This is a genomic window from Micromonospora sp. DT63 (assembly GCF_049841615.1).
Taxonomy (GTDB): Bacteria; Actinomycetota; Actinomycetes; order Mycobacteriales; family Micromonosporaceae; genus Micromonospora.
Genome location: NZ_JBNCKQ010000002.1, coordinates 558403 through 613975, shown reverse-complemented (window position 1 = coordinate 613975; position 55573 = coordinate 558403). Strand labels below are relative to the sequence as shown.

Annotated in this window: 63 protein-coding genes and 1 riboswitch (1 of these 64 cut by a window edge); of the genes, 55 read left to right on the top strand and 8 right to left on the bottom strand. The window is 70.4% G+C overall.

Going from position 1 to position 55573, the window contains the following annotated elements; translation table 11 throughout:
• The 38 genes from ACLQ27_RS09670 to truA all read left to right on the top strand — a co-directional run.
• Positions 1-195: the 3' portion of a hypothetical protein gene (locus ACLQ27_RS09670; protein WP_234583480.1), read on the top strand. Its footprint begins 186 nt before the window's first position; only the last 195 of its 381 coding nucleotides appear in the window; its start codon lies beyond the left edge, outside the window; its stop codon occupies positions 193-195.
• Positions 196-673: 478 nt separating this feature from the next.
• Positions 674-1048: a 30S ribosomal protein S12 gene (gene rpsL, locus ACLQ27_RS09665; RefSeq protein WP_007465318.1), complete on the top strand. Its 375-nt coding sequence runs from the start codon at positions 674-676 to the stop codon at positions 1046-1048.
• 1 nt (position 1049) lies between these two features.
• On the top strand, positions 1050-1520 hold the full coding sequence (gene rpsG, locus ACLQ27_RS09660; RefSeq protein ID WP_007465317.1) for a 30S ribosomal protein S7: 471 nt from the start codon (positions 1050-1052) through the stop codon (positions 1518-1520).
• Between the two features lie 76 nt (positions 1521-1596).
• Positions 1597-3693 (top strand): elongation factor G, encoded by a 2097-nt coding sequence (fusA, locus tag ACLQ27_RS09655; protein WP_308195352.1) that lies wholly within the window; start codon positions 1597-1599, stop codon positions 3691-3693.
• A 214-nt stretch (positions 3694-3907) separates the two neighbouring features.
• Positions 3908-5101, top strand: coding sequence for an elongation factor Tu (gene tuf, locus ACLQ27_RS09650; protein WP_234583438.1), 1194 nt, complete (start codon positions 3908-3910; stop codon positions 5099-5101).
• A 350-nt stretch (positions 5102-5451) separates the two neighbouring features.
• Positions 5452-5760, top strand: a complete 309-nt coding sequence (rpsJ, locus tag ACLQ27_RS09645) for a 30S ribosomal protein S10 (protein WP_007073037.1) — start codon at positions 5452-5454, stop codon at positions 5758-5760.
• Between the two features lie 11 nt (positions 5761-5771).
• A complete protein-coding gene (gene rplC / locus ACLQ27_RS09640; RefSeq protein WP_234583437.1) occupies positions 5772-6437 on the top strand; it encodes a 50S ribosomal protein L3 in 666 nt (221 codons plus the stop codon).
• Positions 6434-7084, top strand: a complete 651-nt coding sequence (rplD, locus tag ACLQ27_RS09635) for a 50S ribosomal protein L4 (RefSeq protein ID WP_234583436.1) — start codon at positions 6434-6436, stop codon at positions 7082-7084. The genes rplC and rplD overlap by 4 nt, the downstream gene beginning before the upstream one ends.
• Entirely contained in the window at positions 7081-7383 is a 303-nt protein-coding gene (rplW, locus tag ACLQ27_RS09630) for a 50S ribosomal protein L23 (protein WP_088998352.1), read from the top strand. The genes rplD and rplW overlap by 4 nt, the downstream gene beginning before the upstream one ends.
• A 12-nt stretch (positions 7384-7395) precedes the next feature.
• Positions 7396-8235 (top strand): 50S ribosomal protein L2, encoded by an 840-nt coding sequence (rplB, locus tag ACLQ27_RS09625; RefSeq protein ID WP_007465301.1) that lies wholly within the window; start codon positions 7396-7398, stop codon positions 8233-8235.
• Positions 8236-8247: 12 nt separating this feature from the next.
• The gene (gene rpsS / locus ACLQ27_RS09620) at positions 8248-8529 is read left to right on the top strand and encodes a 30S ribosomal protein S19 (RefSeq protein WP_007465299.1); all 282 of its coding nucleotides are present in this window, start codon (positions 8248-8250) and stop codon (positions 8527-8529) included.
• Between the two features lie 42 nt (positions 8530-8571).
• Positions 8572-9030: a 50S ribosomal protein L22 gene (gene rplV / locus ACLQ27_RS09615; protein WP_007465297.1), complete on the top strand. Its 459-nt coding sequence runs from the start codon at positions 8572-8574 to the stop codon at positions 9028-9030.
• Complete coding sequence (gene rpsC, locus ACLQ27_RS09610) at positions 9030-9899, top strand: 30S ribosomal protein S3 (protein WP_007465294.1); 870 nt, start codon at positions 9030-9032, stop codon at positions 9897-9899. The genes rplV and rpsC overlap by 1 nt, the downstream gene beginning before the upstream one ends.
• A gap of 3 nt (positions 9900-9902) precedes the next feature.
• The gene (gene rplP, locus ACLQ27_RS09605; protein ID WP_121653126.1) at positions 9903-10328 is read left to right on the top strand and encodes a 50S ribosomal protein L16; all 426 of its coding nucleotides are present in this window, start codon (positions 9903-9905) and stop codon (positions 10326-10328) included.
• On the top strand, positions 10328-10564 hold the full coding sequence (rpmC, locus tag ACLQ27_RS09600) for a 50S ribosomal protein L29 (RefSeq protein WP_007465283.1): 237 nt from the start codon (positions 10328-10330) through the stop codon (positions 10562-10564). The genes rplP and rpmC overlap by 1 nt, the downstream gene beginning before the upstream one ends.
• Entirely contained in the window at positions 10561-10839 is a 279-nt protein-coding gene (rpsQ, locus tag ACLQ27_RS09595; protein WP_053653938.1) for a 30S ribosomal protein S17, read from the top strand. The genes rpmC and rpsQ overlap by 4 nt, the downstream gene beginning before the upstream one ends.
• A gap of 97 nt (positions 10840-10936) precedes the next feature.
• Positions 10937-11305 (top strand): 50S ribosomal protein L14, encoded by a 369-nt coding sequence (rplN, locus tag ACLQ27_RS09590; protein WP_007073026.1) that lies wholly within the window; start codon positions 10937-10939, stop codon positions 11303-11305.
• Positions 11302-11622, top strand: a complete 321-nt coding sequence (gene rplX / locus ACLQ27_RS09585; protein WP_007465276.1) for a 50S ribosomal protein L24 — start codon at positions 11302-11304, stop codon at positions 11620-11622. Before rplN ends, rplX begins: the two co-directional genes overlap by 4 nt.
• Entirely contained in the window at positions 11622-12188 is a 567-nt protein-coding gene (rplE, locus tag ACLQ27_RS09580) for a 50S ribosomal protein L5 (RefSeq protein ID WP_074314595.1), read from the top strand. Before rplX ends, rplE begins: the two co-directional genes overlap by 1 nt.
• A gap of 1 nt (position 12189) precedes the next feature.
• Positions 12190-12375, top strand: coding sequence for a type Z 30S ribosomal protein S14 (locus ACLQ27_RS09575; RefSeq protein WP_007073023.1), 186 nt, complete (start codon positions 12190-12192; stop codon positions 12373-12375).
• Between the two features lie 116 nt (positions 12376-12491).
• On the top strand, positions 12492-12899 hold the full coding sequence (rpsH, locus tag ACLQ27_RS09570; RefSeq protein ID WP_007465270.1) for a 30S ribosomal protein S8: 408 nt from the start codon (positions 12492-12494) through the stop codon (positions 12897-12899).
• A 16-nt stretch (positions 12900-12915) separates the two neighbouring features.
• A complete protein-coding gene (gene rplF, locus ACLQ27_RS09565) occupies positions 12916-13458 on the top strand; it encodes a 50S ribosomal protein L6 (RefSeq protein WP_357494492.1) in 543 nt (180 codons plus the stop codon).
• Entirely contained in the window at positions 13455-13844 is a 390-nt protein-coding gene (rplR, locus tag ACLQ27_RS09560; RefSeq protein WP_234583434.1) for a 50S ribosomal protein L18, read from the top strand. The genes rplF and rplR overlap by 4 nt, the downstream gene beginning before the upstream one ends.
• A gap of 34 nt (positions 13845-13878) precedes the next feature.
• The gene (gene rpsE, locus ACLQ27_RS09555) at positions 13879-14493 is read left to right on the top strand and encodes a 30S ribosomal protein S5 (protein ID WP_007465263.1); all 615 of its coding nucleotides are present in this window, start codon (positions 13879-13881) and stop codon (positions 14491-14493) included.
• Positions 14493-14675, top strand: coding sequence for a 50S ribosomal protein L30 (gene rpmD / locus ACLQ27_RS09550; RefSeq protein ID WP_007465262.1), 183 nt, complete (start codon positions 14493-14495; stop codon positions 14673-14675). Before rpsE ends, rpmD begins: the two co-directional genes overlap by 1 nt.
• Positions 14675-15118 (top strand): 50S ribosomal protein L15, encoded by a 444-nt coding sequence (gene rplO / locus ACLQ27_RS09545; protein ID WP_007465260.1) that lies wholly within the window; start codon positions 14675-14677, stop codon positions 15116-15118. The genes rpmD and rplO overlap by 1 nt, the downstream gene beginning before the upstream one ends.
• Positions 15119-15349: 231 nt before the next feature.
• Positions 15350-16678, top strand: a complete 1329-nt coding sequence (gene secY / locus ACLQ27_RS09540; protein WP_357494489.1) for a preprotein translocase subunit SecY — start codon at positions 15350-15352, stop codon at positions 16676-16678.
• A complete protein-coding gene (locus tag ACLQ27_RS09535) occupies positions 16679-17332 on the top strand; it encodes an adenylate kinase (RefSeq protein WP_007465256.1) in 654 nt (217 codons plus the stop codon).
• 88 nt (positions 17333-17420) lie between these two features.
• Positions 17421-18272 carry a type I methionyl aminopeptidase gene (map, locus tag ACLQ27_RS09530; protein WP_357574576.1) on the top strand — a complete coding sequence of 284 codons (852 nt, stop codon included), beginning with the start codon at positions 17421-17423 and terminating at the stop codon, positions 18270-18272.
• Between the two features lie 146 nt (positions 18273-18418).
• Positions 18419-18955 (top strand): DUF1707 SHOCT-like domain-containing protein, encoded by a 537-nt coding sequence (locus ACLQ27_RS09525; RefSeq protein WP_425866820.1) that lies wholly within the window; start codon positions 18419-18421, stop codon positions 18953-18955.
• Positions 18956-19288: 333 nt separating this feature from the next.
• On the top strand, positions 19289-19510 hold the full coding sequence (gene infA / locus ACLQ27_RS09520; protein WP_007073013.1) for a translation initiation factor IF-1: 222 nt from the start codon (positions 19289-19291) through the stop codon (positions 19508-19510).
• A gap of 91 nt (positions 19511-19601) precedes the next feature.
• Complete coding sequence (rpmJ, locus tag ACLQ27_RS09515; protein WP_012184307.1) at positions 19602-19715, top strand: 50S ribosomal protein L36; 114 nt, start codon at positions 19602-19604, stop codon at positions 19713-19715.
• 268 nt (positions 19716-19983) lie between these two features.
• Positions 19984-20364, top strand: a complete 381-nt coding sequence (rpsM, locus tag ACLQ27_RS09510) for a 30S ribosomal protein S13 (RefSeq protein ID WP_007465236.1) — start codon at positions 19984-19986, stop codon at positions 20362-20364.
• Positions 20365-20483: 119 nt separating this feature from the next.
• Complete coding sequence (gene rpsK / locus ACLQ27_RS09505) at positions 20484-20891, top strand: 30S ribosomal protein S11 (RefSeq protein ID WP_007073011.1); 408 nt, start codon at positions 20484-20486, stop codon at positions 20889-20891.
• A gap of 13 nt (positions 20892-20904) precedes the next feature.
• A complete protein-coding gene (gene rpsD, locus ACLQ27_RS09500; protein WP_007465229.1) occupies positions 20905-21531 on the top strand; it encodes a 30S ribosomal protein S4 in 627 nt (208 codons plus the stop codon).
• A gap of 98 nt (positions 21532-21629) precedes the next feature.
• Positions 21630-22652, top strand: a complete 1023-nt coding sequence (locus ACLQ27_RS09495) for a DNA-directed RNA polymerase subunit alpha (protein ID WP_007465227.1) — start codon at positions 21630-21632, stop codon at positions 22650-22652.
• A 34-nt stretch (positions 22653-22686) separates the two neighbouring features.
• Entirely contained in the window at positions 22687-23244 is a 558-nt protein-coding gene (gene rplQ, locus ACLQ27_RS09490) for a 50S ribosomal protein L17 (protein ID WP_234583431.1), read from the top strand.
• 68 nt (positions 23245-23312) lie between these two features.
• Positions 23313-24143, top strand: a complete 831-nt coding sequence (gene truA / locus ACLQ27_RS09485) for a tRNA pseudouridine(38-40) synthase TruA (protein WP_234583430.1) — start codon at positions 23313-23315, stop codon at positions 24141-24143.
• A 72-nt stretch (positions 24144-24215) separates the two neighbouring features.
• On the opposite strand, the gene ACLQ27_RS09480 is transcribed toward truA, so the two are convergent.
• On the bottom strand, positions 24216-25268 hold the full coding sequence (locus tag ACLQ27_RS09480) for a hypothetical protein (RefSeq protein WP_425866373.1): 1053 nt from the start codon (positions 25266-25268) through the stop codon (positions 24216-24218).
• A gap of 102 nt (positions 25269-25370) precedes the next feature.
• Between ACLQ27_RS09480 and ACLQ27_RS09475 the strand changes: the two genes are divergently transcribed.
• Genes ACLQ27_RS09475 through ACLQ27_RS09465 form a run of 3 tightly spaced genes read left to right on the top strand, consistent with a single transcriptional unit; the run spans position 25371 to position 28697 of the window.
• Positions 25371-25976 (top strand): class I SAM-dependent methyltransferase, encoded by a 606-nt coding sequence (locus ACLQ27_RS09475; RefSeq protein WP_357494484.1) that lies wholly within the window; start codon positions 25371-25373, stop codon positions 25974-25976.
• A 41-nt stretch (positions 25977-26017) separates the two neighbouring features.
• Positions 26018-27697 carry an ABC-F family ATP-binding cassette domain-containing protein gene (locus ACLQ27_RS09470; RefSeq protein WP_425866371.1) on the top strand — a complete coding sequence of 560 codons (1680 nt, stop codon included), beginning with the start codon at positions 26018-26020 and terminating at the stop codon, positions 27695-27697.
• Between the two features lie 37 nt (positions 27698-27734).
• Positions 27735-28697 (top strand): aldo/keto reductase, encoded by a 963-nt coding sequence (locus ACLQ27_RS09465; RefSeq protein ID WP_357494480.1) that lies wholly within the window; start codon positions 27735-27737, stop codon positions 28695-28697.
• A 78-nt stretch (positions 28698-28775) separates the two neighbouring features.
• On the opposite strand, the gene ACLQ27_RS09460 is transcribed toward ACLQ27_RS09465, so the two are convergent.
• A complete protein-coding gene (locus ACLQ27_RS09460; protein WP_357494478.1) occupies positions 28776-29321 on the bottom strand; it encodes a hypothetical protein in 546 nt (181 codons plus the stop codon).
• A gap of 66 nt (positions 29322-29387) precedes the next feature.
• Entirely contained in the window at positions 29388-35234 is a 5847-nt protein-coding gene (locus ACLQ27_RS09455; protein WP_425866368.1) for a ThuA domain-containing protein, read from the bottom strand.
• Positions 35235-35524: 290 nt separating this feature from the next.
• Positions 35525-35634: riboswitch (TPP riboswitch) on the top strand.
• On the opposite strand from ACLQ27_RS09455, the gene thiE reads away from it, so the two are divergent.
• From thiE to thiC, 7 genes are all read left to right on the top strand, one after another.
• Positions 35629-36252: a thiamine phosphate synthase gene (gene thiE, locus ACLQ27_RS09450; protein WP_357494474.1), complete on the top strand. Its 624-nt coding sequence runs from the start codon at positions 35629-35631 to the stop codon at positions 36250-36252. Its footprint overlaps the riboswitch before it by 6 nt.
• Entirely contained in the window at positions 36249-37406 is a 1158-nt protein-coding gene (gene thiO, locus ACLQ27_RS09445; RefSeq protein ID WP_357494472.1) for a glycine oxidase ThiO, read from the top strand. Before thiE ends, thiO begins: the two co-directional genes overlap by 4 nt.
• The gene (gene thiS / locus ACLQ27_RS09440) at positions 37397-37597 is read left to right on the top strand and encodes a sulfur carrier protein ThiS (RefSeq protein WP_234583421.1); all 201 of its coding nucleotides are present in this window, start codon (positions 37397-37399) and stop codon (positions 37595-37597) included. The genes thiO and thiS overlap by 10 nt, the downstream gene beginning before the upstream one ends.
• On the top strand, positions 37594-38373 hold the full coding sequence (locus ACLQ27_RS09435) for a thiazole synthase (protein ID WP_357574585.1): 780 nt from the start codon (positions 37594-37596) through the stop codon (positions 38371-38373). The genes thiS and ACLQ27_RS09435 overlap by 4 nt, the downstream gene beginning before the upstream one ends.
• A complete protein-coding gene (locus ACLQ27_RS09430; RefSeq protein ID WP_425866366.1) occupies positions 38370-39116 on the top strand; it encodes a thiamine phosphate synthase in 747 nt (248 codons plus the stop codon). The genes ACLQ27_RS09435 and ACLQ27_RS09430 overlap by 4 nt, the downstream gene beginning before the upstream one ends.
• Positions 39113-39898, top strand: coding sequence for a bifunctional hydroxymethylpyrimidine kinase/phosphomethylpyrimidine kinase (gene thiD / locus ACLQ27_RS09425; RefSeq protein ID WP_357574587.1), 786 nt, complete (start codon positions 39113-39115; stop codon positions 39896-39898). The genes ACLQ27_RS09430 and thiD overlap by 4 nt, the downstream gene beginning before the upstream one ends.
• A gap of 17 nt (positions 39899-39915) precedes the next feature.
• Positions 39916-41508 carry a phosphomethylpyrimidine synthase ThiC gene (gene thiC / locus ACLQ27_RS09420; protein ID WP_234583417.1) on the top strand — a complete coding sequence of 531 codons (1593 nt, stop codon included), beginning with the start codon at positions 39916-39918 and terminating at the stop codon, positions 41506-41508.
• A 123-nt stretch (positions 41509-41631) separates the two neighbouring features.
• On the opposite strand, the gene ACLQ27_RS09415 is transcribed toward thiC, so the two are convergent.
• The 4 genes from ACLQ27_RS09415 to ACLQ27_RS09400 all read right to left on the bottom strand — a co-directional run bounded on the left by ACLQ27_RS09415 (position 41632) and on the right by ACLQ27_RS09400 (position 46953).
• Positions 41632-44832: a hypothetical protein gene (locus ACLQ27_RS09415; protein ID WP_425866364.1), complete on the bottom strand. Its 3201-nt coding sequence runs from the start codon at positions 44830-44832 to the stop codon at positions 41632-41634.
• Positions 44833-44909: 77 nt separating this feature from the next.
• A complete protein-coding gene (locus ACLQ27_RS09410) occupies positions 44910-45218 on the bottom strand; it encodes a cupin (protein ID WP_357574590.1) in 309 nt (102 codons plus the stop codon).
• Positions 45215-46165: an LLM class F420-dependent oxidoreductase gene (locus ACLQ27_RS09405; protein ID WP_234583477.1), complete on the bottom strand. Its 951-nt coding sequence runs from the start codon at positions 46163-46165 to the stop codon at positions 45215-45217. The genes ACLQ27_RS09410 and ACLQ27_RS09405 overlap by 4 nt, the downstream gene beginning before the upstream one ends.
• Positions 46166-46167: 2 nt before the next feature.
• On the bottom strand, positions 46168-46953 hold the full coding sequence (locus ACLQ27_RS09400; RefSeq protein WP_425866362.1) for an ABC transporter ATP-binding protein: 786 nt from the start codon (positions 46951-46953) through the stop codon (positions 46168-46170).
• A gap of 270 nt (positions 46954-47223) precedes the next feature.
• On the opposite strand from ACLQ27_RS09400, the gene ACLQ27_RS09395 reads away from it, so the two are divergent.
• Positions 47224-48255 carry an ABC transporter substrate-binding protein gene (locus ACLQ27_RS09395; protein ID WP_234583413.1) on the top strand — a complete coding sequence of 344 codons (1032 nt, stop codon included), beginning with the start codon at positions 47224-47226 and terminating at the stop codon, positions 48253-48255.
• A gap of 100 nt (positions 48256-48355) precedes the next feature.
• Positions 48356-49216, top strand: a complete 861-nt coding sequence (locus ACLQ27_RS09390) for an ABC transporter permease (protein ID WP_357494461.1) — start codon at positions 48356-48358, stop codon at positions 49214-49216.
• Positions 49217-49421: 205 nt separating this feature from the next.
• Here ACLQ27_RS09390 and ACLQ27_RS09385 read toward each other — a convergent pair whose 3' ends face one another.
• A complete protein-coding gene (locus tag ACLQ27_RS09385) occupies positions 49422-50555 on the bottom strand; it encodes an ABC transporter substrate-binding protein (RefSeq protein WP_357494954.1) in 1134 nt (377 codons plus the stop codon).
• Here ACLQ27_RS09385 and ACLQ27_RS09380 point away from each other — a divergent pair.
• From ACLQ27_RS09380 to ACLQ27_RS09360, 5 genes are all read left to right on the top strand, one after another.
• On the top strand, positions 50506-50652 hold the full coding sequence (locus tag ACLQ27_RS09380; protein WP_357494986.1) for a hypothetical protein: 147 nt from the start codon (positions 50506-50508) through the stop codon (positions 50650-50652). The genes ACLQ27_RS09385 and ACLQ27_RS09380 overlap by 50 nt on opposite strands.
• 395 nt (positions 50653-51047) lie before the next feature.
• Entirely contained in the window at positions 51048-54260 is a 3213-nt protein-coding gene (locus ACLQ27_RS09375; protein ID WP_357494459.1) for a sensor histidine kinase, read from the top strand.
• The gene (locus ACLQ27_RS09370) at positions 54257-54664 is read left to right on the top strand and encodes a roadblock/LC7 domain-containing protein (protein WP_007465177.1); all 408 of its coding nucleotides are present in this window, start codon (positions 54257-54259) and stop codon (positions 54662-54664) included. The genes ACLQ27_RS09375 and ACLQ27_RS09370 overlap by 4 nt, the downstream gene beginning before the upstream one ends.
• 89 nt (positions 54665-54753) lie before the next feature.
• Entirely contained in the window at positions 54754-55119 is a 366-nt protein-coding gene (locus ACLQ27_RS09365; protein ID WP_007465174.1) for a DUF742 domain-containing protein, read from the top strand.
• Positions 55100-55573: GTP-binding protein (locus ACLQ27_RS09360; protein WP_425866359.1), on the top strand; the 474-nt coding region annotated here is incomplete at its 3' end. The genes ACLQ27_RS09365 and ACLQ27_RS09360, both read left to right, overlap by 20 nt.

Genomic DNA, 55573 nt, shown 5'->3' with positions numbered 1-55573 from the left:
CTGGGGGTCCTGGCGGGGGTGGCGGCAATCGTCATCGGTCTGCTGGGCCGGCGGCAGATCAGCCGGCCGGCCGCGCCGTCGGCGGTACGGTTCACCGGGCGCGGGCTGGCGGTGGCGGGCATCAGCTGCGGTGCGGCGGGTGCGCTGCTCAGCCTGCTGGGTCTGGGTCTGGCGTTGCTGATCACCCTGACGTGAGGCCGTGCACCGGGTCTGCGGTGCCTGCCCGGGGGCGACGGGTGGTCCGGCGGGGAAGCCGGTACACTTGTGTCCGTAGGTGCCCATCGCGGGCGACGAGGCGGGACGAGATCCGGCCGGCGAGTGTGAGACAGTCGCCGACCCATTCCGTTTTGACCTGGGCGGCTGTGGTAGGTACTCTTTCCCCTTGTGCCCGGGCGTGCCCGGGCAACTCGTGCGTGCGCTGGTTCCGGATTCCGGACGGCGGCACGACAAGCCAGAGATCCGGGGCGGGGCGATCCGCGTGCCGGTGACAGAAACCCGGTACGCCTGCGAAAGCGTCCGCACCGGGACCGTGAGTTGGGCGACACGCCCGACCGCGGGTGCCGGGGCCTCCGCAAGGTGACCCTGGTCGGAATGTAGGAGAGCCGGTCATCAGGCCGGCTAACGAGCAGACGGCGCGGCCGCGTGCAGCGGCCGAAGGGAGCGGAGAAACCCGGTGCCCACCATCCAGCAGCTGGTCCGAAAGGGCCGTCAGGCCAAGACGACCAAGACCAAGACCCCGGCGCTCAAGGGGTCCCCCCAGCGGCGCGGCGTGTGCACCCGCGTGTACACCACCACTCCGAAGAAGCCGAACTCCGCGCTGCGCAAGGTCGCTCGTGTGAAGCTCAGCAGCCAGATCGAGGTGACCGCCTACATCCCGGGCGTCGGTCACAACCTGCAGGAGCACTCGATCGTGCTCGTTCGCGGCGGCCGGGTGAAGGACCTCCCCGGCGTGCGTTACAAGATCGTCCGCGGCTCGCTGGACACCCAGGGTGTCCGCAACCGCAAGCAGGCGCGCAGCCGTTACGGCGCGAAGAAGGAGAAGAGCTGACATGCCGCGTAAAGGACCCGCTCCGCGGCGGCCACTGGTCGCTGACCCGGTGTACAACTCGCCGCTGGTCACCCAGCTGGTGAACAAGATCCTGCTCCGCGGCAAGCGTCAGCTCGCCGAGTCGATCGTGTACGCGGCCCTCGAGGGCTGCCGCGAGAAGTCCGGCACCGACCCGGTCGTCACCCTCAAGCGGGCGATGGACAACGTCAAGCCGACCCTCGAGGTGCGCAGCCGTCGTGTCGGTGGCGCCACCTACCAGGTTCCGGTCGAGGTCCGCCCCACCCGGGCGACCACCCTGGGCCTGCGCTGGCTGGTCACCTACTCCCGCGCCCGTCGCGAGAAGACCATGGTCGAGCGGCTGATGAATGAGCTGCTGGACGCGAGCAACGGCCTCGGTGCCGCCGTCAAGCGGCGCGAGGACACGCACAAGATGGCCGAGTCCAACAAGGCCTTCGCGCACTACCGCTGGTAACACCCTGGTTCCGGCGCCCCACCGGGCGCCGGAACCGCCACCAGTTGAGTCGAGACGACGATAAGTAGGGATTGAAGTGGCCGCCGCAGACGCGCTCGCCAACGTACGCAACATCGGCATCATGGCGCACATCGATGCCGGTAAGACCACGACCACCGAGCGAATCCTGTTCTACACCGGCATCACGTACAAGATCGGTGAGGTCCACGAGGGCGCTGCCGTCATGGACTGGATGGAGCAGGAGCAGGAGCGTGGTATCACCATCACCTCCGCTGCTACCAAGTGTGAGTGGAAGGGCCACACGATCCAGATCATCGACACGCCTGGCCACGTCGACTTCACGGTCGAGGTCGAGCGGTCGCTGCGTGTGCTGGATGGTGCGGTCGCGGTCTACGACGGTGTCGCCGGCGTGGAGCCGCAGACCGAGAACGTCTGGCGGCAGGCCGACAAGTACAACGTCCCGCGGATGTGCTTCGTCAACAAGCTCGACCGGACCGGCGCCGACTTCTTCCGCTGCGTGCAGATGATGATCGACCGGCTGAACGCCACCCCGCTGGTGCTCCAGATCCCGATCGGGCTCGAGGGCGACCACATCGGTGTCGTCGACCTGGTCGGCATGCGCGCTCTCACCTGGCGCGGGGAGACCCAGAAGGGTGAGGACTACGCGATCGAGGAGATCCCGGCCGAGCTGGCCGACTCCGCGGCCGAGTGGCGCGAGAAGCTGATGGAGACCCTCGCCGACGTCGACGACTCGGTGATGGAGAAGTACCTGGAAGGCGAGGAGGTCTCCGTCGAGGAGATCAAGGCCGCCATCCGGCGTGCCACCATCGCCGGCAAGGCCAACCCGGTGCTGTGCGGCTCGGCGTTCAAGAACAAGGGCGTCCAGCCCATGCTCGACGCCGTGGTCGACTTCCTGCCGTCGCCGCTGGACGTTCCGGCGATCGAGGGTACGGCCACCGACGGCGAGACCCCGCTGCTGCGCAAGCCGTCCAACTCGGAGCCCTTCTCCGGCCTGGCCTTCAAGATCCAGACGGACAAGCACCTGGGCAAGCTCACCTACGTCCGGGTCTACTCCGGCACGCTCGATTCCGGATCCCAGGTGGTCAACTCCACCAAGGACCGCAAGGAGCGGATCGGCAAGATCTACCAGATGCACGCCAACAAGCGTGAAGAGCGTCCGTCGGCGCAGGCCGGCGACATCATCGCCGTTCAGGGTCTGAAGCAGACCACCACCGGCGACACGCTCTCCGACCCGGCGAACCCGGTCATCCTGGAGTCGATGACCTTCCCGGAGCCGGTCATCTCGGTGGCGATCGAGCCGAAGACCAAGTCCGACCAGGAGAAGCTGGGTACGGCGATCCAGCGCCTGGCCGAGGAGGACCCGACCTTCCGCGTCCAGCTGGACGAGGAGACCGGTCAGACGGTCATCTCCGGCATGGGTGAGCTGCACCTGGACATCCTGGTCGACCGGATGCGCCGCGAGTTCAACGTCGAGGCCAACGTCGGCAAGCCCCAGGTGGCGTACCGCGAGACCATCCGCCGCAAGGTGGACAAGGTCGAGTACACCCACAAGAAGCAGACCGGTGGTTCCGGCCAGTACGCCCGCGTCATCGTGAGCGTCGAGCCGCTTCCGCTGGACAACGACTCGCCGACCTACGAGTTCGCCAACGCCGTCAGCGGTGGCCGCATCCCGCGGGAGTTCATCCCGTCGGTGGACGCCGGCGCCCAGGACGCCATGCAGTACGGCATCCTGGCCGGCTTCCCGCTGGTCGGTGTGAAGCTGACCCTGCTGGACGGCCAGTACCACGAGGTCGACTCGTCGGAAATGGCATTCAAGATCGCCGGCTCGATGGTGATGAAGGACGCGGCCCGCAAGGCCGACCCCGCACTGCTCGAGCCGATGATGGCCGTTGAGGTCACCACTCCTGAGGAGAACATGGGTGACGTCATCGGCGACCTCAACTCCCGCCGCGGCATCATCCAGGCGATGGAGGAGCGCAGCGGCGCCCGCATCGTGAGGGCTCTGGTGCCGTTGTCGGAGATGTTCGGCTACGTCGGCGACCTGCGGTCGAAGACCCAGGGCCGGGCTAGCTACAGCATGCAGTTCGACTCCTACGCCGAGGTTCCGCAGAGCGTGGCGAAGGAGATCATCGCCAAGGCGACGGGCGAGTAACGTCCCCTGAGCAGGTGATTCGTGGTCGGTCGCGGGTGGCTTCACCCGCCCGCGGCCACCACGATCGGATCGCGTGAGACCGGGCCTGTAGGCTTCATCGCCGCAGAACCCACAAAAGCTCTCCGGCCGTCAGGCCGGAAAGGCTGTCGACAGAGTCCTAAGCGCCGACCGGCGCGCCGGGCGTACGAACCAAGAAGTCCACAGGAGGACACCAGTGGCGAAGGCGAAGTTCGAGCGGACTAAGCCGCACGTCAACATCGGCACCATTGGTCACATCGACCACGGTAAGACGACGCTGACGGCGGCCATCACCAAGGTCCTGCACGACCAGTACCCCGACCTGAACCCCTACACGCCGTTCGACGAGATCGACAAGGCGCCGGAGGAGAAGGCCCGCGGTATCACGATCTCGATCGCGCACGTCGAGTACCAGACCGAGGCGCGGCACTACGCGCACGTCGACTGCCCCGGCCACGCGGACTACATCAAGAACATGATCACCGGTGCCGCGCAGATGGACGGCGCGATCCTGGTGGTCGCGGCGACCGACGGCCCGATGCCGCAGACCCGTGAGCACGTGCTGCTCGCGCGTCAGGTTGGCGTGCCGTACATCGTCGTGGCGCTCAACAAGAGCGACATGGTCGACGACGAGGAGCTCCTGGAGCTCGTCGAGCTCGAGGTCCGTGAGCTGCTCTCCTCGCAGGAGTACCCGGGTGACGACCTGCCGGTCGTTCGGGTTTCGGCGCTGAAGGCCCTCGAGGGTGACCCCGAGTGGACCGGCAAGCTCCTGGACCTGATGACCGCGGTCGACACCGCGATCCCGCAGCCGGAGCGTGAGACCGAGCGGCCGTTCCTCATGCCGATCGAGGACGTCTTCACGATCACCGGTCGTGGCACCGTCGTCACGGGTCGCGCCGAGCGCGGCATCCTCAAGCCGAACGAGGAGGTGGAGATCGTCGGTATCCGCGAGAAGTCGCAGAAGACGGTCTGCACCGGCATCGAGATGTTCCGCAAGCTGCTCGACGAGGCCCGCGCGGGCGAGAACGTCGGTCTGCTGCTGCGTGGCATCAAGCGCGAGGACGTCGAGCGCGGCATGGTGGTCGTCAAGCCGGGCACCACGACCCCGCACACGGAGTTCGAGGCGACGGTCTACATCCTCTCCAAGGAGGAGGGCGGCCGGCACACCCCGTTCTTCCAGAACTACCGTCCGCAGTTCTACTTCCGGACCACGGACGTCACCGGTGTCGTCACCCTCCCCGAGGGCACCGAGATGGTCATGCCGGGTGACAACACCACCATGTCGGTGAAGCTGATCCAGCCCATCGCCATGGAGGACAACCTCAAGTTCGCGATCCGCGAGGGTGGCCGCACCGTCGGCGCCGGGTTCGTCACCAAGATCATCAAGTGAGCTAGGTAACCCCGATTAGACCCGCCGCCGGTCGTGCGGCATACTAGTCAGGTTGCGTAACGACAGTTCGTCGCCTGTGTTCGGCTTTCGCTGAACCTCCGGGTGGCGAGACAGTCGAGCGTAGGGTGGTTGGCGGCCCAGTCGCCAACCACCCTCGCACGGCGTTCAGGTCGCGGTAATGCGATCGGCGCCTTGACCCACCGCGCGGTCAGCACCACTCCGGAACCACGGGGCGGAGCCCGGCCCGAGGGCGCGACACGCCCGACCGCGGGGGTCGGCGAAGTGGGCCTGTGCCAGCCGGTACAGGCGCCCGCAACACAGCGGCATCGAGAGAAGGAACAGAAGCCACCATGGCGGGACAGAAGATCCGCATCCGGCTCAAGGCCTATGACCACGAGGTCGTCGACTCCTCGGCTCGGAAGATCGTCGAGACGGTGACGCGCACCGGGGCGCAGGTCGCGGGCCCGGTGCCGCTGCCCACGGAGATCAACCGTTTCTGCGTTATCCGCTCGCCGCACAAGTACAAGGACTCGCGCGAGCACTTCGAGATGCGCACGCACAAGCGGCTGATCGACATCATCGACCCGACCCCGAAGACGGTCGACTCGCTCATGCGCCTCGACCTGCCGGCTGGCGTCGACATCGAGATCAAGCTGTAGGGACCGGACAAATGGACAGGCAAGTCAAGGGGATCCTGGGCGCCAAGCTCGGCATGACCCAGGTCTGGGACAACAACAAGGTTGTTCCCGTGACCGTGGTCGAGGCCGGCCCGTGCGTCATCAGCCAGGTTCGTAGCGCCGAGAAGGACGGTTACTCCGCGGTCCAGCTCGCGTACGGCACGATCGACCCGCGCAAGGTCAAGAAGCCGATCAGCGGGCACTACGCGAAGGCGGACGTGGCGCCGCGCCGGCACATCGTCGAGCTGCGCACCACGGACGCCGGGGAATACTCGCTGGGCCAGGAGGTCACGGTCGAGGAGTTCCCGGTCGGCGTCACGATCGACGTCACCGGCAAGACCAAGGGCAAGGGCTACGCCGGCCCGATGAAGCGTCACGGCTTCCACGGTCTGCGCGCCAGCCACGGTGTCGAGCGCAAGCACCGCTCGCCCGGCTCCATCGGCGCCTGCGCCACCCCGGGTCGTGTCTTCAAGGGCACCCGGATGGCCGGCCGCATGGGTGGCGTGCGCTACACCGTGCAGAACCTCACCGTCCAGGCGGTCGACACCGAGAACAACCTGCTGCTCGTCCGGGGTGCCATTCCTGGTCCCAAGGGCGCGCTCGTTCTGGTCCGTACCGCGGCCAAGAGCAAGGTGAAGAAGGGCGGTGCGGCCAAGTGACCACCGTTGACGTGCGCACCGTCGAAGGCAGCACCAGCGGCTCCGTCGAGCTGCCGGCTGACATCTTCGACGTGCAGGCCAACGTCGCGCTGATGCACCAGGTCGTGGTGGCCCAGCTCGCGGCGGCCCGACAGGGCACGCACAAGGCCAAGACCCGCGGCGAGGTCGCCGGTGGCGGCAAGAAGCCGTACAAGCAGAAGGGCACCGGTCGCGCCCGGCAGGGCTCGATCCGCGCGCCGCAGTTCGCCGGCGGTGGCGTGGTGCACGGTCCCGTGCCGCGCGACTACAGCCAGCGGACCCCGAAGAAGATGAAGGCCGCCGCGCTCCGCGGTGCCCTCTCGGACCGGGCACGCGCCGGGCAGGTGCACGTCGTCGAGGCGTTCGTCTCGGGCGAGAAGCCGTCGACCAAGGCCGCACTGGCCACGCTGACCAAGCTCACCGAGGCCCGTCGGGTTCTCGTCGTGCTGAGCAGCACCGACGAGCTGAACTGGGTGTCGCTGCGCAACGAGCCGCGGGTGCACCTGATCGAGTCCGGCCAGCTGAACACGTACGACGTGCTGGTGGCCGACGACGTGGTCTTCACCAAGGACGCCCTGGACGAGTTCCTGGGCGTGCCCGCCGAGACCACCGAGGAGGGTGGCAAGTGAGCACGATCGCCGACCCGCGCGACATCATCGTGGCGCCGGTCGTCTCGGAGAAGAGCTACAGCGAGCTGAACCGGAACTGGTACACCTTCCTGGTGCACCCGGACGCGAACAAGACCGAGATCAAGATCGCTATCCAGCAGATCTTCGACGTCCGCGTCCTGACGGTCAACACGCTCAACCGCCAGGGCAAGCGCAAGCGCACCAAGACCGGCTTCGGTCAGCGCAAGGCGACCAAGCGGGCGATCGTGAAGCTGGCTGACGGTGACCGTATCGAGGCCTTCGGCGGCCCGGTCAGCTGAGGGGTGTAGACAATGGCTATCCGTAAGTACAAGCCGACGACGCCGGGCCGACGTGGCTCCAGCGTCGCCGACTTCGCCGAGATCACCCGGTCCACGCCGGAGAAGTCGCTGCTGGCTCCGCTGCCGAAGAAGGGCGGGCGTAACGCCCACGGCCGGATCACCACGCGGCACCACGGTGGCGGTCACAAGCGCCAGTACCGTCTGATCGACTTCAAGCGGGTCGACAAGGACGGCGTGCCGGCGAAGGTCGCTCACATCGAGTACGACCCGAACCGCACGGCGCGCATCGCGCTGCTGCACTACGCCGACGGCGAGAAGCGGTACATCATCGCGCCGAAGGACATGAAGCAGGGCGACCGCGTCGAGTCCGGTCCGGGCGCCGACATCAAGCCGGGTAACAACCTGCCGCTGCGCAACATCCCGGTCGGTACCACGATCCACAACGTGGAGCTGCGTCCGGGCGGCGGGGCCAAGCTGGCCCGTTCCGCCGGCGTCGGCATCCAGCTGCTCGGCCGTGAGGGCGCGTACGCGACCCTGCGTATGCCGTCCGGCGAGATCCGGCGGGTGGACGTGCGCTGCCGCGCGAGCGTCGGCGAGATCGGCAACGCCGACCAGTCGAACATCAACTGGGGTAAGGCCGGCCGTATGCGGTGGAAGGGCAAGCGCCCGACCGTCCGTGGTGTCGCCATGAACCCGGTCGACCACCCGCACGGTGGTGGTGAGGGTAAGACCTCCGGTGGTCGCCACCCGGTCAACCCGCAGGGTAAGCCCGAGGGCCGCACCCGCCGTAAGGGCCAGCCGAGCGACAAGCTGATCGTCCGCCGCCGCTACGCCACGCGTAAGCGCGGCTGAGGGAGATAAGACATGCCTCGCAGCCTCAAGAAGGGCCCGTTCGTAGACGACCACCTGCTCAAGAAGGTGGAAGTGCAGAACGACAAGGGCTCGAAGAACGTGATCAAGACCTGGTCGCGGCGCTCGACGATCATCCCCGAGATGCTCGGGCACACGATCGCCGTGCACGACGGACGCAAGCACGTCCCGGTGTTCGTGACCGAGGCGATGGTCGGGCACAAGCTCGGCGAGTTCGCGCTGACCCGCACGTTCAAGGGTCACGAGAAGGACGACCGGAAGAGCCGTCGGCGCTGACGCCGCCAGGCATACGGATAGAGGGAACAAGGGGTTACAGCGATGCCAGGAAAGGGCGACGCTCCGGTGCTTCCGGGCGCGCGGGCGGTTGCGCGGCACGTGCGCATCTCGCCGATGAAGGCGCGCCGGGTGGTCAACCTCGTCCGCGGCCTGCCCGCGAAGGAGGCGCTAACGGTGCTGCAGTTCGCGCCGCAGGCTGCGAGCGAGCAGGTGTACAAGGTGCTCGCTAGCGCGATCGCCAACGCGGAGAACAACGAGCGGCTGGACCCCGACGCGCTGCTCGTCAGCGAGGCGTTCGTGGACGAGGGCCCGACGATGAAGCGGTTCCAGCCGCGGGCACAGGGTCGGGCGTACCGGATCCGCAAGCGCACCTGCCACATCACCGTGGCGGTCGAGGCGGTCGCGCCGGCAGCGCCGAGGAAGGCCGCGGCGAAGAAGGCCGCCCCGGCCACGGAGGCCGCACCGGCCGAAGCGCAGAGCAAGACGGAGGACGCCGAGTAATGGGTCAGAAGGTTCACCCCACTGGGTTCCGGCTCGGCATCTCGACCGACTGGAAGTCCCGCTGGTTCGCGGACAAGCTCTACAAGGACTACATCGGCGAGGATGTCAAGATCCGCCGCATGATGTCCAAGGGCCTCGAGCGTGCCGGGATTTCCAAGGTCGACATCGAGCGCACCCGCGACCGCGTCCGCGTCGACATCCACACCGCCCGGCCGGGCATCGTCATCGGCCGTAAGGGTGCGGAGGCCGACCGGATCCGCGGCGAGCTCGAGAAGCTCACCGGCAAGCAGGTCCAGCTGAACATCATCGAGGTGAAGAACCCCGAGTCGGACGCTCAGCTCGTCGCGCAGGGCGTGGCCGAGCAGCTGTCCAGCCGGGTCAGCTTCCGTCGGGCGATGCGCAAGGCCATGCAGTCGGCCATGAAGAACCCGGTCTGCAAGGGCATCCGGGTTCAGGTCTCGGGTCGCCTCGGCGGCGCCGAGATGAGCCGGACCGAGTTCTACCGCGAGGGCCGGGTTCCGCTGCACACGCTGCGGGCCAACATCGAGTACGGCTTCTTCGAGGCCCGTACCACCTTCGGCCGGATCGGCGTGAAGGTCTGGATCTACAAGGGCGACGCGGTTCCGGGCCGGGAGGCTCCGGCCGAGGCCGGTCCGTCGCGCCCGCGCCGTGGTGAGCGTGGCGACCGTCCCGAGCGTCCGCGCCGTGGCCGGTCCGGTTCGTCCGGCACGACCGCTGGTGGCACCGAGGCCGGTCGGGCTGCTGCGACCACCATCGCGCAGCAGGCCGAGACGCCGAGTGGCGAGCCGGTCGACAGCGCTGCTGTCGCGGCTGCGGCTGCTCCGGCAGAAACGCAGCAGGAGGGCTGACAGATGCTGATGCCGCGCAAGCCCCCGAAGGGCTTCCGCAAGCCGCACCACCCGGACCGCAGTGGCGCGTCCAAGGGTGGTAACCGGGTGGTGTTCGGCGAGTTCGGGATCCAGGCTCTCGAGCCGGCGTACGTGACCAACCGCCAGATCGAGTCGGCGCGTATCGCGATGACCCGTCACATCAAGCGTGGCGGCAAGGTCTGGATCACGATCTTCCCGGACCAGGCCCTCACCAAGAAGCCTGCCGAGACCCGGATGGGTTCCGGTAAGGGTTCGCCCGAGTGGTGGGTCTCCAACGTGAAGCCGGGTCGGATTCTCTTCGAGATGTCCTTCCCCAACGAGCAGATCGCGCGTGAGGCCATGCGTCGCGCGATCCACAAGCTCCCGATGAAGTGCCGCATTGTTACGCGCGAAGTGGGTGAATCCTGATGGCAGCGGGCGTTAAGGCGACCGAGCTGCGTGAGCTCTCCGAGGAGGAGCTGGTCACGAAGCTGCGGGAGGCCAAGGCGGAGCTGTTCAACCTCCGCGTGCAGGCCGCAACCGGGCAGCTGGACAACAACCGGCGGCTGCAGGTCATCCGTCGGGAGATCGCCCGGATCTACACGATCATGCGCGAGCGCGAGCTGGGGCTCTCGGCCGCGCCGACTGAGGTGACTGCATCATGACCGAGAACACCACCACTGACGCCACCCGCGCGCGCCGTAAGGTTCGCGAGGGCCTGGTGGTCAGCGACAAGATGGACAAGACCGTCGTGGTCGAGGTCGAGGACCGGGTTCGGCACGCGCTGTACGGCAAGATCATGCGTCGTACGAGCAAGCTGAAGGTGCACGACGAGCAGAACGCCGCTGGCACCGGCGACCGGGTCCTGATCATGGAGACCCGGCCGCTGAGCGCCACCAAGCGTTGGCGGATCGTGGAGATCCTGGAAAAGGCCAAGTAGCGAAGGCTCGAGCTCGCCCGGCGTTGCGTCGGGCGTTGGTTCCGCCAGGCTCCGGCCGCCACGGCGGCCGGAGAACCGGCAGACATAGGAGATAGACGTGATTCAGCAGGAGTCGCGACTGCGCGTCGCCGACAACACGGGTGCTCGGGAGATCCTGTGCATCCGGGTTCTCGGTGGCTCCGGTCGGCGCTACGCGAGCATCGGCGACGTCATCGTGGCCACGGTCAAGGACGCGATCCCGGGTGCCGGTGTGAAGAAGGGCGACGTCGTCAAGGCGGTCGTCGTTCGCACGGCCAAGGAGAAGCGGCGGCCGGACGGCTCGTACATCCGCTTCGACGAGAACGCCGCCGTCATCATCAAGGACGGTGGGGACCCGCGCGGTACCCGCATCTTCGGCCCGGTGGGCCGGGAGCTGCGGGACAAGCGGTTCATGAAGATTATTTCCCTCGCGCCGGAGGTGTTGTGACCGTGAAGGTCAAGAAGGGCGACACGGTCGTCGTCATCGCCGGCAAGGACAAGGGTGCCAAGGGCAAGGTCATTGCGGCCTACCCGCGGCAGGACAAGGTCCTGGTCGAGGGCGTGAACCGGGTCAAGAAGCACACCCGCATCAGCACCACCCAGCGTGGCGCCAAGACCGGCGGCATCGTCACCCAGGAGGCCCCGATCCACGTCTCGAACGTGCAGGTCCTGGACTCCGACGGCAAGCCGACCCGCGTCGGTTACCGGATCGACGACAACGGCCAGAAGGTCCGCATCGCGCGTAGCACCGGTAAGGACCTGTGATGACCACGGCTACCGAAAAGACCATGCCGCGCCTCAAGGAGCGGTACCGCAACGAGATCGTGGCCCAGCTGCGTGAGCAGCACAGCTACGGCAACCCCATGCAGGTGCCGCGGCTGGTCAAGATCGTCGTCAACATGGGTGTCGGCGAGGCTGCTCGCGACGCCAAGCTGATCGACGGCGCGGTCCGCGACCTCGCCACGATCACCGGCCAGAAGCCGCAGGTGCGGCGGGCGACCAAGTCCATCGCGCAGTTCAAGCTCCGCGAGGGCATGCCGATCGGCGCGAAGGTGACCCTCCGCGGCGACCGTATGTGGGAGTTCCTGGACCGGCTGCTGTCCATCGCGTTGCCGCGTATCCGCGACTTCCGCGGTCTGGACGGGCGCAAGCTCGACGGGCACGGCAACTACACGTTCGGTCTGACCGAACAGTCGGTGTTCCACGAGATCGACCAGGACCGGATCGATCGCCAGCGGGGCATGGACATCACGGTGGTCACCACCGCCACGACCGACGACGAGGGCCGGGCGCTGCTCAAGCTCCTGGGCTTCCCGTTCAAGGAGAACTGAGATGGCCAAGAAGGCGCTGATCCTCAAGGCGGCCGCGAAGCCGAAGTTCTCGGTTCGCGCGTACACCCGCTGCCAGCGGTGCGGGCGTCCGAAGGCGGTCTACCGCAAGTTCGGGCTCTGCCGGGTCTGCATCCGGGAGATGGCCCACCGCGGTGAGCTGCCGGGTGTGTCCAAGGCTTCCTGGTAAGGGCGACCGCGTCCCGGCTGTCGGCCGGGAACTCCTGCACCGATTAGGTATTGCTCTTCGCCGTAGGCCCGGGGCTGGTGCCCCGGGAACCCCGGCGAGAAAGGCTGACGAAATCCATGACGATGACCGACCCGATCGCAGACATGCTCACGCGTCTGCGTAACGCCAACCAGGCGTACCACGATCAGGTGAAGATGCCCTACTCCAAGATCAAGGCGAACATCGCCGAGGTCTTGAAGGCCGAGGGTTACATCGCCACCTGGTCGGTCGAGGAGCCCGAGGAGGGCGCCGTCGGCAAGCGACTGGTCGTCGAGCTGAAGTACGGCCAGAACCGGGAGCGGAGCCTGGCCGGCATCAAGCGCGTGTCCAAGCCCGGTCTCCGGGTGTACGCCAAGTCGGACGGGCTCCCGCGGGTGCTCGGTGGGCTGGGCGTGGCGATCATTTCGACGTCCCAGGGGCTGCTGACCGACCGGCAGGCCCGCAAGCGGAGTGTTGGCGGGGAAGTCCTCGCCTTCGTCTGGTAACGGGAGACTGGTAGAAATGTCGCGAATTGGACGTAAGTCGATCCCGGTACCAGCCGGCGTCGACATCACGATCGACGGGCAGACCGTCAAGGTCAAGGGCCCGAAGGGCGAGCTCCAGCACACGATCGCCGACCCGATCACGATCGAGCGCGCGGAGGACGGGCAGCTGAACGTCAACCGCCCGAACGACGAGCGCAAGGCCAAGGAGCTGCACGGCCTGAGCCGTACCCTGGTCGCCAACATGATCGTCGGCGTGACCGAGGGCTACCGCAAGAGCCTGGAGATCGCCGGCACCGGTTACCGGGTCACGGCCAAGGGTTCGGACCTCGAGTTCGCGCTCGGGTTCTCGCACCCGGTGCTCGTTCCCGCGCCGGCGGGCATCACCTTCACGGTGGAGCGGCCGACCCTGTTCCACGTGGCCGGCATCGACAAGCAGCAGGTCGGTGAGGTCGCCGCCAACATCCGGAAGATCCGCCCGCCGGAGCCCTACAAGGGCAAGGGCGTGAAGTACCAGGGCGAGGTCATCCGCCGCAAGGCTGGAAAGGCAGGTAAGAAGTGAGCGCCACGCTGCTCAAGCGCCGCCGCGGCGTTGCCGCCAAGCGCGCCGTCGGGCGTGCGCGTCGGCACTTCCGCGTCCGCAAGAACGTCAGTGGTACGGCCGAGCGTCCGCGCCTGGTCGTCACCCGCTCGCTGCGGCACATGGTTGCCCAGATCGTCGACGACACCAAGGGTCACACCCTGGCGTCGGCGTCGAGCCTGGACGCCTCGCTGCGTGGCACGGAGGGCGACAAGAGCGCCCTGGCCGGCAAGGTGGGCGCCCTGCTCGCCGAGCGGGCCAAGGCCGCCGGCGTCTCCAAGGTCGTCTTCGACCGCGGTGGCAACCGGTACGCGGGGCGAGTCGCCGCGCTTGCCGACGCCGCCCGCGAAGCCGGGCTCGAGTTCTAAACAACCCCGTCACGAGAGATAAGGAAGGCTGCTGATGCCAGGTCAACAGCGCCGTGGCGGCGGGTCCGGTGGCAACGAGGGTGGTCGCCGCGACAACCGCCGTGAGGGCGGCCGCGGAAACGCGCCCGTCGAGAAGACCCCGCACCTTGAGCGGGTCGTCGCGATCAACCGCGTCGCCAAGGTCGTGAAGGGTGGTCGTCGCTTCAGCTTCACCGCCCTGGTGATCGTGGGCGACGGCGACGGCACGGTCGGCGTGGGCTACGGAAAGGCCAAGGAGGTGCCCGCGGCGATCGCCAAGGGTGTCGAGGAGGCCAAGAAGCACTTCTTCAAGGTTCCGCGGATCGGCCAGTCGATCCCGCACCCGGTCACGGGTGAGGACGCCGCTGGCGTCGTGCTGCTCAAGCCGGCCTCGGCCGGTACGGGTGTCATCGCCGGTGGTCCGGTGCGCGCCGTGCTGGAGTGCGCCGGGATCCACGACGTGCTCTCCAAGAGCCTCGGCTCGTCGAACCCGATCAACATCGTGCACGCCACCGTGGCGGCCCTGAAGGGGCTTGAGTCCCCCGAGCAGGTCGCGGCGCGTCGTGGCCTGCCGGTGGAGGACGTCGCGCCGGCCGCCATGCTGGCGTCTCGTGCGGGGGTGGCGCGCTGATGGCACGTCTGAAGGTCACCCAGCTCCGGTCCGGTATCGGGACCAAGCACAACCAGCGTGAGTCGCTGCGTTCGCTCGGTCTCAAGCGGATCAACGACGTGGTGGTCAAGGAGGACCGGCCCGAGATCCGCGGCATGATCTTCACTGTGAGCCACCTCGTGAAGGTCGAGGAGGTCGAGTAATGACGATCAAGGTTCACCACCTGCGCCCGGCGCCCGGTTCCAAGACCGCTAAGACCCGTGTGGGTCGCGGTGAGGGTTCCAAGGGCAAGACCGCTGGTCGCGGTACGAAGGGCTCCAAGGCCCGCAAGAACATCTCGGCGGCGTTCGAGGGTGGGCAGATGCCCATCCACATGCGCCTGCCGAAGATGAAGGGCTTCAAGAACAAGTTCAAGGTGGTCTTCCAGGTGGTCAACCTGGACCGGCTCGCCGAGCTGTTCCCGAACGGCGGCCAGGTTGGCCCGCTCGAGCTGGTCGAGGCCGGCGCTGTCCGCAAGGGCCAGCCGGTCAAGGTCCTCGGCACCGGGGACCTCGGCGGGGTGGCGCTCCAGGTGTCGGCGCACGCGTTCAGCGCGTCGGCCAAGGAGAAGATCGCTGCCGCCGGTGGCTCCGCCACCGAGCTGTAAGGCGTACGACCTCGGCGCCCGTCAGTTGTGAATAACTGGCGGGCGCCTAGGTCTGCCTGGGGCGTGTGCGCCCGGTAATATCGGATTCGGTTTATGTAGCCGGGCACACCTGCCCGGAGCGGGACAGGGCTGTTAGAGTCCCATCCCAGCCATGGATTGCGGGCACTCGCCCGTGATCCACCCCCACCCGCCAGGGATCACCGGCGGCCCGCCTCGCGCAGGAGGAAGAAGTTGCTGTCCGCCTTTCTCAGTGCGTTCCGTACGCCTGACCTGCGCAAGAAGCTGCTGTTCACAGTAGGCATCATCGCGGTCTACCGGCTGGGTGCCACGCTCCCCAGCCCGGGCGTCTCGTACGGCAACGTGCAGAAGTGCCTCGACTCCATCTCCGGTGAGACGACGGGCCCGCTGAATCTGCTCAACCTCTTCTCCGGCGGGGCGCTGCTACAGCTCTCGGTCTTCGCGCTGGGCATCATGCCCTACATCACCGCGTCGATCATCCTGCAGCTGCTGACCGTCGTGATCCCGCGTCTGGAGCAGCTCCGCAAGGAGGGCCAGGCCGGTCAGGCGAAGATCACGCAGTACACCCGCTACCTGACGCTCGGTCTCGGCGTGCTGCAGGCCTCGGCGTTCGTGGCCCTGGCCCGCTCGGGGCAGCTGTTCCAGAACCGCTGCGACCAGTTCCCGATCATCCCCGAGGGCACCGGCATCCCGGACTGGCTGACCCTGTCCATCCTGGTGATCACCATGACCGCCGGCACCGGCATGGTCATGTGGCTCGGTGAGCTGATCACGGACCGCGGCGTCGGCAACGGCATGTCCGTCCTGATCTTCACCTCGATCGCGGCCCGGCTGCCCGGTGAGGGCTGGCAGATCAAGACCAGCCAGGGCTGGGGCAAGTTCGCGCTCGTCATCGCGCTGGTTCTGGTGGTCATCACCGCGGTCACCTTCATCGAGCAGGCGCAGCGCCGGATCCCGGTGCAGTACGCCAAGCGGATGATCGGCCGGCGGATGTACGGCGGCACCTCGACCTACATCCCGCTGAAGGTCAACCAGGCGGGTGTCATCCCGGTCATCTTCGGTTCGTCGCTGCTGTACCTTCCGCAGCTGGCGCTCCAGTTCTTCGACCAGAACGACCCGGGCAAGGTCCAGGCGTGGATCCAGAACAACCTGGTCGCTCCGAACAGCCCGATCTACATCTCGGTCTACTTCCTGCTGATCATCTTCTTCACGTACTTCTACGTCTCGATCACGTTCAACCCGACCGAGGTCGCGGACAACATGAAGAAGTACGGCGGGTTCGTGCCGGGTATCCGGCCGGGCAAGCCGACGGCCGACTACCTGGACTTCATCCTCAGCCGGATCACCCTGCCGGGCGCGCTCTACCTCGGCATCATCTCGATCCTGCCGAACTTCTTCTTCATCTGGCTGGACAGCCAGCAGTACCAGAACTTCCCGTTCGGTGGCACCGCTGTGCTCATCATGGTCGGCGTCGGTCTCGAGACCGTGAAGCAGATCGAGAGCCAACTCATGCAGCGGAACTACGAAGGGTTCCTGCGGTAGATGAGACTCGTTCTGGTTGGCCCGCCGGGTGCGGGTAAGGGCACGCAGGCAGAGTTCGTCGCCGCGCACCTGTCGGTACCCAAGATCTCGACCGGAGACATCTTCCGCTCGAACGTCACCCAGGGCACGCCGCTCGGCGTCGAGGCGAAGCGTTACATGGACGCAGGCGAGCTGGTTCCGGACGAGGTCACCATCAACATGGTCCGGGACCGGCTCGCCGAGCCGGACGCGAGCGAGGGCTTTCTGCTCGACGGCTTCCCGCGGACGACTCCGCAGGCCGCCGCTCTGGACAAGCTCCTCGCCGATCTGGGCACCGCCCTGGATCTGGTCCTGGAGCTGGTGGTCGACGACGACGAGGTGATCCGGCGGCTCTCCGGCCGGCGCACCTGCCGGGGTTGCGGCAAGATCTGGCACGTCGAGTTCGACGCCACCACCCGGCCGGGCATCTGTGACAGGTGCGGCGCCGAGCTGTTCCAGCGCGACGACGACAAGCCGGAGACCATCGCCACCCGCCTGCGGGAGTACAGCGAGAAGACCGCGCCCCTGGTCGACTACTACGGCGCCCAGGGCAAGCTGGTCGGGATCGACGCCACCGGTCCGGTGGAGGACGTCACCACCCGGGCCATCGACGCCCTGCGGTCGTACGGCGGCTGAGGTTCTCCCCCCGCCACGGCGGATAGAGTGCGAACAGCGGGGTACGCGAGACGTGCCCCGCTGAATAGCCACGAAAGGTAACCGCTCCATGCGTCGTCCCCAGCTGGACATCCAGCTGAAGACCCCTGACCAGATCGAGAAGATGCGCGCGGCCGGGCTCGTGGTCGCCGAGGCCCTGCGCCGGATGCGCGAGGCGGTGGCCCCGGGTGTGAGCACCGCGGATCTGGACGCCATCGCCGAGTCGACGATCCGCGAGGCGGGCGCCGTCCCGTCCTTCAAGGGCTACCACGGCTTCCCGGCGTCGATCTGCTCGTCGGTCAACGAGCAGATCGTGCACGCCATCCCCTCGCCGGAGCAGGTGCTCGCCGAGGGTGACCTCATCTCGATCGACTGCGGCGCGGTGCTCAACGGGTGGCACGGGGACTCGGCGATCACCGTAGGGGTGGGCGACGTCGACCCGGCGCTGCTCAAGATGGCCGAGGTCGCCGAGGACGCGATGTGGGCGGGCATCGCCGCCGCGGCGCGTGGAGCGGCAAGTGGCAAGGGGCGGCTCACCGACATCTCGTACGCGGTGGAGACGGCGGTCCGCAAGGGCGGCCGGTACGGCATCGTCGACGGCTACGGTGGCCACGGCATCGGCACCGAGATGCATCAGGACCCGCACGTGCTCAACCACGGCCGGCCGGGCAAGGGGCCGCGTCTCGTCCCCGGGATGGCGCTGGCGATCGAGCCCATGATCACCATGGCGTCCCCGCGTACTGTCGAACTGGCCGACGGTTGGACTGTCGTCACCCGGGACGGGTCGGTAGCGGCGCACGTCGAGCACTCGATGGCGCTGTTGCCCGACGGTGTGTGGGTGCTCACGGCCTTCGACGGCGGCCGCGCCCGCCTGGGCGACCTGGTGACCGCCCGCCAACCCGCAGAAACCAAGACCCCCTGACCCCAGCCCACCCCGCCCGTTGATCATGAAGTTGTTGCCCTGACACGCCGGTGCGGTTGGCGACAACTTCATGATCAACCGGCGTCGGGGGTCGGGCGGACTGGCGTGACGGTGGCATGCTTGCCGGCATGGACGGGCGCGACAGGATGCGAGCCGCGGACGCGGACCGTGAGATGGTTGCCGACCGGCTGAGGGCCGCCCTCGGTGAGGGACGGTTGGACCTGCACGAGTACGACGAGCGGGTGCAGCGCGCGTACGCGGCACGCACGTACGCCGAGCTGGACGCCCTGCTCACCGATCTGCCCCCGGTGGCGCCACCGGAGCATTCGGCCCTGCGACCGGCCACCGCGCCGGCAGAGCCGCCCGTCGCTCGGCTCGGCTCGCTCGGGCGCGGCCACGTCGGTCGCTGGCTGGCCGAGGTGTGGCTGCCGTACGTGCGGGTGGTCGCCATCGTGGTGACCATCTGGGGCGTGACGTCGCTGCTGAGCCAGGAACTGCAGTACTTCTGGCCGGTGTGGGTGGCCGGGCCCTGGGGTGCGGTGCTGGTGCTCCGGACGGTCGGTGGGCTGGCCGGAGGAGAGCCCCGCCGCCAGGCGATCGAGCGCGAGCGCCGGCGTGAGCGCAAGCGGGCCAAGCGGGAGCTGCGCACCGAGGGGCCGGAGGGTCCCGGGCCCACAACCTGACCCACCCGCAGCCGATGATCATGATCGATCGCGGTGTTTCGCCTCGACAAGCTCATGATCGACATTCGGTGGGACGCCGGTCCGCGGAGATCATCGGAGGGCTGGGCGGGGGAGCGGTGGCCGACGCGAGGCCGCCGTGGGTGGCCGGTTTGGCGACGGCGTGCAGGCCGGCGTACACTTTCTGTTCGGCGCACAGCGTCCACTCCGGCATGCCCACCCTGCGCTTCGGTGGGACCTGGAGCCGCGGCTGGCGCGGGCTTCTGATCATGGTCAGTTTCCCGTGTAAGACGTTGTGGGCCGCCCGGAGCAATCGACGTCAGGACAGCGGAGGACATGCCGAAAAAAGACGGAGCCATTGAGATCGAGGGTCGGGTCATCGAGCCCCTGCCGAACGCCATGTTCCGGGTGGAGCTCGCGAACGGCCACAAGGTGTTGGCTCACATCAGCGGCAAGATGCGGCAGCACTACATCCGCATCCTGCCGGAGGACCGGGTCGTCGTCGAACTCTCGCCGTACGACCTGACCCGCGGGCGCATCGTCTACCGCTACAAGTAGTCCTGACGGCGGCCGGGAAGTCCCGTGTCCGTCTTCGACGTCCGGTCTCGCGCCTCGCGCGTTCCCGGGCCAGATGGGAAGTAAGGCAACCGTGAAGGTCAAGCCGAGCGTCAAGAGGATCTGCAACAAGTGCCGGGTTATCCGCCGGCACGGCCGGGTCATGGTCATCTGCACCGACCCGCGCCACAAGCAGCGCCAGGGCTGATCTCAGCCCGTCCGGCCGGACACGGCCGGGTGGCGTTGCTTCGGGCAGATCCTTAGCGACACACACATCACACATGCTCGTCCCAGCCGCGAGCGGTACGTGAAGACGTACTCCTCTCGTGGCTGACCCCCGGTCGGAGGCCGGGGCCCGCTCGGGCAGCGACCGATCCCGGTCGCCGGCGCTGACAGCGTCGGAAAGACGGGACGGCCGGTAGCGGGGTGGGACGGGTCCACACCTCCGCCACACATCACGAGGAGTACGCCCGCACATGGCACGTCTAGTCGGCGTGGATCTCCCCCGCGAGAAGCGGATGGAGATCGCGCTCACCTACATCTTCGGGGTCGGTCGCACCCGCGCCCTGGAGACACTCGCCGCTACCGGCATCTCGCCGGACAAGCGCGCTCGGGACCTCACGGACGAGGAGCTCGTGCAGCTCCGCGACCACATCGAGGGCAACTACAAGGTTGAAGGCGACCTGCGCCGCGAGGTCGCCGCTGACATCCGCCGCAAGGTCGAGATCGGCTGCTACGCCGGCATCCGGCACCGCCGGGGCCTGCCCGTGCGTGGCCAGCGGACCAAGACCAATGCACGGACCCGCAAGGGCCCGAAGCGGACCGTCGCCGGCAAGAAGAAGCCCGGCAAGAAGTAATTCTTTAACCGGAATTCTGGTCGTTCTCCGTCGAGGTAGGCCGGGCTCCAACCGGAACCGGTGTCTACGTCATCAACGGGGCGACAAGCCACAGAACCCATTCAGGAGCGCACAGACTTATGCCACCGAAGGCTCGTGCCGGAGCCGCTGTCAAGAAGGTCCGGCGCAAGGAACGCAAGAACGTCGCCCACGGGCAGGCGCACATCAAGAGCACGTTCAACAACACCATCGTGTCCATCACGGACCCGACCGGTGCGGTCATCTCCTGGGCCTCCGCTGGCCAGGTGGGCTTCAAGGGCTCCCGCAAGTCGACTCCGTTCGCCGCGCAGCTGGCCGCCGAGGCCGCCGCGCGTCGCGCCATGGAGCACGGCATGCGCAAGGTCGACGTGTTCGTCAAGGGCCCCGGCTCCGGCCGGGAGACCGCCATCCGTTCGCTGCAGGCAGTGGGCCTCGAGGTCGGGCAGATCTCCGACGTCACCCCGCAGCCGCACAACGGGTGCCGTCCGCCGAAGCGTCGCCGGGTCTGAGAGGTAGAGAGAGATGGCTCGTTACACCGGTGCAGACTGCCGCCGTTGCCGGCGGGAGAAGATGAAGCTGTTCCTCAAGGGCAGCAAGTGCGATGGTCCGAAGTGCCCGTTCGAGTCCCGGCCGTTCCCGCCCGGGCAGCACGGCCGCGGCCGCACCAAGGAGACGGAGTACCTGCTCCAGCTCCGTGAGAAGCAGAAGGCCCGTCGTGTCTACGGCGTGCTGGAGAAGCAGTTCCGCGGTTACTACGAGGAAGCCGTTGGCAAGCAGGCCAAGACCGGTGAGGTCCTCCTGCAGATCCTCGAGTCGCGGCTGGACAACGTCGTTTACCGGGCCGGCTACGCCCACTCGCGGGACATGGCCCGCCAGCTGGTCAAGCACGGTCACTTCACGGTGAACGGCAAGAAGGTCGACATCCCGTCGTACCGCGTCAAGGAGCACGACATCATCGAGGTCCGGGGCAAGAGCAAGGAGCTCACCCCGTTCGTGGTGGCGCAGGCTCAGGCCGGTTCGAAGACGGTGCCGGCCTGGCTGGAGGCAATCCCCAGCCAGATGAAGGTGCTCGTGCACTCCCTCCCGGCCCGGCAGGTCATCGACACGCAGGTCCAGGAGCAGTTGATCGTCGAGCTCTACTCCAAGTAGTCGGGCTCGTTGCGGTGGCCCGCCCTTCGGGGCGGGCCACCGGAACAGTTTGTGTCGTGGACGTCAAATAGCGGGCGTCCCGGAAGAGAAGAGACAACATGCTCATCAGCCAGCGACCCTCCCTCTCCGAGGAGTCGATCAACGAGACCCGGTCGCGGTTCGCCATCGAGCCGCTCGAGCCGGGCTTCGGCTACACCCTGGGCAACTCGCTGCGGCGCACGCTGCTGTCGTCGATCCCGGGTGCGGCGGTCACCTCGATCAAGATCGACGGCGTGCTGCACGAGTTCACCACGATCCCCGGTGTCAAGGAGGACGTGGTCGAGCTCGTCATGAACATCAAGGAGCTGTGCGTCAGCTCCGAGCACGACGAGCCGGTCAGCATGTACCTGCGCAAGCAGGGCCCGGGCGACGTGACGGCGGGCGACATCCAGCCCCCGGCCGGCGTCTCGGTGCACAACCCGGACCTCAAGCTCGCGACCCTCAACGGCAAGGGCCGGCTCGACATGGAGCTGACCGTCGAGCGGGGCCGGGGCTACGTGACGGCTGCACAGAACAAGCAGTCCGGCGCCGAGATCGGCCGCATCCCGGTCGACTCGATCTACTCGCCGGTGCTGAAGGTGACGTACCGCGTCGAGGCGACCCGCGTCGAGCAGCGCACCGACTTCGACCGGCTCATCATCGACGTCGAGACCAAGCCGTCGATGGGCCCGCGTACCGCGCTGGCCTCCGCCGGTTCGACGCTGGTGGAGCTGTTCGGGCTGGCCCGGGAGCTGGACGAGACCGCCGAGGGCATCGACATCGGGCCGTCCCCGCAGGACGCCCAGCTGGCGGCGGACCTCGCTCTGCCGATCGAGGAGCTGGACCTCACCGTCCGCTCCTACAACTGCCTCAAGCGCGAGGGCATCAACTCCGTTGGTGAGCTCATCGGGCGTACCGAGGCCGACCTCCTCGACATCCGTAACTTCGGTCAGAAGTCGATCGACGAGGTCAAGATGAAGCTCGCCGGGATGGGTCTCGGGCTGAAGGACTCGGCTCCGAACTTCGACCCGGCGCACGTCGTGGACACCTTCGGCGAGGCCGACTACGACACCGACGACTACCGCGAGACCGAGCAGCTCTAGTCCGCGCTGCCGCCACAACTGAGGAGCACCAAAAATGCCCACGCCCACCAAGGGCCCCCGCCTCGGCGGCAGCCCCTCGCACGAGCGGCTGATGCTCGCCAACCTGGCGACCGCGCTGTTCCAGCACGGCAAGATCCAGACCACCGAGACGAAGGCCCGGCGGCTGCGCCCGCTGGCCGAGCAGCTCATCACCAAGGCCAAGCGCGGTGACCTCGCCTCGCGGCGGCGGGTGCTGGGTGTCGTCAAGGACAAGGACGTTGTCTACGCCCTGTTCGACCAGATCGCGCCCCGGTACTCCAACCGCCCCGGCGGTTACACCCGGATCGTGAAGACCGGTCCGCGCAAGGGTGACAACGCGCCGATGGCCATCATCGAGCTGGTGGAGGAGCTTCAGGTCGCCGAGCCGAAGGTGAACAAGAAGACCGCCGCTCGCAAGGCCGCGCAGCAGGACAAGGTCGAGGCGCTCGCCCCGGCCGAGGAGGCCCCGAAGTCGGCTCCGGCCGACCAGGACTCCGAGGCGCCGGTGTCGGCGTCCGGTGACACCGACGCCGCCCGCGAGGACAGCGACGAGGCCACCGAGAACAAGGCCTGACCAAGGGCAACATCGGGCCCGGCACCCCTTTCGGGGTGTCGGGCCCGACCCGTAAGAGGAGGTACGAGGTGGACGAGCGGATCCGGCTGCGGCTGGACGTCTCGTACGACGGCGCCGGTTTCTCCGGCTGGGCGCCCCAGCCGACCCGGCGGACCGTCGCCGGGGTGCTCGTCGAGACCCTGGACCTGGTCCTCGGCGCGGGCACGGCGACCGGTCTGACCGTCGCGGGTCGCACCGACGCGGGGGTGCACGCCAGCGGGCAGGTCTGCCACCTGGACCTTCCCGCCGAGGTGTGGCGCCAGCACGAGGGGCGGCTGCTGCGCCGGCTCGCGCGGTTGCTCCCCACCGACGTGCGGGTACGGGCGATGTCGGAGGTGCCGGCCGACTTCGACGCCCGCTTCTCGGCCACCTTCCGGCGCTACGAGTACCGGGTGACCGACGCCCCGTACGGCGCCGAGCCGCTACGCCGGCACGAGGTGCTGGCCTGGCCGCGACCGCTGGACCTGACCGCCCTGAACGCCGCTGCGGCGGGGCTGGTCGGTGAGCACGACTTCGCCGCGTACTGCAGGCGCAAGGAGAACGCGACGACGCTGCGCGAGGTGACCCGGCTGGACTGGCGGCGCGACCCGGACGGCATCCTGGTCGCCACCGTGCAGGCCGACGCGTTCTGCCAGGCGATGGTCCGCAGCCTGGTGGGGGCGATGCTCGCGGCCGGCGACGGCCGTCGGGCGGTCCAGTGGCCGGGCAGCCTGCTCGACCGTCAGGAGCGCTCCAGCGAGGTGACGGTGGCTCCGGCGCACGGCCTCACCCTCGTCGCGGTCGGCTACCCGGCCGACCCGGCCGACTACGCCCGCCGCGCGGACCTGACGCGCCGCCTGCGCGTGCCCGTCGAGGGCTGACCGGCGGCCGGGCCGCAGACGCCGACGGGTGTGCCACCGGTGGGCGGCACACCCGGCGGGCGGTGGTGCGGATCAGTCTCCGGGGAGTTCGCCGTCGTCGCTGCCGCTCTGGGTTCCGCTGCCCTCGGTCGGCGCTGCAGTTGGTTGGCCTGCCGTGCCGCTGTCGGCCCGCCGTTGCAGGACGCCCCGGCTGAGGTGCGCCTCGATCATGTCGAACAGGATCTCCCGGATCTTGGCATCGCCGGGCTTGACCGCGGCTCCGTCCGCGCGGACCACCAGCGCGTACGCCAGGTAGTGGCCCCGGACCTGCCAGCCGACGCGGGCCGGAGCGGTGGCCAGGACATCGGTGTCGTCGCCGGCGGTCAGCCCCCGGAACCGGCCCTGCCGGTCGTCGAGGAGTTGCCGGATCCGGTCCCGGGCCCGTTCGGCGCTGACCTTGTCGGTGAGGTTGAACAGGCCCGCGGTGACCAGGTGGTCGCCGCCGGGCGCCCGCAACGTCGCCCGGACGACCTGGTTGCAGCCGAGCCGGACGAGCAGGTCGGCAACCTCGTCGGTGGCGGCGACTGCGCAACTGCCGCTGGAGTGTGTCTTGAGGATCTCGTAGGCGCTCTGGCCGTCGGCGAGCTTCACCTCCTTGCCGGGAAAGAGTTCCTTCGCGGTGAGCGGCGCCTGGTCGGTGTCCCGCGAGTCGAGATCCTGCCGCTGTGCGGAGGCGGACGCGGCGACGTTCGGCTGGTGCGTCGGGGTGGTCTGTGGCGTCGGGTCGTTGTCCACCAGCAGCGCGGCGGCGCCCAGGCCGCAGAGCGCGAGCAGGACCAGGACTGCCGCACCGCCGACCAGCACCTGCCAGAGCCGCCCGCCGCCGCGGCGGGTGGGCGGCTCCACCGGCTGGGCCGACGTGTAGACCTGACTGCGCGGGGCCGCGACCGGGGTGCTGACGCGGGTGACCGGCGGCGGCTGGGTCGACGGCAGCATCAGCTGGTTGGGCCGGGGCAACGACGGAGCGGGAAAGCGGGACGGTGAGGGGCCGGCCGGCGGAGGCGGACCGGCGCCGAGCACGGCCAGGTCGGACCCGGGCTCCGGGTCCTCGAATGCGTCCTCTTCGGACTCGTACCGATACACCATGTCGCCCAGAGTAGGAGCCATTGTCCCTTTAGGGGGTAATATTGGGAAATGCGGCTGTGGGCCGTGTCGTGGCCCGCCCGAGCCGGTGCGAGAATTGCCGGCGTGACCGGCGACCATTACTTCACCGCGCAGCCCGCCAGCGATGCGCCGGCGCGCGACGTCGAGTTCTCCGTCGCCGACCGCGACTACCAGCTCGTCTCGGCGGGCGGTGTCTTCTCCGCCAGCCGCCTCGACCCCGGCACCGCGGTGCTGCTGCGCAAGGCCGAGCTGCCCGCCGCCGACACCGCCGGTGCCCTGCTCGACCTCGGCTGCGGGTTCGGCCCGATCGCCTGTGTGCTGGCCGACGTGGCACCGGCGGCCACCGTCTGGGCTGTCGACGTCAACGCCCGCGCCCGCGAGCTGACCGCCGCCAACGCGGCCCGGATCGGCGCCGCCGACCGGATCCGCGTCAGCGCACCTGACGACGTGCCGGCGGACCTGCTGTTCGCGCAGCTGTGGTCCAACCCGCCCATCCGCATCGGCAAGGACGAGTTGCACGAGCTGTTGCTGCGGTGGCTGCCCCGACTCGCCCCGGACGGCGTCGGCTGGCTTGTCGTCGCCCGGCACCTCGGCGGCGACTCACTGCAGCGCTGGATCGTCGACCAGGGTTGGCACGTCGAGCGGCACGCCAGCCAGAAGGGCTTCCGGGTGCTGCGGGTCACCCGGTAATTGGATGTCCCTCCCGGCCCCCGCTGGGGCAGGATCCCGGCGTGGGATACGTGGACGTGGCAGCGGTCGGGCACATCCTGCCCGACGGTCGGGAACTCTTCGCCGACGTGTCGTTCCGGGTCGGGGAGGGCGCCAAGGTAGCCCTGGTCGGGCCGAACGGCGCGGGAAAGACGACGCTGCTGAGGATGGTCGCCGGCGACCTGGCGGTGCGTACCGGCACCGTCGCGCGGGCCGGCGGGCTGGGCGTGATGCGCCAGTTCATCGGCATGATCGGCGACGAGACGACACTGGCCGACCTGGCGCTGTCGCTGGCCCCGCCGCCGCTGCGCGACGCCGGCCGCCGGCTCGCCGAGACCGAGACGGCCATGCGGGCGGCCGAGGTCCGCGGCAAGTTCAGCAGCGCCGCGGGCAAGGCCCAGCTGGCGTACGCCGACGCGCTCGGCGCCTGGGGCGAGGCCGGCGGGTACGACGCCGAGGTGCTCTTCGACACCGTCGCGACGATCGTGCTCAACCAGCCCTGGGACGCCGTCCGGGACCGGCCGGTGCGCACCCTCTCCGGTGGTCAGCAGAAACGCTTCGCCCTGGAGCTGCTGCTGCGCGGCCCGGACGAGGTGCTGCTGCTCGACGAGCCGGACAACTTCCTCGACGTGCCCGGCAAACGCTGGCTGGAGGCGCGGCTGCGCGAGTCCACCAAGTCGGTGCTCTACGTCTCGCACGACCGCGAGCTGCTGGCCCAGAGCGCCGACCGGGTGGTCGCGGTGGAGGGCGGCAGCGCCTGGGTGCACCCGGGTGGCTTCGCCAGTTGGTACGAGGCGCGGGTCGCCCGGCACGCCCGCCTCGACGAGCTGCGCCGACGCTGGGACGAAGAACACCAGAAGCTGCGCGAACTGATGCTGATGTACAAGCAGAAGGCCGCGTACAACGACGGTCTGGCCTCGCGCTACCAGGCCGCGCAGACCCGGTTGCGCAAGTTCGAGGAGGCCGGGCCGCCGCCCGTACCGCCGAAGGACCAGGACATCCGGATGCGGCTGACCGGCGGGCGGACCGGCAAGCGCGCGGTCGTCTGCGAGCAGCTGGAGCTGGACGGCCTGACATTCCCCTTCGACCTGGAGATCTGGTACGGCGACCGGGTGGCGGTGCTCGGTGCCAACGGCACCGGCAAGTCGCACTTCCTGCGGCTGCTGGCCCGGGGTGGCACCGATCCCGACCCGGCGAACGGGCCGGTCGACGGGGCGGGAGCGCTCGCGCCGGTGGCGCACGACGGCACGGCCCGGCTCGGCGCCCGGGTCCGCCCCGGGCACTTCTCCCAGACCCACGACCGGCCGGAGCTGATGGAGAAGACGCTCGTCGAGATCCTGTGGCGGGGTGACGAACACCGCACCGGGATGGACCGGCACGCGGCGATGGGGGTGCTCAGCCGGTACGAGCTGGCCGGGCAGGGCGACCAGCGGTTCGGCACGCTCTCCGGCGGGCAGCAGGCCCGGTTCCTGGTGCTGCTGCTGGAGCTGTCCGGGGCGACCCTGCTGCTGCTCGACGAGCCCACCGACAACCTCGACCTGGCCAGCGCGGAAGCGCTCGAAGCGGGCCTGAACGCGTTCGAGGGGACCGTGGTGGCGGTCACCCACGACAGGTGGTTCACCCGATCCTTCGACAGGTTCGTGCTGTTCCGGGGCGACAGCGAGGTGGTGGAGACCCCGGAACCGGTCTGGGACGTGGGCTGAGCGGTCACCGGGCAGCGGTGCGTCCGGCCGGCATAGGGTGGATCTCGTGACTGAGATGACCTATCGCCGGCTGGGCGACTCCGGGCTCGTGGTGTCCGTCGTCGGCATCGGCTGCAACAACTTCGGCCGCAAGCTGGACCTCGACGGCACCCGCGCGGTGGTGGACGCGGCCCTGGACGCCGGGATCAACCTCTTCGACACGGCCGACATCTACGGCGAGCCGCAGGGCGGCTCCGAGGAGCTGCTCGGGCAGGCACTCAAGGGCCGCCGGGACGACGTGGTGGTGGCCACCAAGTTCGGCATGGACATGAACGGCCTCAACGGGCCGGACTTCGGTGCCCGGGGTGCGCGCCGCTACATCGCGCGCGCGGTGGAGGCGTCGCTGCGCCGGCTCGGCACCGACCACATCGACCTGTACCAGATGCACGAGCCTGACCCGGGCACCCCGATCGACGAGACCCTCGCCGCCCTGGACGACCTGGTCCGCGACGGCAAGGTGCGCTACCTGGGCAACTCCAACTTCGCCGGCTGGCAGATCGCCGACGCCGACTGGGTCGCCTCGTCCAACGGCCGGGCCCGCTTCATCAGCGCCCAGAACCACTACAGCCTGCTGGAACGCTCGGTGGAGACCGAGATCATCCCGGCGTGCGAGCGGTTCGGGCTCGGCATGCTGCCGTTCTTCCCGCTCGCCAACGGCCTGCTCACCGGCAAGTACAAGCGCAGCGAGCAGCCGCCGGCCGGCAGCCGGCTCTCCGGCGGTGGCCGGTACGCCGAGCGGCTCGCGGCTGCCGACTGGGACACCATCGAGGCCATCGAGGCGTACGCGGGCGAGCGGGGCCTGACCATGCTCCAGGTGGCGATCGGCGGGCTGGCCGCCCAGCCGGCCGTGACCTCGGTGATCGCCGGCGCCACGACGCCCGAGCAGGTGCACGCGAACGCCGCCGCCGGCACGTGGGAGCCCAGCGACGACGACCTGGCGGCACTGCGCGCCATCCTCTGAGCGCGGCGAACGACAACGGGCCGGGCCGCTCATCGCGGCCCGGCCCGGTCGTTGTGGTGGCGCCGAAGCGCCGCTCGGTCAGTCGTTCGGCGTGCCGGCGCGGCGGCGGCCGAACAGCATGGCCACCCCCATCGCCACGGCGACCAGCACGAGGCCGGCCGCGGCGAACGGCCACCACCCGGCGGCCGCACCGCGATCGCGCGGCCCGTCCGCGGTCACCGCGACCGGCTTGGGAGCCGGGGGTGACTGCGCCGCCCGGGCCTGCACCGTGGCGGTGGTCCTGCTCTGCAGCGGAGCGGGGGAGTTCACCGTCACCTTCCACGTGCCGGTGGACAGCACCGGGCCGCTGCTGTAGAAACCCTGCCCCTCGGGCTGCGGCTCCAGCTGGACCGGCCCGACCCGCTGCCCGTCCGGGCCGGTGGCGGTGAGCACCAACCGCACCATCCGGTCCAGCCGGCGGCCATCGGGGTAGCTGGCCTGGATGGTGACCCCCTGAGCGCCGTCGCCGGCCACCGTCAGCTTGAGCTTGTCGGCCTGGGCGGCCGCCGGGGCAGCGGAGAGCAGGGTCAGGACCAGCCCGGCGAACACGGCGGCCACCACCTTGCGGATACCCGTCACGGACATCTCCTCACTACTGATGAGGGAGGCCCCTCCCCGACACCGTGGCGTCGGGAAGGGGCCTCGATCGGATCAGAGCTGGCGACCGGGTGCCAGCCGGGTGGCGTCGCCACCGAGCCGTCCGGTGCCCTTGACCGGTTCGCCGTCGTTCGCCTTGACCCCGGCCTTACTGGCCGTGCCGCCGAGCCGAACGATCATGGCGTCGGCGTCCCGGATCAGGACGTCCCGAACCTCGGCCTCCGGCACCAGTGTGGCGTCGGCGGCGAGGGCCCGGAATGCGGTCAACTGCTTGATCGCCTTGTTGTCGTTGCCGGCCGCCTCGGCCTGCCGGGCCGCGTCGAGCTTCGCCGTCAACTGCTTCTGCGCCTTGGCCGAGAGCCGCCCCGTCGCCTTGAACCGGTCCAGCAGGTTCTGCATGTCCCGGAACGAGGTGGTGACGAAGAACCGGACGTTCGAGGTCGTCGTGTTGCCGGCCTTGTCGGTCGCGGTGACGGTCAGCTCGTGCAGGCCGAGCGGCAGCTCGTACATGGCCTGCAGGGTGCCGCTGGCGTACGCCTTGCCGTCCAGCTGGCCGACCACCGTCGCGATACCCGAGGTCGGGTCGACGGCCTGCCAGGACACCCGGACGTCCTGGCTGTCCCCGTAGAGCTGGCCGTCGGCGATACCGGAGACCAGCAGCGTCGGCTTGGTGCCGTCGATCTTCAGGATCGCCGACTTGAGCGTCTCGGCGTTGCCCGCCTTGTCAGTCGAGCGGTACAGCAGCTCGTGCTGCCCGTCACCGGTCACCGCGACCGGCTCCGAGTACGGCGTCCACGCGCCGCCATCCAGCGACCACTCGACCGTCTTGATCCCGGAACCGGCGTCGGTCGAGGTCAGCACCACCGGGATCGTCCCGTTGTGCCAGCCCGCGTCGTTCGCCGGAGCGAACGTCGCAGTGGTGACCGGCGCGGTGGCGTCGATCTTGACCGAGACGGTCTTCGTCGACTCCACGTTGCCCGCCTGGTCCGTCGAGCGGAACCGCAGCTCGTGCTCGCCGTCCCCGCTGACCGTCACCGGAGCGGTGTAGTCGGTCCAGGTGGTGGCCCCGTCCAGCTGGTACGCCGTACCGGCCAGTCCGCTGCCGCCGGCCTCGTCGGCGGCGGTCAGGGTGACCGTCACCGGCCCGGTGTACCACCCCTCGGTGGGGGTGCCGGACACCGCCGCCGTCGTCACCGGAGCGGTCTCGTCGGTGACCACCTCGGTGCTGAGCCGGAAGTAGTCGAACGAGGCCGTCTTCGACGCCGTCTGGTTGGCGCCGAGGGTGAACAGACCGACCTTCGGGGTGGCCCCGACCGCGCTGCTGGTCAACGTCTCCAGCGTGGTCCAGGTCGTCCCGTCGGCCGAGTACGACGCCGTGAAGGTGTCGCCGCTGCGGGCCAGCCGCAGGTGCCACACCGCCGAGGTGAGGCTGGTCGCCTCCGGCTGCGGGTTCTGGACGACGCCGCCGATCTCGCTGCGGAACTCGATCCGCCGCGTGACCGTCTGGCCGGCCTGGTTGTCCGCGATGAAGTCGAACTTCACGTAGTTGTCGTCGTCCGCCTGCACGAGCAGACCCGCCTGCTGGTACTGCTCGTTCAGCAGGCTGCCGTCGACCTTCGTCTCCAGGGTCCAGTCGCCCGAGGGCGCGGTCTGGAGGATGAAGTTCTTCGGCCCGGTGTTGTCGGTGCCGTAGATGTCACCGTTCGGCACGTCGATCCGCAACGCGCCACCGGTGACCCGGTAACCGTTCGGGTCCTCCCGCTGGATCGCGTCCCACCGGCACTTGTCCAGCGTGTCGCCGGTGAACTCGTCCGACGGGTCGACCGGGCCGGCCGGGGCGTCCGGCGTGACCACGAACGAGTCGAACGCGGCGTCCACGACAGGTGCCTCGGTGCCTCCGTTGAGCGCGAAGACCCCGATCCGCGGGTTGGTGATGCCGGCGAGCGCGGCCGAGCGGCCGACCGGGGTGAACGTCTGCCCGTCGCCCGAGACCGCGGCGGTCAGGTTCGTCCCGTCGCTGGTGATCCGCAGGTACACGGTGTCACCCGCCGGCGCGTTGGTGGCGTCCGCAGCGTCGTTGCGCGGCGTCGCGGCAGTCTCTCGGATGAACTCCACCCGACGGCTGCCGTTGTAGAGCAGGTCCACCTTGGCGTAGTTGTCGTCGTCGCCGTACACCAGCAGACCGGCCTGCTGGTAGTTGGCCGTCACCGGAAGCGTGACCTTGGTGGTCATCTCCCAGGCTCCGGTCGGCGCCGCCTGGAGCACCAGGTTGGTGGCGTCGTTGCGGGCGCCGTACAGGTCACCCACCGAGGTGGGCAGCTTCAGCGCCCCACCGCCGAGGGAGTAGAGCTGGTTCTCCCGGACCACGCTGGTCCACCGGCCCTTGTCCAGGGTGTTGCCGTTGAAGTCGTCCGAACGCGCCCCGAAGCAGGACGTGTCCGGAGCGTTCACCCGCACCGGCACCGTGGCGTACGACTTGGCGCCCTTGCTGTCGGTCACCGTGAGGGTGGCCGTGAAGGCTCCGACGCTCGTGTACGTGTGGCTGGCGTCCAGGGTGGACGCCGTGCCGCCGTCACCGAAGTCCCAGGCGTACGTCAGCGGGGTGTCGCCCTCGGCGTCGGTGGCCGTGCCGTCGAACGCGACGGTGACCGGCACGGTGCCGCTGGTCGGGGTCGCGGTGGCGGTGACCACCGGCGGCCCGTTCTCGGTGACGCCGCGGCCGACGAAGTCCATCCAGTTGACGTTGAACAGCGAGCCCGTCCCGCCGTTCGGATCGCGGGCCACGAAGTACAGCGAGCCGCTCGCGGCACCGGTGACCGGCGCGCTCACGTCCGTGTACGTCTGCCACGCCCCGGTCGACGGGACCGTGGCCGTGGCCACGACCGGTCCGTCCACCGCGCCCGCGTGGACCTCGATCCGACCGCCAGCGGCGGCCGAGGCGGCCCGGAACCGGATCTCGGTGATGTTCGTCAGGTCCGCCGGGACGACCGACCACCAGTCGCCGTCCTCGATGAACGCGATGCTCTGGCCGCCACCGGCGGTGTCGGCTCCGGCCTCCCGCTGCACGCCGGCGTCTCCGCCGCCGGTGCTGCCCGGCACCCGGCCGGTGGCCGTGAAGTACTCGGCCTGCTTCTGCTTGGGCTGCAGGATCTCGATGTCCCGGCCGGTGAGCGCGCCCGCACCGCCGGCGCCACCATCGTCGGTGTAGGTGGCCTCGAAGACCGCGAAGACGTTCGCCTCGGCGCCGTGCCCGGAGGCGAGCGACGTCTGGACCGTGCCGGTGCAGCCGGTGTGCTGCTCCAGCGGGTGGGCGTGCTCGTCGTGACCGAGCAGCACCTGGAGGTTCACCCGGGCGCAGTCGATCTGCCCGTCCTCCGGGTCGGTCACCTTGACCGTGTAGCGGACCTGGTCACCCCAGTTGAAGAAGCCACCGTCCGGCGGGAACTCGATGCTCACCGTCGGCGCGGTGTTGCCCACGGTGACCGGAACGTTTGCCACCGCGGTACGGCCCTTCGGGTTCGTCACGGTGAGCTGGGCGGTGTAGTTGCCCGCCGTCGCGTACGTGTGCGTCGGGTTGGCCTCGGTGGAGGTCTGCCCGTCGCCGAAGGTCCAGGCGTAGGTGAGATCGCCGCCGTCCGGGTCCCGGGAGCCGGCGCTGGAGAAGGTGACGGTCAACGGCGCCGGCCCCGAGGTGGGGTTGGCGGACGCCGCGGCGATCGGTGCGCGGTCACCGGCGGTGTAGTCGATCCGGTAGATGCCGGAGTCGTCGTTGTTGCCGCCGAAGCCCGTACCCCACTCGATCAGGTAGAGCGCGCCGTCCGGGCCGAACTCGAAGTCCATCGGCCGGATCATCTTCATGCCGGTGAGCAGCTGGTTGATGTCCACCAACGACTTGCCGTCGGCGGTCATCTGCATCGTGTACATCTTGTTCTGGTTCCACTCGCCGAGCAGCGCCTTGCCGTCGTAGTAGGCCGGCCACTTGCGGGGGGAGTTGAGGTTGGCGTCGTACCGGTAGGCCGGGCCGCCCATCGGGGCGCCACCGCCACCGATCTCCGGGTACCGCGCGTCACCGGCGTAGCCGTAGTCGACGGTGGCCGGAACGACAGGCGGGAGGTTGGTCAGGCCCGTGTTGTTGGGCGAGTTGTTCACCGGCGCGGCGCAGTCGAACTTCGGCCCGCTCGGGCCGGACGGGAACGTGTAGTCGTTGTACGCCTCGTTCGTCCCGGTGCAGTACGGCCAGCCGTAGTTGCCGGGGGTCACGACGTTCCACTCGACCAGACCGCGGGGGCCCCGGTCCGGGTTGTTCGCGTTGGCGTCCGGTCCGTAGTCCCCGACGTACAGCGTGTCGGTCTTCGGGTCGGTGCCGATCCGGAACGGGTTGCGGAAGCCCATCGCGTAGATCTCGGGACGGGTCTTCGCGGTGCCCGGCGCGAAGAGGTTGCCGGTCGGAACGGTGTACGTCCCGTCGTCCTCGGGGTGGATCCGGATCACCTTGCCGCGCAGGTCGTTCGTGTTGGCGGAGGTGCGCTGCGAGTCGTAGTCCTGACGGCCCGGCCGCTCGTCGAGCGGGGCGTAGGCGTTCGACTCGAACGGGTTGGTGTTGTCACCGGTGGCCAGGTAGAGGTTGCCGGCGCTGTCGAACGTCATGCTGCCGCCCGCGTGGCAGCAGGTGTTGCGCTGGGTGTCGACCCGCAGCACCTGCTTCTCGCTCGCCGGGTCGATGGTGTCGCCGGTCACCGTGAACCGGGACAGCAGGTTGCGCGTGACGCCGTCGTTCGGGGCGTAGTAGAGATACACCCACTTGTTGGTGGCGAAGTCCGGGTCGAGCCGGATGCCGATGAGGCCGTCCTCGTTGCCGGTGAAGACGTCCAGGTCGACGGCGGTGACGGTGCTGCCGGTGTCGGGCTTGATGATCTGCACCCGGCCGTCGCGCTCGATGTAGAAGACCCGCCCGTCGGGCGCGATGTCCAGCTCCATCGGATTACTGGTGTTGCTGTCCAGGGTGATCTTCTCGAAGCTGGAGGTCTTCGATGCGCCGCAGTCGGCGTCGATCACGCCGGCCGCCGTCTGGATGCCGCCGAGCAGGTGCTTGAGGAACTCGGGCTCGGCGTACGACTCGCGGGTGTGCCCGCCGCCGGTGTACCAGGAGCGGCCACCGTCGAAGTCCTGGCACCACGCCGTCGGGTGGTCGGCGCCCATCGCGCCGGCGCCCGGGGTGTAGCTCTTCTCGTCCAGGCTGGCCAGCACGTGCACGTCCGGCCGCGGGTTGGTCTGGAAGTTGTACCACTCGTCGAACCGGGACCAGCGGTCCGGCAGGTCGGCGGTGGACGGGTGGGCGTGGTCCTCCACCTTGACGGTGGCCTGCTGGTTCTGCGGGTGGTTGGCGAAGTACGCGCCGACCAGGTCGCCGTACCAGGCCCAGCTGTACTCGGTGTCGGAGGCGGCGTGGACACCGGCGTAACCGCCGCCGGCCCGCACGTAGCGCTCGAAGGCCGCCTGCTGGTCGGCGTCGAGGACGTCACCAGTGGTGGAGAGCCAGATCACGGCCTTGTACTTGGCGAGGTTGGCGTCGTTGAACGCGGCGCCGTCCTCGGTCGTGTCCACAGTGAACCCGTTGGCCGCGCCGAGCTGCTGGATCGCGGCGATGCCGGTGGGGATGGAGTCGTGCCGGAAGGCGGCGGTCTTGGAGAAGACCAGGACGGAATAGGGGTCGGCCGCTGCGGCCTTCGGTGCCTTCGGCACCGCCTGGGAGAGCGGAGCCGCGACCGGCACGTCTCGCGCGGGGATCTGCGCTGCGGCCGGAGCCGCCTGCGCCGGCGACCCGAGCAGGGTCGTCGAGGCTAGCGCGAGGGACAGCAGGGTAGCGGTGAGTGGTAAACGGGCACGACGAGAACGGGACACGCCGCCTCCAATGTCGCGGTGGACAGGAATCGCGGGGGCCGGCTGCCGAAGACCGTCCCGGATGGAGCCGGTGGGGACGCCGTGCCAGGGCGTCCACGCCGGCATTTTGTCGAATCGCTGAACAAATTAATTCTGGTGTATCGATGTCGGGCAAGATGCCGGCTGGTAACGGTTCTGCAACGGCGGGCGACATTCCGAACAGGACCGGAGAAAGTACCCCATCGATGGAGTGGTGTCCGGCCGGCGGCCAGTCCCTTGGCAGACCGGCGGAACTGTCGTACGGTGACACGCAAGTAACCCACGGGAGCCCGGTGTACCGGGCTGAGAGGGGGGCTGACAGCCCCCGACCGTTGAACCTGATCCGGGTAATGCCGGCGCAGGGAGGAGCGTTGCCGTGCCGTCCCTTGGACGACTGCATCTCGTCACCGACACCCGACCCGGGCGCGACCCACTCACCGTGGTCCGGGCCGCCCTCGCGGCGGCCCGCGCCGACCTCGTCGTACAGGTCCGGGTGGAGGACTCCGCCACCGACCGCGAGGCGTACGACCTGGCGGGCCGGGTGCTGGCGCTCTGCGCGCCGTACGGGGCGACCTGCCTGGTCAACGACCGGCTGCACGTGGCGCTCGCGGTGGGCGCCGCCGGTGGGCACGTCGGGGCCGACGACCTGCCGGTCGCCGCCGCCCGGCACGTGCTCGGCCCGACCGGCGTGCTCGGGGCCACCGCCCGCGAGCCCCGGACCGCGATCGAGGCGGTCGTCGCCGGCGCCAACTACCTGGGCGTCGGCCCGTGCCACACCACCAGCACGAAGACCGGTCTGCCGGATCCCATCGGGCCCTCGGGCGTCCGCGACGTCGCCGACGCCGTCGACGTGCCGGTCATCGCGATCGGCGGGGTGACCGCCGACCGGGTGCCCGCGTTGCGGGCCGCCGGGGCGTACGGGGTGGCGGTGGTCGGTGCGCTCTCCGGCGCCGCCGACCCCGCGCGGGCGACCGTCGACCTGCTGCGGGCGCTGGCGTGACGCGCACCGATCTGGCGGTGGTCGGTGCGGGCCCGATCGGACTGGCCATCGCGTGGCGCTGCGCCGTCCGGGGATTGCGCGTCGAGGTGCACGACCCCGCCTCCGGGTCGGGGGCGTCGGCAGTCGCCGCCGGCATGCTCTCCCCGGTCGCCGAGGCGTACTTCGGTGAGCGGCAGCTGACCGAGCTGCTGGTGGCGTCCGCCGCCCGCTGGCCCGGGTTCGCCGCCGAGCTGACCGAGGCGAGCGGCACCGAGATCGGCTACCGGACCGAGGGCACCCTGATGGTCGGGCTGACCGGCGACGACCTGGCCGAGGCACGCCGGCTCTGGGCGTACCAACAGGGGTTGGGTCTGCCGGTGACGCCGCTGCGCCCGAGCGAGCTGCGCGACAGCGAACCGGCGCTGGCCCCGCGGGTGCGCGGCGGCGCGCTCGCGCCCACCGACCACCAGGTCGATCCCCGGCTGCTGGTGCCGGCGCTGCGCACGGCCGCGCGGCGGGCCGGCGCGGTGCTGGTGCCGCAGCCGGTCCGGCGGCTGTCCGACGTGGACGCGGGGGTCACCGTGGTCGCCGCCGGCTGCGGGGCCGCCGCGCTCACCGGCCTGCCCGTGCGGCCGGTGAAGGGCCAGATCCTCCGGCTGCGCGCGCCCGGCGGCGTCGCACCGGGCTTCCGGCACGTGATCCGGGGGTACGCCGACGGCGAGCACGTCTACCTGGTGCCCCGCGCCGACGGTGAGGTGGTCCTCGGCGCGACGGTCGAGGAGCGGTCGGACACGACCGTCACCGCCGGCGCCGTGCAGCGGCTGCTGCGCGCCGGGGTCGACCTGCTGCCCGAGTTGACCGAGTACGACCTGGTCGAGGCGGTCGCCGGCCTGCGGCCCGGAACACCTGACAACGCGCCGATCCTCGGGCCGCTGCCCGGCCGGCCCGCCGTCCTGGCCGCCACCGGGCACCACCGGCACGGCATCGTGCTCACCCCGATCACCGCCGAGACGATCGCCGACCTGGTGACCACCGGCGTACCCGACCCGCTGCTCGCGCCCTTCGGCGCGGACCGGTTCGCCGTCGCGTCGACAGGTACCGGCGACGCGGTGCGGGCCGGCGCGGGCGACAGGAGCGGACCTGGACGAACGACCGAGGAGGACCGGTGGAGTTGACGGTGAACGGGGCCGGACGCAGCGTCCCCGGCGGCGCGTCGGTGGCCGACCTGGTCCGCGACGTCGCCCCGCACCAGCGTGGCGTCGCGGTAGCGGTCAACGGCGAGGTGGTGCCCCGGGCCGGCTGGCCGGGCACGGTGCTGCGCGACGGCGACCGCGTCGAGGTGCTGACCGCGGCGCAGGGCGGGTGAGTCGGATGTCGTTCGAACTGGGTGGGGTGGCCTTCACGTCCCGGCTGATCCTCGGCACCGGCGGCGCCGCGAACCTGCACGTGCTGGAACAGGCGATCCGGGCGTCCGGCACGGAGCTGGTCACGCTGGCGCTGCGCCGGGTGGACACCGCCCCGGGCACCGCCGGAGGGCTGCTCGACCTGCTGGACCGGTGCGGGGTACGGCTGCTGCCGAACACCGCCGGCTGCCACACCGCCACCGAGGCGGTGAAGGTCGCCCGGCTGGCCCGCGACGCGTTCGACACCGACTGGGTCAAGCTGGAGGTGATCGGCGACGAGCGGACGCTGCTGCCCGACGGCGTGGAACTGCTCCGCGCCGCCGAGGAACTGGTCGCCGACGGCTTCACCGTGCTGCCGTACACCACTGACGACCCGGTGCTCGCCCGCCGCCTCGCCGACGTGGGCTGCGCCGCGGTGATGCCGGCCGGCTCCCCGATCGGTTCCGGGCTCGGCATCGGCAACCCGCACCACATCCGGCTGATCCGCCAGAGCGTGGACGTACCCGTGATCCTGGACGCCGGCATCGGCACGGCGTCCGACGCGGCCCTGGCCATGGAGCTGGGCTGCGACGCGGTCCTGCTGGCCAGCGCGGTGACCCGGGCCGCCGACCCGGTGGCGATGGCCACGGCGATGCGGTACGCGGTCGAGGCGGGCCGCCTGGCCGCCGGTGCGGGCCGCATCGCCCGCCGCTTCCACGCCCTCGCGTCCACTCCGGACGAGGGAAGACCGGACCTGTGACAGGCGTCCTGCCGTCGGGGGTCGTCCTGTTGACCGATCGGCTGGTCGCCAGGGGCGGTCTCGAACGGGTCGTGGCGGGGGCCGTCGCTCAGGGAGTGCGGTGGGTCGTACTGCGGGAGAAGGACCTACCCCGCGCCGAGCGCGCCGCTCTCGCGGTCGACCTGCGCGCGATCCTCGCCGACGCCGGCGGGACCCTCGTCGTGGCCGGCCCCGACCCGCTCGGCGGCGACGCCGTCCACCTGCCCGCCGCCGGCCCGTACCCGCCGCCGGCCCTGCCGCTGGTCGGCCGCTCCTGCCACAGCGTGCCCGAGCTGAACCGCCTGACCACCGAGCACTACGCCACCGTCTCCCCGGTCTGGCCCACCAGCACCAAACCCGGCTACGGCCCACCCCTGCAGGTGGATGGCCTGCGGAAGCTGATCGAGGCCAGCCCGGTGCCCGTCCTGGCCCTCGGGGGAGTGGAGACACCGGAACAGGTAACCGCCTGCGTCGAGGCCGGAGCCGCCGGAGTGGCAGTGCTGGGCGCACTGATGCGAGCAGAGGATCCCAGAGTGGCGGCTCAACTGCTGACCAGCGCTTTTCAAGAGGCGGTCACCCCTGAGCGGTTCATTGCGGGGGGGTTGGCACCATGTCCCCCCGGTTCTGTGTTGGGGCCCACGTTGCCCCCGCTGGTTTCAGGCGTGCCCGCCCGGAGTGGGCACGGTCGGCCGCAGCCCCAAACCGCAACCAAAGAGGCAACATGAACCCGACCACCACACTCACCATCGCCGGCTCCGACTCCGGCGGCGGCGCCGGCATCCAGGCCGACCTCAAGGTCTTCGCGGCGCTCGGGGCGTACGGCACCAGCGTCCTCACGGCGGTCACCGCGCAGAACACCCGAGGTGTCGACGCCGTCCTGCCGCTGCCGCCGCGCACGGTCGCGGAGCAGCTGGACAGCGTGCTCGCCGACTTCACCGTGGGCGCGGTCAAGACGGGAATGCTCGGCACACCCGCCGTCGCCGACGTCGTGGCCGAGGCCGCCCGGGACGGCCGGCTGCCGCAGCTCGTCGTCGATCCGGTGCTGGTCGCCACGAGCGGCCACCGGCTCGGCGTGGTGGGTGCGGTGGAGCGGCTGCTCCCGTACGCCCGGGTGGCGACGCCGAACTGCGCGGAGGCCGCGGCCATCACCGGAAGCGCAGTGGACGACCTGGCCGGGATGATCGTCGCCGCCCAGGCCCTCGCCGCCGGCGGCCCGGAGCACGTCGTCGTCACCGGCGGTGACCTGGGCGGAGACGAAGCGGTCGACGTGCTGCACGGGGGCGGCGTCACGACAGTGCTGCGTGGGCCACGGGTGGACACCCGGCACACCCACGGCACCGGGTGCTCGTTCTCGGCGGCGATCGCCGTGCGGCTCGCGCTGGGCGATCCGGTGCCGGCGGCGGTGGGGGCCGCCAAGGAGTACGTGCTCCGCGCGCTGACCGGCGCGCGGGGTTGGGAGCTGGGCGCGGGGCGCGGGCCGCTGGATCACTTCGGCTGGTCCGCCTGATCACCAGGGAGGTTGTCATGCAGGCACGAGGCAAGGTGTACGTCGAGGGGTCACGGCCGGATGTGCGGGTGCCGTTCGCCGAGGTGGCGCTGACCGGCGACCATCCGCCGGTGCGGCTCTACGACACGTCCGGCCCGGGATCCGACCCGGCGGTGGGGTTGCCCGCGTTGCGGGGCCCGTGGATCGCCGAGCGGGGTGACGTGGCGCCGGTACGAGGCGCGGGTACGCCGCTCGCCGGTGTGGACGGACGTCGTCCGACGCAGTTCGCGTACGCGCGGGCCGGTGTGGTGACGCCGGAGATGGAGTTCGTGGCGATCCGGGAGAACGTCGACCCGGAACTCGTACGGGCCGAGATCGCCGCCGGCCGGGCGGTGCTGCCGCTCAACGTCAACCACCCGGAGTGCGAGCCGGCGATCATCGGCAAGGCTTTCCTGGTCAAGGTGAACGCCAACATCGGTACGTCGGCGGTCAGCTCGTCGGTGGCCGAGGAGGTGGAGAAGCTGACCTGGGCCACCCGTTGGGGCGCCGACACCGTGATGGACCTGTCCACGGGTAAGCGGATCCACGAGACCCGGGAGGCGATCGTGCGGAACTCGCCGGTGCCGATCGGCACGGTGCCGATCTACCAGGCCCTGGAAAAGGTCGGCGGCGACCCGGTCAAGCTCAGCTGGGAGGTCTTCCGGGAGACCGTGATCGAGCAGGCCGAGCAGGGCGTCGACTACATGACTGTGCACGCCGGGGTGCTGCTGCCGTACGTGCCGCTGGCCGTTGACCGGGTCACCGGGATCGTCTCCCGGGGCGGTTCGATCATGGCGGCGTGGTGCCTGGCGCACCACGAGGAGAACTTCCTCTACACGAACTTCGCGGAGCTGTGCGCGATCCTCGCGCGCTACGACGTGACGTTCTCGCTCGGCGACGGGCTGCGGCCCGGCTCGATCGCGGACGCCAACGACGAGGCGCAGTTCGCCGAGCTGCGCACCCTCGGCGAGCTGACGAAAATCGCCTGGGAGCACGACGTGCAGGTGATGATCGAGGGCCCGGGCCACGTGCCCATGCACAAGATCAAGGAGAACGTGGACCTCCAGCAGGAGTGGTGCCACGAGGCGCCCTTCTACACGCTCGGCCCGCTGACCACCGACATCGCGCCCGCCTACGACCACATCACCTCGGCGATCGGCGCCGCGATGATCGGCATGTTCGGCACCGCCATGCTCTGCTACGTCACCCCGAAGGAGCACCTCGGCCTGCCCGACCGCGACGATGTGAAGGCGGGCGTGATCGCGTACAAGATCGCGGCCCACGCGGCGGACCTGGCCAAGGGGCACCCGGGCGCGCAGGCGTGGGACGACGCGCTGTCCAAGGCGCGGTTCGAGTTCCGCTGGGAGGACCAGTTCAACCTCTCGCTGGACCCGGAGACGGCGCGGTCGTACCACGACGCGACGCTGCCCGCCGAGCCCGCGAAGACGGCGCACTTCTGCTCGATGTGCGGCCCGAAGTTCTGCTCGATGAAGATCACGCAAGAGCTCAAGGAGTACGCGGCCCGCGGCATGAAGGACAAGTCGGCGGAGTTCGTCTCCGGCGGCGGGAAGGTCTATCTGCCGCTCGCCTGACCGGGCCGGCATGATCGACTCGGGTTCACTGACCTCGGGGTGTCCCAGCGCGGTGGACAGCCCGGATTCAGCGAACCCGAGTCGATCGGACGGGATCGGTGTCCCGAACTGTCGTCAGGCGGTTCAGTCGCGGTGGTGACGGCCGGTGGAGCGCAGCGAACGACGCCCGTTCTCCTGCTCCGGCTCGTTGTCCGCGATCGGCTTGCCGAGCCCGGCGACCCAGTCGACGAACTCCTCGTCCTGCGTGGCCAGCGGCTCCGCCGCATCCGCCGCGGACCGCTTCTCCTCGTCGGCCCGGACCCGGTTGCGGCGGAACAGGCCACCGAGCCGTCCCCGCCGGGAGGGCTGCTCCGCGTCGTCGGTGGAGGTCGACGCGGCCCGCCGGGCGTCGCCGTCCGGCCCGTCACTGCCGGCGCTGCCGGACGCGTCACTGCCGGACGCGCCGCCCTGCCCGGGTATGCCCGGGCCGGTCGACGGCAGCACGGCAGATCTCGCCGACGCGGGGGGCGTACCGGTAGCCTCGCCGGCCCGGCCACGCCTGCCGACGGCCCGCTCCGTCGTGCCGCCGCGCTCGTCCGTCGTGCCGCCGGGCTGGTCTGTCGCGCTGTTGGTCTGGCCCGTTGTGCTGGCGGCGCGGTCTGTCGGTAGGCCCCCGTCGAGCGTGGCGGCGGTCGGGCCGTCCTGCTCCGGCGTGCTGGCGGTCGGGCTGCCCTGGCCGGGGGCGCCGGCGCTCTGGTCGGCCGTGCTGGTGGTCCGGTCCGACGCGGCGGTGCGTCGAGTGGTGTTGAAGGCGTCCCAGGTGCTGGCGCGGCTCAGGTCCGGCAGCGGCGCCCGGTGCCGGAAGCGGGGCGTCCAGTCGGTCGACTCCTCCGCCGGGACGGGAGCATCCGAAGCGGACGGTTCGGGGTCGGCCGCCCCCGGTGCGGCGGTCCACGCCGAGGTGACCGGCCAGGCCGGTGCCGTCGGGGTCCACCGGTCGGCCTCCGGGCCGTCGACACTCGCCTCGCCGAACAACGAAGCGCCGCCGTCACCCTGCGCCGCGGACCGTTCGGCGCGACCCGTCGCGGACTCCTCAACGGGTGCGGGATCCCCAACCGGGGCGGTGGTGACCGTCGAATCGGTGCCGGCGGCCCGGTCGCGCCGGCTCTCTGCACCGGTCCCGTCGGTCTGCTCCCGCGAACCCTTGCCGCCGGTCAGACTCGCCTGGGCGGGCTCGATGTCGCCGGGCAGGGGAGCGTCCCGGTCGGGCCGGGGAGCGTCCTGGTCGGGCACGGGAGCAGCGTGGTCGACCGGCCCTGCGGAGTCGGTGCCGCTCACGTCGGTGGCCTTGCCGGACCGGGCCAGCCGCCTGGTACGCCCACCTGTCGACCCAGCGGCTGCCGCCGGGTCCTCGGCGGTCGTGCCCGGAGTGACCTCGGCCGGGGTGGACTTCGGCTTGCGCGTACGACGCGGCTTGGGTGCGGGTGCGTCGGCCGTGCCGTCGCCCGCGCTGCCCGCGCTCGGCGTGGCCGCGTTGCCCGCGCTCGGGGTTCCCGCGCTGCCCGCGCTCGGGGTTCCCGCGCTGCTCGCGCTCGGGGTTCCCGCGCTGCTCGCGCTCGGGGTTCCCGCGCTCGTCGTGGCTGCGTTGCCCGCGACCGTCGTGCCTGCGTCGTCTGCGCTCGGCGTGCCCGCGTTGCCGGCGACCGTCGTGCCTGCGCCGTCCGCGACCGGCGTGGCTGCGTTGCCCGCGCTCGGCGTGCCTGCGTCGTCCGCCCTCGGTGTGCCCGCGACCGGCGGGACCGCGGCCGGCGGGACCGCGACCGGCGGGACCGGGATGGCCGGGTCGCTGGTCGTCGTGTCGTCGCTGCTTCGCTCGTCCCCGGCGGTCGTGGCCGTCGTCGTCTTCCCGGTCGGGTCGTCGGCGTCCGCGCGGGGCGTCGGGCCGGCAGCCCCTGTGTCGCCGACCGCAGCGGTGGACGCCGGGACGGCGGGCATCGGGACGGCGGCGCCGATTGCGTCCCCGTCCCGGCTCGACGGGGTCGTCTGTCGCCCGGCGGTGAACTCGCCGGTCGGGTCGGTCAGCCACGAGGCGGGGGCCGGCGGGTTGGTCGCGCGGTCGTGCTGCCCGCCCGTGGGAGGCGCGTCCTGGTTCGGGGTGCCCGCCGTCGCCGCGTCCGGGGTGGTGTCGGCGTGCTGGCGGCGGCCAACCGGTCGGGGCGCCGGCCCCGGGGGCGTCGCGTCGGCGGGGACGGTGCCGTGCTGGCCGCTCGCCGTGGTCGCCGGCCAGTCCCAGTGGGCGGGGACGGTGCGTACGCCTGCGGTGTCGTCGGCGGCGCGCGGACCCGGACCGGTGGTCGCCAGGTCCCCACCGCTGGGGGTCGCGTCGTCGGCCGGACCCGTCGACCTCGCCGCTTCGGCGCCCGGCAGGGACGGGCCGGCGGGCAGCGGGCGCAGGATGTCGGTCGGCGCGATCGCCTGGGGATCGGCGGTACGGGCGCCGATGGGCCAGCGCAGCAGTGCCGCGGCCGCGGCACCGAGGGCGCCGGCGAGGATCGCGATCAGCGCGCCGTAGTAGGGGGTGGTCTGGTAGCGGTCCACCGCGTCGCCGGGGCCAGCGGTCAGGTACGCGAATGCCACAAGCACCGGACCGGCCACCCCGGTCGCCCCGCTCACCAGCGGAACCTGGCCGCGCCAGCGGGCCAACCCGGCGGTGGCGGCGCCCGCGAGCAGCGCAACCACTGGCAGCAGGAGCAGCGCCAGACGCTGCGCGGCGGCGTCGTTCAGCCAGTTCGGTTCGAGGACGCCGAGTCGGACCGTGGGCAGCGGGCCGGCCGTGCCGAGCGACGGCAGGACGGAGATCAGCGCCAGCAGCCAGACCGCCCCGGCCACGGCCGCCATGTTCCAGCCCAGTTCGGGTCGGAACAGCACGGCGACGGCCGCGCCCGCTCCGATGACCGCCCCGAGGATGGCGCAGATGCCGACCGCCCAGACCGGGTCCACCGAGATCAACTCGGCGGCTCGGGCGGGCTGCATGCAGAGCGGGGCCACGGCGGTGGCGCCGAGGGCGGCCGCGCCGCCGATGGCCAGTTGCCGGCCGGTGCTGGCCGCCGGGGTGTCCCGGCGGGCCAGACGACCGGTCAGGACGGCGCCGGCGACAGCGGCGTTCGCGGCGAACCAGCCCACCCAGACGAGCTGGGCGGGCCACTGGTTGACGGTCGTGCCGGTGAAGGCACCGGTGAGTCGGACGATGCCGAAGCCGTACGCGACGCCGAGCTGGCCGGCTCCGGCCAGCACGCTCACCCCGAGCGCCGTGAGCAGTAGTCTGCCCCAGGTCCGAAAGGCCATGTCCGGCACGTTACGCACCTGGTACACCGGATCGCCACCGGCACGCCGCGCGGCGCGGCGAGGCACGCCCGGCGGGTCTACTTGAGTTCGACCAGTCGGGCCAGGTATGTCGTGTCCCCGACATTGGTGAGCATGTGTACCGCACCCGGGTCCCGGTAGACGACCCCGCCGGTGGGCTCGTCGGCGTCGATCCGGGTGCCGTCGATGGTCTGTACGACGTTCTTCGCGCCCTGGATCGCCACCACCAGGTAGGGGTGGTCGTGCCGGTGCAGGGGCTGCCGCTCGCCCGGTTCGAGGCGGATGTGCCAGACCCGGACCCGGTCGTTCTCGTACACGACCTCCTGGCCCACCGGCCCGAGTTCGGTGCCGTCGGTCACGTCCGTCATCGTCCACCGTCCAGTTGGGGGAGCACCTCGGCGGCGATCAGCTCGAGGTGGTCGAGGTCGTCGAGGTCGGTCATGCGCAGGTGCACCCGGGTGGCGCCGATCTCGGCGAACTCGCCGATCCGCTGCACGAGCTGCGCGGGCGAGCCGACCACCGGGTCCTCCGGCGGCAGCGCGCTCTTCTCGTGCAGTGGCGCGGCCCGCCGGGCGGCCTCCGCGTCGGTGCGGCCGATGGCCACCACGATCCCGGCCGAGAGGACCAGCGGGGCCCGGCCGGCCTCGGCCCGACCCACGCGGTCGCACGCCTCCCGAACGCGGTCGTACGCCCCGGCGGTCTCGGCCACGGACTTGAACGGCATGTTGAACTCGTCGGCGTAGCGGGCCGCCAGTTCGGGGGTGCGCTTCGGGCCGCGCCCGCCCACGATGATCGGCGGGCCGGGCACCTGCACCGGTTTGGGCAGCGCGGGCGCGTCCACCAGCCGGTAGTGGTCGCCGGTGAAGCTGTACGTCTCGCCCACCGGGGTGGCCCACAGCCCGGTGATCACCTCAAGCTGCTCGGCGAGCCGGTCGAAGCGCTCGCCGACGGCCGGGAACGGGATGCCGTACGAGATGTGTTCGCGCTCGTACCAGCCGGCGCCGATGCCGAGGTCGACCCGACCGCCACTCATCTGGTCGACCTGGGCGACCAGCACGGCGAGAGGGCCGGGCAGCCGGAAGGTCGCCGACGTGACAAGGGTGCCGAGCCGGATCCGCTGGGTCTCGCGGGCCAGCGCGGCGAGGGTCAGCCAGGCGTCCGTCGGGCCGGGCAGGCCCGGGTCGGCGCCCATCGACTGGTAGTGGTCGGCGCGGAGGAAACCCTCGTAGCCGCCGGCCTCGACCAGCCGGGCGAACCGGAGCTGGGTGTCGTAGTCGGCGCCGCGGTGGGGCTCGGTGAAGACCGACACCCGCATGTTCATCGTCCCTCCACGCCGGCGGCGGCCGGCTGGTCGCGTTCCATCAACAGCTCGTGCAGGTCGGCGCTGACCCGGGCGACGTCGGCGAGATGGGCGTTGCGGCCCAGGGTGCGGGGTCGGGGGATGGCCACCTCGACCACCTTGCGGATCCGGCCGGGACGGGGGCTCAGCACCACCACCCGGTCGGCGAGCAGCACCGCCTCGTCGATCGAGTGGGTGACGAAGACGATGCTCGGCTTGTTCTCCATGTGCACGCGCTGGAGTTCGCCGGAGAGTTCCTCGCGGGTGAGCGCGTCGAGCGCGGAGAACGGCTCGTCCATCAGCATCACCCGGGGTTCGCCGATGAGCGACCGGCACAGCGACACCCGCTGCTGCATGCCACCGGAGAGTTCGTGCGGCAGCCGCTTCTCGAACCCGGAAAGCCCGGCCACGTCGAGCAGTTGCCGGGCCCGTTCGCGGTGCTTGGCGCGGCTCCAGCCGAAGATCTCCACCGGCAGCAGGACGTTGTCCAGCACGCTGCGCCACGGCAGGAGCGCCGGCTTCTGGAAGAGCATGGCGATGTCGCGGCGGGGCCGGGTGATCGGCGTACCGGCCACGGTGATCTCGCCGGAGGTGAGCGGGAGCAGCCCGGCGATCAGCCGCAGCAGGGTGGACTTCCCGCAGCCGGAGCGCCCGAGCACGGCCACGAACTCGCCCTCGGCCACGTCGAGGTCGATGCCGCGAAGGGCTTCGACCCGGCCGGCTCGGCCCTCGAAGGTACGCGACACCCCGGACAGTCGGATCATCTGCGGCGTACCTCCGCTGAGTGGACGGTCAGGAATCCGACAAAGGCTAGCTGCCCCGTTGACATCTCGCACCGTCCGGGGTGGTCGTCATGTTGTATCCGTTCCGCAACCCGATACGCCTGGCGTCGCAACTGTGGGTTTCTCGTACGCTGTGCCCGCGAAGAGTCCCCTCACGATGGCGGTGCCCGGCTTCTACCCCTCCCGCCGGTACCGTCGCGACAACCCCCTCCGGTGGCCTGCGGCCCCGGTCGGAAAGGACATGGTGCACTGATGAGAAGGCTGACCCGTACGGTCGCTGCGGCCGCGCTGGCCACCGCCCTTGCCCTTGTTTCCGCCTGCAGCAGCGGGTCGGACTCGTCCGACGACGCCAAGGGCGGCAAGGACGGAGAGCTGACGAAGGTGACGTACCTCACCTCCTTCGGCAACTTCGGCCGTGACTCCTACGCCTGGGTGGCGAAGGACAAGGGCTTCTTCAAGGAGGCCGGCTTCGACGTCGACATCAAGGCCGGTCAGGGCACCGGTGGCGTGATCCAGACCGTCGTCGGTGGCCAGGCGGACTTCGGACCGATCGACCTCACCGGTGGTCTGCTCCAGCTCGGCAACGGACAGGCCAAGGACTTCACGGCGGTGGCCGCGATCCAGCAGCGCACGATGGCCGGCATCGCCACCGTCGAGGGCAAGAACATCAACTCGCCCAAGGACCTGGAGGGCAAGAAGCTCGCCGACACCCCCGGCTCCGTGGTCCGCAACCTGTTCCCGACGTACGCCCGGCTCGCCGGTGTGGACGCCAGCAAGGTGACCTGGGTCAACGGTGAGGCCCAGGCGCTGATCGGCACCCTGGCCAGTGGGTCGGTGGACGGCATCGGCCAGTTCGTCGTCGGCCAGCCGACGATCGAGGCGGTGGCCAAGAAGAAGGCAGTCATGCTGCCGTACAGCAACGTGATGCAGGACCTCTACGGCAACGTGCTGATCACCTCCTCGAAGATCGCCAAGGAGAAGCCGGAGATGGTGAAGAAGTTCACCGCGGCGCTGCTCAAGGGCCTGGAGTACAGCCTGGCGAACTCCAAGGAGGCCGGCGAGATCCTGAAGAAGAACGTCGACGCCGCCAACCCGGCCGCCGCCGCCGCCGAGCTGGACCTGATGGCCGCGTACGTGCGTTCCGGCAACTCCGGCACCGCGATCGGCACGTTGGACAGCGGCCGGGTCGCGAAGAGCATCGCGATCCTGCAGGGCGCGGGCGCGCTCAAGCAGAACATCACCCCCGAGCAGATCATCGACTTCAGCCTCGCGCCGAAGGCCTGATCGTCCGGTCGTCACCAGGGGGTACGTCCCACCGGATCCGGTGGGACGTACCCCCGTCGCTCGTCGGTCCCCGCGGCCGGCGAATTACGAGGAGGACAAGATGACCGACGTCCGCTCAGCCGAGTCGGCGGTGACGGTGCCCCCACCCCCGGGCACCGGACCGGAGGCACGTCGGGCGGGTCGGGGCGCCGGCCTGCGCGCGGGGACCGGGGCGGCGCTGCTGCCCGCGGCCGGTCTCGTGGTCGCCCTGGCCGCCTGGTGGCTGATCGCCCGGCTGGAACTGGTCCACCCGGCCGCCCTGCCGCCGCCGGGGGACGTGCTCAGCGCGTTCGTCGACAAGCCCGCCCAGATGCTGGAGCACACCGGGACCACCCTGCTGGAGATCCTGATCGGCTTCGTCCTGTCAGCCGCCGCGGGTGTCCTGATCGGACTGTCCCTGGCCAGCTCGCACACTGTCGAGCGGATGTTCACCCCGCTGCTGGTCGCGGTGAACGCCGTGCCGAAGATCACCCTCGGGCCACTGCTGGTGGTGGCGCTGGGCTGGGGCCAGAAGCCGATCCTGACCATGGTGTTCCTGCTCTGCTTCTTCCCCATCGTGCTGTCCACCGCGACGGGGTTGACCACCACGCCGGCCGACCTCGCCGAGCTGGTGCGGTCGTGGAACGCCTCCCGCTGGCAGGCGTTCCGCAAGGTGCGGTTCCCGGCGGCGCTGCCACAGATCTTCGTCGGGCTCAAGGTGGCCATGCCGCTGGCGGCCATCGGCGCGGTGATCGGTGAGTTCCAGGCCGGGGAGAGCGGCCTGGGCTACGTGATCACCCAGTACGCAGGCGTCGGCGACACCGCCACCGCCTGGGCGGCGATCATGTTGGTGGCGCTGGTCAGCATCCTGCTCTACTCCGCGCTCGTGCTCATCGAGCGGTTCGCGCTGCCCTGGGTACGGGAAACCACCAGCAGCCGCTGACCCCAAAAGGCAAGACAAGACCAACAAGGAAACACGAAGGGCCGGCCCCGACAAGGAGGCCGGCCCTTTGCAGTAACCGTGACGCGGGAGGGTTGTGGCCTACCGTGCCCGGCGGAGGGATCAAGCCTGACCGCCCGGAGCCGGGGACGGTAGGCCACAACCCCAACGCCGAGCACGATGCACCAGGCACCGGCGGGCCCGAGCGTTACCCCGCCAGACGCCAGCGCCCGTTGCGGGCGACAAGCGTGGTGAGCGCCTGCGGCATGAGGCCGGAGTGGTTGTCGGGCGTCATGCGGATCGGGCCGGAGAGGCCGTCGATCTGGGACGTCTCCAGCACGTCGCGGATGCCGTCCCGGTCGACCTTTCCGGCCGGGCCGCCGGCCCGCAGTTCGGCGTCGGCGATCAGTTGGATCGCGTCGGCGGCGAAGGACGAGGACCCGTTGTAGCCGCCGAAGCGGGCCGTGTAGTCCTGGAACCACTGCCGCCGGGCCGCCTTCGCCGGAGTGGTGGCGATCACGTCGTCGATCACCATGGTCTGGGTGAAGATCAGCGTGGCCCGCTCGGTGGCTCGGGCCGCAGTGCCGAGGAAGAGATCGCCGGCCGCTCCCGCGTCGAAGAACAGCGACCCCCGGAACGCGGCCTGTTGGGCGCTTGTCGCGGCCAGCGCGGCCTGCTCCGGCGGGGTCCAGACGACAAGTGCGTCGGGCTTGAGCTTGGTGAGCTTGGTGACCTGCTGGCCGACCTCGGTGTCGGTGGTCTTCACCGACTCCTCACCGGCCACCTTGATGCTGGCCTTGGTCAGTTCGCGGCGTAGCGCGAGCACGCCCTCCCGGCCGTAGTCGTCGTTGCTGGCGAGCAGGCCCACCTTGCGGACGTTCTTGCGCCGCAGTTCGGTGGTGAGCGCCGCGGCGCTGTCCGCCGCGTTCGGACCGAGTTTGAACACGTAGCGCCGCTCGGCGACCGGGCTGGCGATCGCTCCGGAAGCGGCGAGCGCAATGGTGGGAATCCGCTTGTCGTTGATGACGCCGACCGCGCCGACCGCGCATTCGTTACAGCCGCCCATGACGATGGCGCTGACTTGGGAATCACTGCTGAAGTCGGCGATGTTGCGCAGTGACTCGGCGGCGTCGGAACGGTTGTCCTTGACCTTCAGATCGATCTTCCGGCCGTTGAGTGCTCCGGAGGAGTTCAACTGCTCGACCTTGAGTTTCAGGGCCCGCTGGTATGTCTGACCGATCGGGGCCGCAGCCCCGGAGAGTTCGAGATCGGCAGCGATCACGATCGGACTCGTGTCCTGCTCCGTTCCACCGAACTGGCAGCCGGTGAGCGTGGTGGCCACTACGGCCGATGCGAGCGCCGCGATGGTCGCGGAGCGGATGGGGCTCAACTCAGTCCTCCAGGTGCGGGCGCGGGCGCTGCCCGGTCACCGCCGCTAATCCGTCCTCAGTGGAGGACGGGATCTCCTCTGCCGTACGGTGTGCGCGAAGCCTGCAAAACCTTGCCAATGGCCGGCGCTGTGGTCAAGCGCGGACCCCGGTTGCATTTTCGGGACGGCCATCCCACATGCTGGGGTAACGCAATGTTTGCAAAAGCTCACTTTGCATACACGCGTGACCACTCTGGAGTTACATGCCCTGTTCAGGGGCTTGCGGAAATGAAGGTATCAGTTGACCGGATCACGGGTTCCGCGCCGTCCGACCGTTTCCTGCCTCACTGCGGCTTCCCAAACACGATCTTCTCTGATGAAATCGCGGCCGTGCCGCGCGTGGTCCCCTCCGCCCACGGCACGGTTCGGCGGGCCAGGCGGGGAAGAAACGACGGAGGCGATGTCGTGAGCACCGGACCGACGACCCTGCCCGCGCTCGGCGAGAATGCTCGTCGTACGCGCCGGCGCCTACCGAGGCTGCGGGACGCCCGGATCCGGTCCAAGCTGGCGCTGATTCTGGTCGTTCCGGTGGCCGCCGTCATCGCGCTGGCCACCGTCCGGCTCATCTCGGTGGGCGAGGGCGCCTACGACGCCACCCGAGCCCGGTCCCTCACCGCGCTCTCCATCGACGTCAGCGCGCTCACCCAGGATCTCCAGGCCGAGCGGATGGCCGCCGCGGCCTACCTGGCCGCTCCCCGACAGTCCGCCGACGCGTACAACCTGCGGGTGCGCGAGACGCAGCAGCGCGTGGACCAGTACAACGCCGAGCGGGGCCGCATCGGCGACGTGCCGGCGGCGCTGCGGGACCGGCTGGCGGCTATCGACGACCACCTGTCCACCCTGGACGGCACCCGCCAGGAGGTGCTGGACCGCCGGCAGGATGACGCCATGGCGGTCGCCGAGGCGGTGCTGCGCTACGGCGTCATCCTCACCGACCTGGTCGCCTACGGCGACGGGCTGGCCCAGCTGCCCGGCGAGGAGAGCCTGTCGGACAGCCGCCGTGCGGTCGCCGCGTTCGCCCGCGCCAAGGCGGCCGTCGCCGAGGAGGAGGCGGTCGCCTTCACGGCGCTGACCGCCGGCCAGCTCGACCCGGAGCAGTTCTCCTCCTTCGTGGCCACGCTGACCAGCCAGCAGGAGTCCCTGGTCGCCTTCTCGCTCGCCGCTGATCCGGTGCAGCGGGCCCTCGTCGACAGCACCGTCTCCGGCGACGCCGTCGGCCTCTCCGACCGGGTCGCCACGGACATCACCCGCTCCGTCGGGCAGCGCCCGCTGGTCAGCGCTCAGGACGCCACCGCCGCCATCGGCGCGGTCAACGACCTGATGCGCTGGGCCGAGGTTCAACTGCAGAACCGGCTGCTCGACCAGGCCGACCAGGCGCGTTCGGACGTCATCCGGCAGGCCGTGGTCGAGTCGATCCTGGTGCTGCTCACCCTGATCATCGCGGTGTCGCTGGCCGTGGTGCTGGCCCGGTCGCTGAACCACTCGCTGCGCCGACTGCGCGAGGGCGCGCTCTCGGTGGCCAACCACGACCTGCCGGACGCCGTGCAGCGCCTGCAGAACATGGGCAGCGTGGGCGACGGTGGCGTGGACGAGATCGTCCGTCAGGTCCGCGACCCGATCCAGCTGAACAGCCGGGACGAGGTCGGTCAGGTGGCGTTGGCCTTCAACGTCGTCCACCGGGAAGCGGTGCGGGTCGCCGCCGAGCAGGCAGCACTGCGCACCAGCGTCTCGGCGATGTTCCTCAACCTGGCCCGCCGCAGTCAGACCCTGGTCGACCGGATGATCGGCGAGCTGGACGCGATCGAGCGCGGCGAGGAGGACCCGAAGCGGCTGGCCCAGCTCTTCGAGTTGGACCACCTGGCCACCCGAATGCGCCGCAACGACGAGAACCTGCTGGTCCTCGCCGGCGCCGACTCGGCCGTACCGCGCCGCGACGACGCGCTGGTCGTGGACGTGCTGCGCGCCGCGCAGTCCGAGGTGGAGCTCTACAACCGCATCGAGTTCGGCACCGTCGACACCGACATCTCGGTTGCCGCGCACGCCGTCAACGACGTCGTACGCCTCGTCGCCGAGCTGCTGGACAACGCCACCCGGTTCTCGCCGCCGAACACGACCGTCGTCGCCGACGGTCGCCGCATCCGCGACTACGTCCTGATCCAGATCGAGGACCGCGGGCTCGGCCTCACCGACGAGCAGCTCGACTCGCTCAACCGCCGGCTGGCCGCCCCGCCGAGCGTGGACGTCGCCGCGTTCCGGCTGATGGGTCTGGCAGTGGTGAGCCGGCTCGCCTCCCGCTACGGCATCCGGGTGGAGCTGCGCCGCAACGTGGAGGGCGGCACCGTCGCCCAGGTGACGCTGCCCGCCGCCACCGTGGTCCTGCCGAGCAACCGGGGCCGCGAGCAGGTGCTCACCCGTCCGCGCCAGCCGATGGCTGTCGAGCAGACGCCGCTCACCCCGGTCAACCACGCCGAGTCGTACGCCGGGGCCAGCACCGCGGCGGCGACGCTGCCCGACCAGTGGCGGACCAGCGCCCCGACGCCCGAGCAGTGGCAGTCTCCGGTCGACGCGCGGGACACCGCCCCGGCCGTGCAGGCCGGCGGCTACACCGGGGCCCGCCCAACGGTGCCGCCCGCCACCGCGCCGGCCACCCCGGTCCCGCCCGCCCGGCCGGCGTACAGCAACGGTGGGGGCACCTCGGTGGGCAGCCCGACCGTGGCGTACCCGACCATCGGCGCGCTGCCCCGACGCGGCTCGACGGCCGACACCACTGACGCTCGGAGCGCGCCGGGGCTGCCCGTCGGGCCGGTCGCCGGTCCCGGAGCGGTCGCCCCGCCCGCGACGCCGGCCCCGCCCGTGCAGCCCGCCGCGCCGGCCACGCCGCCGGCGCCCTCCGCACCGGTCAGCACCCGGCCGGAGTTCCCGGCCGAGGCGCCGATCTTCCGGGAGATGGAGGCGGTCTGGTTCCGGTCGCACGGCGACGACGCCACCGCGATCTTCACCCGGCCCCAGTTCGACACCCCGCCCGCGCCCGCCGACGCCGGCCCGCGGGCGGCCAACGGCGGTCAAGCGGCCACCGCGTCGGCGCCGGCGGCCGCGCCGGCCCGACCGCCACTGCCCACCCGCACCCCGGGCAGTTCCGAGGGCACGGGAGCGCAGAGCGTGGGAAGCATGGACGGATTCGGTGGTGCGAGCACCGGTCGTGGCGGTGCGAGCACCGGCGGTCGTGGGGCCTCGACGCCGAAACCGCCGCCGTCGTACACCCCGCCGCCGGCCGCCCGGACGGCGCCGGCAGCGGCCCCGGCCCCCGCTGCCCCGCCGAGCACGCCCCCGCCGGCCACGGACCCGGACGCCTGGCGGACGGCGGCCGACGAGGGCTGGTCGCTGGCCAGCCGGGCCGCCGAGCCGGCCGCCGCCGGCACCACCCGCTCGGGTCTGCCCAAGCGGGTGCCGCAGGCGCAGCTCGTGCCGGGTGGCATCGAACCGAAGGGTGGCCGGGACCGCAGCCGGCGGACCCCCGATGAAGTACGCGGCCTGTTGTCGGCCTACCACCGCGGCGTGCAGCGTGGTCGGACGGCCGGCACGGACCTGAACAGCACCTCGACCAAGGAGAGCCGATGAACAGGCCAGCTGCCATGCAGGACATGGGTTGGCTGCTCACCAACTTCGCCGACAGCGTGGCGGGTATCGCCCACGTGGTGGCGGTGTCCGCCGACGGGCTGCTGCTCGCGTCCTCCCGGGACCTGCCGGGGGACCGGGCGGACCAGCTCGCCGCGATCACCTCCGGCGTGGTGAGCCTGACCGAGGGCGCGGCCCGGATGTTCAGCGCGGGCGGGGTGTTGCAGACAGTCATCGAGATGGACAGCGGATACCTCTTCCTCATGTCGATCAGCGACGGCTCGTCGATGGCCGTGCTGGCCGCGCGGAGCTGCGACGTGGGCCAGGTGGGCTACGAGATGGCACTGCTGGTGGAGCGGGTCGGCGCCGCGCTGGTGCCGCTGCCGAGGGACGCGGTGCGTTCGTAGCGCCGGAAGACCCGGCGCGGACCGCGCGCCGGAACAGGGATGGGAGGCGGTGTGGGCCGGCTCCGCTGGGGACGAGGAGGTGATCGTGGATGGACCAACGGCGCGCTGACCCGCGCGGCGCTCTGGTGCGTCCGTACGCGGTCACCCGTGGTCGTACCGAGCCCCGGCAGGACATCGCCCTGGAGGCGGTCCTCACGGCCTCTCCCACCCAGGTTGCCGAGTCCCGTTTCGCGGGGCACGACAAGCACCGCATCGCCACGGTCTGCGAGGGCCGTGCACAGTCGCTGGCGGAGATCGCCGCGTACACCCGGATGCCGCTGGGCGTCGCCCGGGTGCTGGTCGCCGACATGGTGGCCGAGAGCCTGCTGACGTTACACACTGCTGCTCCCGCCGAGGGGTTCGAGGAGCGGATGGAACTGCTTGGAAGGGTGCTAAGTGGACTTCGCAGGCTATGACCCCGCTGGGGGGCGGCCGAGCCGGGGAATCGTCTCCGCGAAGATCGTCGTCGCGGGCGGCTTCGGCGTCGGTAAGACGACCCTGGTCGGCTCGATCTCCGAGATCACGCCGCTGACGACCGAGGCGGTGATGACCGCCGCGGGTGTCGGTATCGACGATCCGTCCAAGGTGCCGGGCAAGGAGACCACCACGGTCGCCATGGACTTCGGCCGGATCACCATGGCCCAGGACCTGATCCTGTACCTGTTCGGTACACCGGGTCAGACCCGTTTCTGGTTCATGTGGGACGAGATCATCCGAGGTGCGGTGGGTGCCGCCGTCCTGGTGGACACCCGCCGGATCACCGACGCGTTCGCCCCGCTGGACTACTTCGAGATGCCGTACGTGGTGGCGCTCAACAACTTCGACGGCGCTCCCCAGTACGAGTTGGAGGAGATCCGCGAGGCGCTGGCC

Bases quoted from the DNA above. Each gene is read 5' to 3' on its own strand.
- ACLQ27_RS09365 (WP_007465174.1), top strand. From the start codon at position 54,754: ATGGACCAACGGCGCGCTGACCCGCGCGGCGCTCTGGTGCGTCCGTAC.
- infA (WP_007073013.1), top strand. From the start codon at position 19,289: ATGCCGAAAAAAGACGGAGCCATTGAGATCGAGGGTCGGGTCATCGAG.
- rpsG (WP_007465317.1), top strand. From the start codon at position 1,050: ATGCCGCGTAAAGGACCCGCTCCGCGGCGGCCACTGGTCGCTGACCCG.
- ACLQ27_RS09370 (WP_007465177.1), top strand. From the start codon at position 54,257: ATGAACAGGCCAGCTGCCATGCAGGACATGGGTTGGCTGCTCACCAAC.
- rplE (WP_074314595.1), top strand. From the start codon at position 11,622: ATGACCACGGCTACCGAAAAGACCATGCCGCGCCTCAAGGAGCGGTAC.
- rpsD (WP_007465229.1), top strand. From the start codon at position 20,905: ATGGCTCGTTACACCGGTGCAGACTGCCGCCGTTGCCGGCGGGAGAAG.
- rpsM (WP_007465236.1), top strand. From the start codon at position 19,984: ATGGCACGTCTAGTCGGCGTGGATCTCCCCCGCGAGAAGCGGATGGAG.
- rplC (WP_234583437.1), top strand. From the start codon at position 5,772: ATGGACAGGCAAGTCAAGGGGATCCTGGGCGCCAAGCTCGGCATGACC.
- ACLQ27_RS09535 (WP_007465256.1), top strand. From the start codon at position 16,679: ATGAGACTCGTTCTGGTTGGCCCGCCGGGTGCGGGTAAGGGCACGCAG.
- rplO (WP_007465260.1), top strand. From the start codon at position 14,675: ATGACGATCAAGGTTCACCACCTGCGCCCGGCGCCCGGTTCCAAGACC.
- ACLQ27_RS09460 (WP_357494478.1), bottom strand. From the start codon at position 29,321: ATGTCCGTGACGGGTATCCGCAAGGTGGTGGCCGCCGTGTTCGCCGGG.
- rpmC (WP_007465283.1), top strand. From the start codon at position 10,328: ATGGCAGCGGGCGTTAAGGCGACCGAGCTGCGTGAGCTCTCCGAGGAG.
- ACLQ27_RS09400 (WP_425866362.1), bottom strand. From the start codon at position 46,953: ATGATCCGACTGTCCGGGGTGTCGCGTACCTTCGAGGGCCGAGCCGGC.
- rplF (WP_357494492.1), top strand. From the start codon at position 12,916: ATGTCGCGAATTGGACGTAAGTCGATCCCGGTACCAGCCGGCGTCGAC.
- ACLQ27_RS09495 (WP_007465227.1), top strand. From the start codon at position 21,630: ATGCTCATCAGCCAGCGACCCTCCCTCTCCGAGGAGTCGATCAACGAG.
- ACLQ27_RS09410 (WP_357574590.1), bottom strand. From the start codon at position 45,218: ATGACGGACGTGACCGACGGCACCGAACTCGGGCCGGTGGGCCAGGAG.
- ACLQ27_RS09395 (WP_234583413.1), top strand. From the start codon at position 47,224: ATGAGAAGGCTGACCCGTACGGTCGCTGCGGCCGCGCTGGCCACCGCC.
- rplV (WP_007465297.1), top strand. From the start codon at position 8,572: ATGCCAGGAAAGGGCGACGCTCCGGTGCTTCCGGGCGCGCGGGCGGTT.
- ACLQ27_RS09405 (WP_234583477.1), bottom strand. From the start codon at position 46,165: ATGCGGGTGTCGGTCTTCACCGAGCCCCACCGCGGCGCCGACTACGAC.
- thiC (WP_234583417.1), top strand. From the start codon at position 39,916: ATGCAGGCACGAGGCAAGGTGTACGTCGAGGGGTCACGGCCGGATGTG.
- rplQ (WP_234583431.1), top strand. From the start codon at position 22,687: ATGCCCACGCCCACCAAGGGCCCCCGCCTCGGCGGCAGCCCCTCGCAC.
- rplB (WP_007465301.1), top strand. From the start codon at position 7,396: ATGGCTATCCGTAAGTACAAGCCGACGACGCCGGGCCGACGTGGCTCC.
- thiD (WP_357574587.1), top strand. From the start codon at position 39,113: ATGAACCCGACCACCACACTCACCATCGCCGGCTCCGACTCCGGCGGC.
- ACLQ27_RS09390 (WP_357494461.1), top strand. From the start codon at position 48,356: ATGACCGACGTCCGCTCAGCCGAGTCGGCGGTGACGGTGCCCCCACCC.
- rpsS (WP_007465299.1), top strand. From the start codon at position 8,248: ATGCCTCGCAGCCTCAAGAAGGGCCCGTTCGTAGACGACCACCTGCTC.
- rpmD (WP_007465262.1), top strand. From the start codon at position 14,493: ATGGCACGTCTGAAGGTCACCCAGCTCCGGTCCGGTATCGGGACCAAG.
- rplP (WP_121653126.1), top strand. From the start codon at position 9,903: ATGCTGATGCCGCGCAAGCCCCCGAAGGGCTTCCGCAAGCCGCACCAC.
- rpsE (WP_007465263.1), top strand. From the start codon at position 13,879: ATGCCAGGTCAACAGCGCCGTGGCGGCGGGTCCGGTGGCAACGAGGGT.
- rpsC (WP_007465294.1), top strand. From the start codon at position 9,030: ATGGGTCAGAAGGTTCACCCCACTGGGTTCCGGCTCGGCATCTCGACC.
- rpsQ (WP_053653938.1), top strand. From the start codon at position 10,561: ATGACCGAGAACACCACCACTGACGCCACCCGCGCGCGCCGTAAGGTT.
- rpsH (WP_007465270.1), top strand. From the start codon at position 12,492: ATGACGATGACCGACCCGATCGCAGACATGCTCACGCGTCTGCGTAAC.
- ACLQ27_RS09480 (WP_425866373.1), bottom strand. From the start codon at position 25,268: ATGGTGTATCGGTACGAGTCCGAAGAGGACGCATTCGAGGACCCGGAG.
- ACLQ27_RS09525 (WP_425866820.1), top strand. From the start codon at position 18,419: ATGCGAGCCGCGGACGCGGACCGTGAGATGGTTGCCGACCGGCTGAGG.
- rpsJ (WP_007073037.1), top strand. From the start codon at position 5,452: ATGGCGGGACAGAAGATCCGCATCCGGCTCAAGGCCTATGACCACGAG.
- ACLQ27_RS09575 (WP_007073023.1), top strand. From the start codon at position 12,190: ATGGCCAAGAAGGCGCTGATCCTCAAGGCGGCCGCGAAGCCGAAGTTC.
- map (WP_357574576.1), top strand. From the start codon at position 17,421: ATGCGTCGTCCCCAGCTGGACATCCAGCTGAAGACCCCTGACCAGATC.
- rpsK (WP_007073011.1), top strand. From the start codon at position 20,484: ATGCCACCGAAGGCTCGTGCCGGAGCCGCTGTCAAGAAGGTCCGGCGC.
- ACLQ27_RS09415 (WP_425866364.1), bottom strand. From the start codon at position 44,832: ATGGCCTTTCGGACCTGGGGCAGACTACTGCTCACGGCGCTCGGGGTG.